Consider the following 55,909-nt stretch of genomic DNA (forward strand, 5'->3'; position numbering starts at 1 on the left):
GCCGGGGCGGGGGCGGGGCGGGGCGGGGTGATCTGGAGCCTAGCTCTCCCCGGTCGTCGGTACCGGGGCCCCCGGGGCCGCGGGGGGGGGCGTCGGTGAGCGGTGCCCGGGCCAGGGGGCCCCGGGGCCGGGCAGGACGAGGCGCGGCGGGTGGGGAAGGGGACGCCGCGGCGCGAGCGGCCCGGCCGTGCCGGGGCACGGGAAGGTGCCCCGGCCGCCGCCCGCACGCGTCGGCGCGGGGGCGTGGCGAGACCACGGGTCGGCGGGGCCTGATCGGCCGGGCCGGGAGGTGGGGAGGGCTTCAGGCGTGCGCGGCGAAGGCGCTGCAGACGCGGAGCAGGTCGATGTGCAGGCGTCGGGTCAGCCACGAGCGGCGCAGGGGACGCGTCCCCGCCTCGGGTGTCCGGGCCATCTCCACCGATCTCGTCCTGTCCTCGGGGCATAAACCCGCCCGTCGCGGGCGCTGACGATCCTGACCGTCCCCCGCAGTCTCACGGCGTCGCGCGAGGCCGTCAAGAAGTCGGTCACGAACCGACGACCCCGCGTATTCGACGGAAGGATCCCCGCACCTCATGTCCCCCGACACGGACACCGCCACACATCCTCTCGACAACCCGGTCTGGGCGGCGCTGAGCGGCCCGCACCGCGACTTCGCGGTGCCCGGTGGGCGCGCCGCCCGCTACCGGACGGACGCGAACCCCTTCGCCGCCCTGGACGACCCGGACGACCCCCGCGCCTGGGAGGACCTCGCGGCGCTCGTGGGTCCCGGCACGGAGGTCTGGTTGACGGGGTTGCCGACGCCGCCCGCCGGCTGGGAGACGGTGTTGGCCGTACCGGGCGTGCAGCTCGACGGCAGCGCGGTGCCCGGCGAGCCGGCGCCCGAGGCGGTGCGGCTGGGGGCGGCCGACGTCCCCGAGATGCTGGAGCTGGTCCGGCTGACCGAGCCGGGGCCCTTCCTGTCGCGCACCGTCGAGCTGGGCACGTACCTCGGGATCCGGCACGAGGGCCGGCTGGTGGCGATGGCCGGGGAGCGGATGCGGCCGCCGGGCTGGACGGAGATCAGCGCGGTGTGCACGCACCCCGAGCACCGGGGGAAGGGCCTGGCGGCGCGGCTGATCCGGGCGGTGGCCGCCGGCATCCGCGAGCGCGGGGACGTTCCCTTCCTGCACGCCGCCGCGAGCAATGTGAACGCCATCCGCCTGTACACGTCGATGGGCTTCGTGCTGCGCCGCGAGCCGGTGTTCATCGGGGTGCGGACCCCGGGCGCCCCGGGCGACGAAAAGAAGGCTTAACACGGGGTTCATTGAGTGAGCGTGTCCGGCGCCTTAGGTTCGGGGTGGGTAGCGATGAACAGGGGGGTGGCGGTGGACACGCAGTGTGCGGGCGCCCATCCCACCCCCCGGCTCGCTCCGACGAGGTCGGTCCGCCGGCACTCCCGGACCCGCGTCGGCGCGCGGCGGGCCTGCGCCCCGCCGCGCCGTTCCTGAGCAACTCCCAGGCGTCCGGCCCCGATCGGGCCCGGCGACGCCCAACGCCCCTTCCTGAGCGGGGAGTCGGCGTTTCCCCGCGTGCCCGCGCCCCCACCCCGCGGTCCCTCGCGCCGCCCGCTTCGACGGGTGGGCAGGCGGGCCGGGATTCCCTTGCGGGCGTGGATGTTTCAGGGGGCACGGAGCGGTCACACGCGGGGGAACCCACGTACCCCTCGGAAAGGAACTCCCATGACCGACGTCTCCCGCCTGCCGGGTTCCGCCCCCGACAACTGGCAGTGGCAATCCCGGGCGGCGTGCCGGGACCTGGGGTCCGCCCGGTTCTTCCATCCCGCCGGTGAGCGTGGCGAGGACCGCGAGGACCGGGACGAGGCCGCCAAGCGGATCTGCGCCGGATGTCCGGTGCGCACGGCCTGCCTCGAACACGCGCTGCGCACCCGTGAGGCCTTCGGGGTCTGGGGCGGCCTGACCGAGGAGGAGCGGCACGCCCTCCTGGGCGGTCGTCGCGCCCCGGCCCATGTGTAGAAGAGCGTCCGGCCCGCGCGCGAGCGGGACGGGCGGCGACGGGTCGGACGTGTGAATGCGTCCGGCCCGTTTCGCTGCCCCGGTCCGGCACCCCTTGCGGCACCCCCGGCCGGGTGCGGGCCGTGGGTCGGCGAGAGCGGGCGGCGCCGTTGCCGCCGGGATAAAATTGACCGGCTGTGCGCATCGGCCGCGCGATGGCGCATCGGCCGCGTGACGAGGTTCTGTCGACCGGGGGTCCCACGAGAGGAACACCCATGAAGCGACGCTTTCGTCTGACCGTGCTCACCCCGCTGGCGACCGGCGCCCTCGCCGTCGGTTCCCTGGTGATCTCCTCGGGCGGCGCCGGGGCGGCCGCGCCGACGGCCACCTGTTCCACGTCGGCCACCCGGCCGGGCGGAACGGTGTCCGTGTCCGGCAGCGGGTTCGCGCCGGGGCCCGCGGTCCTGTCCTCGCCGACCGCCCAGGGCGGCCGGTTCGAGGTGGGTCCCGACGGCGCCTTCACCCTTCCGAAACGGCAGAGCGGTGCCTACACCGTCTCCCAGGGCGGCCGGGACACCAAGTGCGGTGGCCCGGACGAGGCGGACGCGCACGCCCGGGCGGGCGGCGACCCGTACAAGGCCGGTGTCGTCGCCGGGTGGGACGCGGTCAAGGGGAGCTGCGACGCGACCGCGCCGCCGTCGGCGAACCGGCAGTTCTCGAACGGTTGGACGAAGGGCGCGGCCGTGGCGCGCCAGGCGTACTGCTGAACGCCCCGGTCCGTCGCACGCCCCCGGACAGCCGAAACGCCCCGGTCCGTGGACCGGGGCGTTTCGGCGGCTACGCGGGTGCGCCGGAGGTGAAGCGGCGCAGCAGCGGGGAGAGGACCAGGACCGATTTGGTGCGTTCCACGAAGGGCTCGCCCGCGATCCGTTCCAGTACGCGTTCGAAGTGCCTCATGTCGGAGGCGAAGACCTGGACGAGGGCGTCCGCGTCACCGGTGACGGTGGACGCGGACACGACCTCGGGGTACCGCTCCAACCCTCGCCGGATGTCGTCCGGCGAGGTGTTGTGGCGACAGTAGATCTCGATGAAGCCCTCGGTCTCCCAGCCCATGGCGGCGGGGTCGACCCGGACGGTGAAGCCGGTGATGGCTCCCTCGGCACGCAGCCGGTCCACGCGCCGTTTGACGGCGGGGGCCGAGAGTCCGACCTCGGAGCCGATGTCCGCGTAGGAACGTCGGGCGTCCTCGGCGAGGGCGTGCACGATGCGTTCGTCGAGATCGTTCAGTCGCACTGCGGGTGGATCACTTCTCTGCTGTGGCCAGTCGGGAGCGGCGAATGCCGTACAGGAAGTAGAACACGAGACCCGCTGCCATCCAGCCACCGAAAACGATCCACGTGACGGTGTCCAGGCTGAACATCATGTAGCCGCAGGCGAGGAAACCGAGGATGGGCGTGATCGGGAAGAGCGCCACCTTGAAGGTGCGCGGCATGTCGGGCTTGGTGCGGCGCAGGATGATGACGGCGACGTTGACCAGGCCGAAGGCGAAGAGGGTGCCGATGCTGGTGGCGTCGGCGAGCTTGCCGAGGGGGATGAAGGACGCGAGGATCCCGCAGAAGAGGGAAACGATCACGACGTTGGCGCGGGGGGCGCCGGTCTTCGGGTTGACCTTGGCGAAGACCTTGGGGACGAGACCGTCGCGGGACATGGCGAAGAGGATGCGGGTCTGGCCGTAGAGCACGGCGAAGACCACGGAGGCGATGGCGACGACGGCGCCCGCGGCGAGGACGACTCCCCAGAAGGTGTGACCGGAGACGTCGGTCATGATCTGCGCCAGGGCGGCCTCGGTGCCCTCGAAGTCCTGCCACGGCATGGCGCCGACGGCGACGAAGGCGACGAGGACGTAGAGCACGGTGACGATGCCCAGCGAGAGCATGATCGCGCGGGGCAGGTCGCGCTTGGGGTCCTTGGCCTCCTCACCCGCGGTGGAGGCGGCGTCGAAGCCGATGTACGAGAAGAACAGCGTGGAGGCGGCGGCGCTGATGCCGGTGATGCCGAGCGGGGCGAGCGGGGTGTAGTTGCCGGCCTTGATGCCCATGAAGCCGATGCCGATGAAGAGCAGCAGCGTGACGATCTTCACGCCCACCATGATCGAGTTGATCCGGGCGCTCTCCTTGGCGCCGCCCATCAGGAAGACCATGGCGAGCAGGACCACGATCAGCGCGGGCAGGTTGATGAAGCCGCCCTCGCCCAGCGGGGCGGATATCGCCTCGGGGATGGTGACGCCGATGGTGCCGTCGAGGAGTTCGTTGAGGTACTCGCCCCAGCCGACGGCGACCGCCGCGACGGACACGCCGTACTCCAGGACCAGGCACCAGCCGCAGACCCAGGCGACGAGCTCGCCCATGGTGGCGTACGAGTAGGAGTACGAGGAGCCGGAGACCGGCACGGATCCGGCCAGCTCCGCGTAGGAGAGCGCGGAGAACAGGGCGGTCAGGCCCGCGATGACGAAGGAGATCGTGACGGCGGGGCCGGCCTTGGGGGCCGCCGTGCCGAGGACGACGAAGATGCCGGTGCCGAGGGTGGCGCCGATGCTGATCATCGTCAGCTGCCACATGGTGAGCGAGCGGCGCAGCGAGCCGCCCTCGCCCTGGCCGCCCTCGGCGACCAGCTGCTCGACCGGCTTGCGGCGCAGCAAAGGATGGGCAGGCTTGCGGGGCTCTGAGGTGAGCGGTGGCGCCTGGCCGGTTTCGAGCACGAGGGGACTCCTTTGACACTGCGGGTGGGGATTCAGGCATCGACCGCAGCGATCCGGAGCAGGAGCAGGCGGGCAGGAGCCAGCCTGGGCATGGGGGACCGCGAGCAGGCGGTCCACGCCACTCCACGTACAGCGAGTGAGCCTACGAGCTGAGTGATACCGCCCGTAATGCACCATCCTTGCACATTGGCGCACGATCGTTGCGCGGATCTGTCCTGGATGGTCCTTTGTTGCGCGCGGACGATCGATCACTGCGCGACCCCCCTCCAGGCCTCCCCGACGACGCTTCCTTGACACTTCGTCAGATCTGCCGCACGGTGCCGCCAGGACGGTGCCGCCGCCCTCACGGGTGTTCCCGCACGTGACGGGGCAGACGGGGGTGGTCGACCGCGGGGTCGGCGCGCGAGGTTCCCGTACCCGACAATCGGAGGCGAACGAGTGAGCGTGGCGAGACCACTGACGGCGGACGACGGGTGGTTGGACCCCGGGCCCTTCCTGCGCGGTGTCGCCTGGCTGGACGAGGGTCGGCCCGTGCGCGCCGACCCGGCGGACACCATGCGGCTGCCCTGGGACACCGGCGAGCGGGCCGCCCTGCCCATCGGGGTGCGGTTGGAGTTCACCACCGAGTCGGCGCACGCGCTGGAGATCCGCTACCGGGCGACCGTGCCCGGCCCCACCGACGCGCTGCGCGACCTCGCGCACGGCTTCGCGCTGTGGAACCGGCACGGCATGCTCACCGAGGTCTTCACCGAGCCGGCCGCGGAGGCCGTCGTACGCGTCGGCATCACCGGCGGGCGCGGACCGTACACCGTCCATCCGCCCGAGGCCCAGTCCCCCGTGATCCTCGGGGTGCGCGGCATCGGCGGCCCGATCTCGCCCGCCCCGACGACCCCGCGCTGGGTGGTGCACGGCGACTCGATCACCGAGGGCTGGTGGTCCACCCGCCCCGCGCACGGCTGGCCCGCCGTCGCCGGCCGGTCGCTGGGCTGGGACACCGTCAACCTCGGCTACGCGGGCGCCGCGTGCGGGGAACTCGCCACCGCCGAACAGCTCGCGGGGCTTCCCGCCGACGTGCTCACCCTGGCCTTCGGCACCAACTGCTGGTCCCGGGCGCCCTTCACCCCGGCGATGCTGTACGAGACCACGCGCGCCTTCCTCGACCTGGTCCGGCAGGGCCACCCGAGCACCCCGCTGCTGCTCCTGTCCCCCGTACTGCGCCCCGACGCCGAGCGCACGCCGAACAAGCTGGGCGCCACCCTGGGCGCCCTGCGCGACGCCATGGAGCGCGCCACCCGCGAGCGGATGGCCGCCGGGGACGCCCGACTGGCGCTGCTGCCCGGGCGGGACCTGCTGGGACCCCAGCACCTCGCGGACGGACTGCACCCGAACGACAACGGACACCAGGTTCTCGGCCTCGCTGTGTGCACGGCTCTGCGGCGGTCCGGGTTCGACGCGGGATAGGTGAAAGACGACACACCTCTCGCGCTGAACGGTTCGCTCCCCCGACGACGTGTCCTGCACAAGTTGCCGACGATCCGGCGACGGACTCGGCAGTCATCACACGTGGGAGAGATCAAGATGGGCTTCAAGCGCGGAACCACCCTGGCCGTCGTCGCAGTCGCAGTCGCCCTTTCGGCCACGGCCTGCGGCGGAGCCGACAAGGCGGGCGGCAACACCCAGCCGGCCGGGGCCGTGGCTCCCGCGGCCGACCCCTACGGCGCCGGCGCCGGCGCGGACCCCGCGGCCGCCGCCGAGGCCAAGCCCGCCGGTCAACTGACCGTCGCCGAGAACGACAAGCTCGGCTCCGTGCTCACCGACGGCGCCGGCTTCACCCTGTACCGCTTCGACAAGGACACCCCGAAGCCGCCGAAGTCGAACTGCGAGGGCGCCTGCGCGAACACGTGGCCGATCGTCCCCGCCGGGGACGTCACGGCCGCCGCGGGCGTGGACCCGGCGCTGCTGGGCGAGGTGGAGCGCGCCGACGGCAGCAAGCAACTGACGGTGGCGGGCTGGCCGATGTACCGGTACAGCAAGGACACCAAGGCCGGTGAGACCAACGGCCAGGGCGTCGGCGGCACGTGGTTCGCCTCCGCCCCCGACGGCAAGAAGGCGGCCAAGGGGGCCGCGGCGGCGCCCGCCCCCGCCGCTCCGGAAGGCGCGGGGGCGGCGCCCGCCGCTCCGGAAGGCGCGGGCGAGGCGGCCGGCGCGCTGACCATCGCCAAGGACCCGAAGCTCGGCGAGCACATCGTCGACGGCAACGGCATGACCGTCTACCGGTTCAAGAAGGACAGCGCCTGGCCCATGAAGTCCAACTGCGAGGGCGCCTGCGCGGAGAAGTGGCCGGCGGTCGCCCCGGTCGACAAGGCCAACGCCAAGGGCATCATCGAGAAGGGCTACACGGTCCTGAACCGCCCCGACGGCAAGAAGCAGCAGTCGATCGACTGCTGGCCCATCTACACCTTCAGCGGTGACAAGAAGGCCGGCGACACCAACGGCCAGGGCGTCGGCGGCACCTGGTACGCCGTCTCCCCCCAGGGCAAGCTCATCACCATCGCCAAGTAGGCACCACGGACCATCCTGAACGCGCGACCCCCGCCCCCTCCCCCCGGCGGGGGTCGCGCCCCGTTCCGCCCCGGCGGAGCGGAACCTAGACTCGGCCCCATGCTGCGCGCACTGGCCGTCGACGACGAGAGACCCCTGCTGGAGGAACTCCTCTACCTGCTGCGCTCCGACCCGAGGGTGCGCAGCGCCGAGGGCGCCTCGGACGCCACCGAGGCACTGCGCCGGATCACCCGGGCGCTGGAGAGCGGCCCGGACGGCCCGGACGGCATCGACGTGGTCTTCCTCGACATCCACATGGCCGGGCTGACCGGCCTGGACATCGCCCGACTGCTCGCCGGGTTCGCGCGACCGCCGCTGATCGTGTTCGTCACCGCCCACGAGGGCTTCGCCGTCCAGGCCTTCGACCTCAAGGCGGTCGACTACGTGCTGAAGCCGGTGCGTCCCGAGCGGCTGGCCGAGGCCGTCCGCCGGGTCGGCGCCCAGCTCGGCCGGGCGCAGGAGCCGCCTGCGGCGGACCTCCCGACCCCCGCGACCGGGACGGACGGCGCCGCGCCGCCGCTGGCGGCGCCTGGGGCGGGCCGCACACCGCCGGAGGTCGTCGTGGCCGACCGCGCGCCGGACCAGATCGCCGTCGAACTGGGCGGGGTCACCCGCTTCGTGGCGATCTCCGACATCGTCCACGTGGAGGCCCAGGGCGACTACGCCCGCCTGCACACCGACGAGGGCAGCCACCTGGTGCGGATCCCGCTGTCCACGCTGGAGGAACGCTGGGCGGCCCGCGGCTTCGTCCGGATCCATCGCCGGCACCTGGTGGCGCTGCGCCGGATCGACGAACTGCGCCTGGACGGCGGCGCCACGACCGTCCGGGTCGGCTCGGCGGAACTCCAGGTCAGTCGACGCCACGCACGCGAACTCCGCGACCTCCTGATGCGCCAGGCCACCGGCTGACCTCCGGACCGCCGACCGTCCGGCGCGCCGTTCGTCGCGCCGGGGAGGGCGTACGGCGATGCCCGGGGCCCGTCGGTCGCACCGGTCGCCTCGGCGGCCCCCGCGCCGGCCGGCCGCGCGTATCGTGGATCTTCCGGCGTGGGAGGAGCAGCGGTTGTCCGAGATCGAGGCGCTGTTGGACACGCTGACCGGACTGCCCCGGACCCGGCCCGCCGGGCCGGCCGAGGCCGAGATCCTGCTGGCGCGGCTGCGCAGCGCGGCCGCCCGTTGGGCGGACCTGTTGTACGAGGCCCACGACGGCACCCGCCGGCAGTTGCCGCCGCGCGCGGAGGCCGCCCTGATGCAGGCCTTCCGGCGCGCGGAGGAGTCGTACGTGGAGCTGGAGATCGCCCTGCGCGACTGCGCGGACCACCGCGACCCGGCCCACTGAAGGCCCCCTCCCGGTGCACCCCGACCCGCGCCGCACGGGGAGGGCGCCGACGCGGCGGTGCGCATCCCTCGCGGAGGTGCCGGAACGCGCCTGTTCGCCGGTGCGGGGCGCTGCATAGACTCCGAAAGTCCCCGCCGCCCACCGCATCTCCCCGTCGAAGGACCGCCCGGTGAACCAGACGTACGCGCTGACCGCGGTCACCGTCGTCGTCCTGGTCACGGTGCTCGTCGGCGCGCTGGGCCTGCGGATATCCCGGACCACCTCCGATTTCTACGTCGCCTCCCGCACCGTGGGTCCCCGCCTGAACGCGGCGGCCATCAGCGGGGAGTACCTCTCCGCCGCCTCGTTCCTCGGCATCGCGGGGCTGGTGCTGCTCCAGGGGCCGCGGATGCTCTGGTATCCGGTCGGGTACACCGCCGGTTACCTGGTGTTGCTCGTGCTGGTGGCGGCCCCGTTGCGGCGCTCGGGGGCGTACACGCTGCCCGACTTCGCCGAGGCCCGGTTGGAGTCGCAGGTGGTGCGGCGGATCGCCGTGCTGTTCGTTCTCGGGGTCGGCTGGCTCTACCTGCTGCCCCAGTTGCAGGGTGCCGGGCTGACGCTGGAGATCCTCACCGGGGCACCGACCTGGGTCGGCGGGCTGGTCGTGGCCGGTGTGGTGACGGCGGCGGTGGGGGCCGGCGGGATGCGCAGCATCACCTTCGTCCAGGCGTTCCAGTACTGGCTCAAACTCACCGCCCTGCTGGTGCCGGCCTTCTTCCTGATCGCTGCCTGGGCCGGGGACGGGGCCCCGCGCGCGGGCTTCGACGCGCCGGCGGTCTTCCGTGAGCACACCGCCGTGACGGTGGGCGAGGATCTGCGGATCGCGTTGGACGAGCCGTTGGCCGTGACGGTGACCGGTCGGGTGGACGGGCGCGCCGTCGAGGGCGAGTCGCTGGTCCTGGCCGCCGGGCAGCACTCGGTACGGTCCGGCACCCGACTGGAGTTCGCGCCGGACAGCCGGGTGCCCGACGCCCGCGCGGAGTCCGGCCCGGGCCCGGCCGGCTGGTCGGAGCCGCTGTCCGGGGAGCGGCGGGGACAGCAGCTGTACGCCACGTACGGGCTGATCCTGGCGACCTTCCTCGGCACGATGGGCCTGCCGCACGTCGCGGTGCGGTTCTACACCAGCCCGGACGGGCGCACCGCCCGGCGCACCACCCTGGTGGTGCTGGGGCTGGTCGGGGTCTTCTACCTGCTGCCGCCGGTCTACGGGACCCTGGGCCGGATCTACACGCCCGAGCTGGCGTTGACGGGCGACGCCGACGCCGCGGTGCTGGTGCTGCCGGCGCGGATGGTGGGCGGGCTGCCCGGCGAGCTGCTGGGGGCGTTGTTGGCCGGGGGCGCGTTCGCGGCGTTCCTGTCGACGGCCTCGGGGCTGACCATGGCGGTGGCCGGGGTGCTGCACCAGGACGTGCTGCCCAGGCGCGGGGTGCGCAGCTTCCGGCTCGCGGTGGTGGTCGCGATGCTGGTGCCGCTGGTGGGCGCGGTGGCGGCGACGGCGGTACCGGTGGCGGACGCGGTGGGCCTGGCTTTCGCGGTGTCCGCGTCCTCCTTCTGCCCCCTGTTGGTACTGGGCATCTGGTGGCGCGGGCTGACCCCGCCGGGGGCGGTGGCCGGGCTGATCGCCGGGGGCGGGGCGGCGCTGGGCGCGGTGGTCGCGACCCGCGGCGGGTTGGCGGCGCCGGGCTGGGCGCACACCCTGCTGGCCTGGCCGGCGGTGTGGTCGGTGCCGCTGGGCTTCCTGACGATGGTGGTGGTGTCGCTGGGTACGAGGTCCCGGATCCCGGCGGGTACCGCGGCGACGCTGGCCCGGCTGCACCTGCCGGAGGACGTGGCCGGGCACCGGGCCGGGGACGCGCGGTGACGGGCACCCTGGGCGCGGTGGCGCTCGCGGCTCCGGCCCTGGCGGGCGCGGCGCTGCTGCTGGCGTCGGGTTGGGCCGGGGGGCGGTGGCACGCGCGGCGCGGCGACCGGGCGTCGGGGCTCGACCTCGGCACTCCCGTCGAGCGGGCCACCTTCCACACGCTGCACACCGCTTCGCTGGCCGCTCCCCCGCTGCGGGCCGGCCTGACCGAGGACGCCGCCCGCAAGGCCGCGAGGCGGCTGCGGTCGCTGCTCGGCACGGAGGCGCTGTGTCTGACCGACCGGGAGGCGGTGTTGGCCTGGGACGGTCCGGGCGCCGATCACCACGAGCGGCGGGCGATGGCCCGGGTGACGGCGATGCTGGAGTCGGGGCGGAGCGTGAGCCTGCGCACCGACTGCCGGCAGCCGGGTTGTCCGCTGAAGTGGGCGGTGTTCGCTCCGCTGACCGGCGAGGACGGGATGTCGGGCGCGCTCGTCGCGTACGGCTCGCGGGAGTCCGCGGTGCTGGTGCGGGCCGCGACGGAGGTCGCGCGCTGGGTTTCGGTCCAGCTGGAGCTGTCGGAGCTGGACCGGTCGCGCACCCGGCTGATGGAGGCGGAGATCAAGGCGTTGCGGGCGCAGATCTCCCCGCACTTCATCTTCAACTCCCTGGCCGCCATCGCCTCGTTCGTCCGGACCGATCCGGAGCGCGCGCGGGACCTGCTGCTGGAGTTCGCGGACTTCACCCGCTACTCGTTCCGTCGGCACGGCGACTTCACCACGCTGGCCGAGGAGTTGCGTTCCATCGAGCAGTACCTGGCCCTGGCGGGGGCCCGGTTCGGCGACCGGTTGAAGGTGACGCTGCGGGTGGCTCCGGAGGTGCTGCCGGTGGCGCTGCCCTTCCTGTGTCTGCAACCGCTGGTGGAGAACGCGGTCAAGCACGGGCTGGAGGACTCCACCGAGGAGTGTCGGATCACCATCGCGGCCCGGGACGAGGGCTCGGAGGCCGTACTGACCATCGAGGACAACGGGGTCGGGATGGATCCGGCGCTGCTGCGGCGCATCCTGGCCGGGGAGCGGACCGGCTCCTCCTCGGGCGTCGGCCTGCCGAACGTCGACGAGCGGATGCGGCAGGTGTACGGGGACGAGTACGGGCTCGTCATCGAGACCGGCGTGGGCGCCGGCATGAAGATCACCGTGCGGATCCCCAAGTACCGGGCGGGTGTGCACTCGTCGGCGCCCGGTGAACCCGGTCCGCCGCCGGGCCGGCACCGGCACTGACCCGCCTCCGGCGGCTCCGACTCGGGCGCGGCGCGACCGTCAGAGGGCGGCGCGTACCGCGTCGAGGATCTCCCGGGCGCCCTCGTCGATCAGTTCACCGGCCAGGGCGGCGCCGATCTTCTCGGGCGCGTCCGCGGGTCCGCTGAGGGTTCCCGACACCCTGCGGCGGCCGTCGAGGGAGGTGACCTGGGCGTGGAGGGTGAGGGTGCCGTCGGGTGCGGTGCGCCCGTGGGCTCCCACGGGAACGCTGCACCCGCCGTGCAGTTCCGCGAGCAGGGCGCGCTCCGCGCGCACCTGGGCCTCGGTGTCGGGGTCGCCGACGATGGAGAGGATCTCGCGCAGCGCGTCGGACTCCTCGCGGACCTGGATGCCGAGCGCGCCTTGTCCGGGCGACGGGGGAAAGTCCCGGAGCGGGAGGAACTCCCCCACGGCGTCGGCCAGTCCGAGCCGGTGCAGACCGGCGGCCGCGAGGACCACCGCGTCGAGCCCCTCCGTCTGGATCTTGCGGAGCCTCGGCGGCACGTTCCCTCGGATCGGCACGACGTCGAGGTCGGGTCGGACGGCGAGGAGTTGGGCCTTGCGCCGGGCGGACCCGGTGCCCACGCGGGCCCCCTCGCGCAGTCCGGCGAGCGTGGATCCGCAGAGCGCGTCGCGCACGTCCTCGCGGACCGGTGGCGCGAGCAGTGTCAGGCCGGCCGGGTTCTCGGTGGGCAGGTCCTTGAGCGAGTGCACGACGACGTCCACGTCGCCGCGGACGAGCGCCGCCTCCTGTTCGCTGCTGAACGCCGAGCCGCCGCTGACGGCCGAGACATCGGCCAGGAGCGAGCGACGGTCCCGGTCCCCGCCTTCGAGGATCACCCGGTGGGTGAACGCCACGTCGGGGAACCGTTCGCGCAGCGGGGCGAGGAACTCGCGGACCTGGGTCCTGGCCAGATTGCTCGCGCGCGAGCCGACGAGATACGTGGTCACAGAAGAGCCTCTCGGATCCTGACGGGGTGTCACCAGGCTACGAGGGGCGGGGCGGTGGTGATGCAGACAGCGGGTCGGGAAGGTCACAGCGACTCCCGTCGCCCCGGGCCGCACGGACGCCCGCGGCCCCGGGCCGCCCGGAGGGGGCGGGCCCGGGGCCGCGGAAAGGACGCGCCGGTCGGGCGGGTGGGCTAGCTCCAGCTGGCGTGCAGCGGCTTGCCCTCGGCGTAGCCGGCGGCGGACTGGATGCCGACCACGGCCTTCTCCTCGAACTCCGCGAGGGAGCCCGCGCCCGCGTAGGTGCAGGAGGAGCGCACGCCCGCGATGATCGAGTCGATCAGGTCCTCGACGCCCGGACGGGTCGGGTCGAGGAACATCCGCGAGGTGGAGATGCCCTCTTCGAAGAGCGCCTTGCGGGCCCGGTCGTAGGCTGACTCCTCGGAGGTGCGGTTGCGCACCGCGCGGGCCGAGGCCATGCCGAAGGACTCCTTGTAGAAGCGACCGTCGGCGGACTGCTGGAGGTCGCCCGGGGACTCGTACGTCCCGGCGAACCAGGAACCGATCATGACGTTCGAGGCGCCGGCGGCCAGCGCCATCGCCACGTCGCGCGGGTGGCGGACGCCGCCGTCGGCCCAGACGTGCTTGCCGTACTTCTTGGCCTCGGCCGCGCACTCCATCACCGCGGAGAACTGCGGGCGGCCCACGCCGGTCATCATGCGGGTGGTGCACATGGCGCCGGGGCCCACACCGACCTTGATGATGTCGGCGCCGGCCTCGATGAGGTCCTTGACGCCCTCGGCGGCGACGATGTTGCCCGCCACGATCGGGACCTGCGGGTCCAGCGCGCGGACGGCCTTGATCGCGTTGATCATCGACTCCTGGTGGCCGTGGGCCGTGTCGATCACGATCGTGTCGACGCCCGCGTCGAGGAGCTGCTTGGCCTTGGCCGCGAAGTCGCCGTTGATGCCGACGGCGGCCGCGATGCGCAGCTTGCCCCGAGCGTCGGTGGCGGGGGTGTACAGGGTCGCGCGCAGGGCGCCCTTGCGGGTCAGGATCCCGACGAGCCTGCCGTCCTTGTCGACGGCCGGGGCCAGCTTGCGGTGGCCCGCGTCGAGCTTGTTGAAGGCCTCGCGCGGGTCGATGTCGGCGTCGATGAGCAGCAGCTCCTTCGACATGACCTCGGAGAGCTGGGTGAAGCGGTCCACGCCGGTGAGGTCGTGGTCGGTGACGACGCCGATCGGGCGGTTGTCGGCGTCGACGACGATGCCGGCGCCGTGGGCCCGCTTGGGCAGCAGGGACAGCGCGTCGGCGACGGTCTGGGTGGGCGCCAGGGTGATCGGGGTGTCGAGCACGTGGTGGCGGGTCTTCACCCAGGAGATGACGTCGGTGACGACGTCGATGGGGATGTCCTGCGGGATGACGACGATGCCGCCGCGGCGGGCGACGGTCTCGGCCATCCGGCGTCCCGCGATGGCGGTCATGTTCGCCACGACGAGCGGAATGGTGGTGCCGGTGCCGTCGGGCGAGGACAGGTCCACGGCCTGGCGGGAGCCGACCGCGGAGCGGCTCGGCACCATGAACACATCGTCGTACGTCAGGTCGTACGGCGGCTTCAGGTCATTGAGGAAACGCACGTGCTGAACATCCCAGTCGTTCGGAGGAGCCCGTCATGCCCGGGCGGGGCAGCCGAGGAAACGCACGTACTTCATTCTCCCATGTCCTGCTGTTCGTGCCGCCCGGGTCGATCGTCCAGGACATACCGGGCCGGGTGGTTCTTTCCTACGGGACGTTGGTCCCGAACCGGGCGGGCCGGGGCGTCCGGGCTGGGACTTCGGGACCTGCGATCGGGGACGGCCCGCGGTCCGCCGGGCGCCGGTGGACGGGCCCTCGGCGCTCGGCGAGCGGGAACAGCGATCCGCCGTGCCGGACCGCCGTGAACTCGGCGGCGATGGCCAGGGCGGTCTCCTCGGGCGTTCCCCCGCCGAGGTCCAGGCCGATCGGTGAGCGCAATCGGGCCAGGGCGGCTTCCGTCACCCCCTCCTCCCGCAGTCGTCCGGCCCGCTCGGTGTGGGTGCGCCGGGACCCCATGGCTCCCACGTAGGCCAGGGGCAGCCCGAGGGCCAGGGCGAGCAGCGGGACGTCGAACTTGGCGTCGTGGGTCAGTACGCAGACCGCCGTACGGGCGTCCAGGCGCCCGGCCTCCCATTCCGCGGCGAGGTGCCGGTGCGGCCAGTCGACGATCACCTCGTCGGCGTCCGGGAAGCGGGCCCGCGTGGTGAAGACGGGCCGGGCGTCGCAGACGGTGACCCGGTGCCCGAGGAAGGCGCCGATCCGCGCCAGGGCGGCGGCGAAGTCGATGGCCCCGTAGACGATCAGCCGGGGTCGTTCGGCGGCCGATTCGACGAGCAGGGTCAGCGGCTCTCCGCACAGCCCGCCGGCCGTCCCGAGCTCCGCGGTGCCGGTCCGCCCGGCCAGCAGGAGGGCCCGGATCCGCCGCGCGGCGCTCTCGTCGAGGGCCGGGGCGCCGCCGAGGCAGCCCTGGTAGGAACCGTCGGCGTGGACGGCCAGCGCCCGACCGAGCTGTTCCGGCGGCCCGGCCACCACCCTGGCCAGCGCGGCCCGCGCACCGCCGACGGCGGCGTCGAGGACCGTGCGCAGGACGGGGCGCACGGGGTCCTGTCCGCGCACCGGGGTGACGAGCACGTCCAGGACTCCACCGCAGGTCAGGCCGCTCGCGAAGGCGTCGTCGTCGCTGTAGCCGAAGCGGTGCACGCCGCCTTCGCCGGAGGTGATCGCGTCGAGGCACAGTGCGTGCACGGCGGATTCCACGCAGCCGCCGGAGAGGGAGCCGAGGGCGGTGCCGGCGGCGTCCACGGCCAGTGAGGCGCCCGGTCCGCGCGGCGCGCTGCCGCTGACGGCGACCACGGTGGCCAGGGCGAACTCCCGCCGCTCGGCACACCACGCGCGTAGTTCCGCGGCGATGTCGAGCATCAGCGGATGTACTCGCGTCTTGTGGTCTGCCCGGGGATGAGGGGGCGCGGCGGCAGTGCGGCGGGAGGCCGGCCGGGGGTCCTCGGCGGCCCCGGGTAGGGCAGGGGGGTGTGCGGTTCGGGGGCCCGGCCGGTGGCGCAGCCGAGCAGCTGTGCGGCGTGGGCGACGCTCGCGAGGGTGGCGTGGTGGTGCCAGCCCCGGAAGGAGCGGCCCTCGAAGTCGCGGATGCCGACGGGTTCGCAGGTCTCGGCGAAGTCCAGGGAGACCCGGTCGGTGAGTTTGGCGAGCAGGAAGAGCTGGGCGAGCGGCCGGTCCCCGATGTTCGTGATCCAGAACTCGGACGGCAGCAGGGCGGCTTCCGTCCAGGCTCCCACGAGCAGCAGTGGGGTGGGCGGGGCCGGCGGCGGCCGGTCCTCGGCGACGCCGGCGAGGATGGCGGCGGAGGTCAGCAGGGTCACCGCCCCCTCGGTGCGGCCGTGCCGGGTCCATTCCACGACGCGCCGCTGGGAGCGCAGCGAGTCGATGAGTTCGCGGGCGGGCGCGGTGTGCGGTCCGGGTTTGTGGCGGCCCGCGCCGCCGAAGGAGACGGGCAGCGACCCGTCGACCTTGAAGACGAACGGGATGTCCTGGAGGGCGAAGGACTCGACGCAGTAGGGCAGTTCGGCGTTGGACACCTCCATCACCACGGGGCGGCGTTGGAGTTGCCAGGTGGCGGCCATGCGCTGGACGGCGTGTACGGCGTCCTGCGCGGGGGTGAGCGAGCGTGCGGTGTCCGGGATGCCCGCCCGTGTGCGGCGCAGCAGTTCACTGGTCCAGGGCCCGGGGAGGGTGAGGGTCCATTCGACGGGGAAGCTTGCTTCGCTGGAGGCGAGCCAGATCCCGCCGGCCTGCTGACAGTTGGCGGTGCGGCCCAGTTGGGGGACGAACTGGCGGCCGACGCCCACGGAGGCGTCGCCGGCCTTCTCGATGACCATGGGCTGGACCACCCAGGCCAGGGGGCGCTGGGCGGTCCGTTCGAGGTGCTGTGCGAGGGACCGTCTGACGGGGGTCCAGTCCCACGGCGATTTGCTGATGAACTGCTGGAGACTTTGTTCGACGGAACTGGCCCCGGTTCCGGCGATGTTACGGATTGTTTTCTTCCCGGTGGTCCGCACCAGTCCATTCAGATAAACGCGGGCCCAGTTTCGCTGGTCCCGCCGGGGTAATGACTCGAAGAAGAGCGAGATCAGTACGTCGATCAAATCGGAGATTTCCTTCGTGGAATCCTCCGGCAGGACTACGCGAGCCATCTGGGCCTCCCCCGCGACCAGCTAGATCCAATACCCTACTTGACCGCGAAGAACGGCCGTAGGCCGAGACGGCTACTTCCTGAGGTCGCCGGCGGTTTCGAGCCGCTCTTCCTCTACCACGAGCGGGATGGGGATCTGGTTCGCCGCGTAGTAGAGCGCGATCAGGAAGTGTGCGACAAGAGTGAGTGGTGCGGAGTAGAACGACAAGAGCACTGTGAGGGGATACGCGATCGCGCCGAGGCCGAACCGCATCCGGGTCGCCCGCGCGCCCTCCTTGTCCACGCGTTCGTGGAACAGGTGGCCGACCCGTGTGACATACCACCAGAAGGCCAGGAAGGCCAAGGCGTAGAGCACGGTGATGGAACTGTAGAGGACCGCTGCGGCGTTGGCCGAACCGCCTTCCTCGACGAGGTGTTCGGCGAGCACGGTGGTGGTGTAGGGGATCACCGACACCACCATCAGCACCAGGAGGTTCAGGAACAACAGCGGTCGGTCGACGCGCTTGAGGTGACTGAAGATCGTGTGGTGGTTGACCCACATGACGCCGATGATCAGGAAACTCACCACGTATGCGGCGTAGTGCGGCCACTGCTCCCCGACACCGTGCCAGAAGTCGCTTCCGGTTTCCTCCGGAACCTTTAGTTCCAGAACAAGGATCGTGATGACGATGGCGAATACGCCGTCACTGAATGCCTCGACCCGCGCGGTTTCGCGTTCCATGACCTCCCCTTTGCCATTCGGTCGAACATGCGGAGAGGGCGCCGTCGCGCCCTCCCCGCACACGCTACCCAGATATTCGGGTTCAGCCGCCGAATCCGGCGGTCTGGCGCCAGATCCGGCCATCGCGGACCACGAGTGTCCCGAAAGCGTGCTCCGGTTCGCCGTCGAGGTTCATGATCGCCCGGTAGAAGATGGTGTCCTCGGTCTCGATGTACTCCTGGAGTTCGACCAGGGTGGGCTTGAGGGTGAGATAGCCGGTGAGCGCCTCCCGAACGGCCTCGATGCCCACCGCGGTCGCCTCGAAGCGCAACAGGGCCGCGTCGTCGGTGTAGTTCTTCATCACCGCTTCGATGTCCAGGGCGGCAAGCGCCTCCATCTGGCGGACGAAGACCGGGTGCAGTGTGGCGATGTCGTACTTGGGCATGTTCGACTCCGTTTCAACTGGTGAGGTTCCGCGCGGCGGTTGGTGCCGGCGGCGTGGCGAGCGGCAGCCGGACGACCATCCGGGTCTCGCCGACGCGGGAGCGGGCCGCGATCGACCCGTGGTGGCGCTGGGTCACGATCCGGTAGCTGAGGTGCAGCCCCAGGCCCGTGCCCTTGCCCACGTCCTTGGTGGTGTAGAAGGGTTCGAAGATCCGCGGCAGGACGTCCTCGGGGATGCCCCGGCCGGTGTCGATGATCTCCACGACCATGCAGACGCCCTCGGCGAAGGCGCGCAGCGTGAGCGTGCCCGCGCCGTCCATGGCCTCGGCGGCGTTGTCGACCAGGTTGGTCCATACCTGGTTCAACTCTCCTGGATAGCCCGTCAGTTCGGGCAGTCCCTCGCCGTACGCGCGCACGATGGTGATGCCGGCGAGCTTGGCGCGCAGCACGACCAGCGTGTTCTCCAGTCCCTCGGTCACCGCGAAGCGCTGCTCGGGGGCCCGGTCGAGATTGGCGTAGTCGCGGGTCGCCGCCACGAGTTGGGAGATCCGCGGACCGGCCGCCCGCAGCTCGGCGGCCAGCGACCGGATCTCCAGCAGCGCCGCCAGATGGTCCAGGGCGGCGGGCAGGGCGGGCTCGCCGATCCCCTCCAGTCGTGACCACAACCAGGCCCGCCCCACTCCGAGGTCGGAGACCCCTGACCCGAGCAGACCCGGCCGTTCGGCGCCGGCGTCCTCGGCCCAGTCGGCGATCTCCTCCTCGTCGTCGGCCTGGGCCAGGGGGTCGCTGGTCTCCGGCGGCGGCAGTTTGTCCAGTTCCTCGGCCAGTCGGTCGAGGACGGCGCGCTCGGCTCCGTCGGCGGCGGCGCCCCAGGCGTGGGCGGTGAGGGTCAGCCGTTCCAGGGCGGGGGCCAGTTCCTGCGCGGCCCGGGCCACGGCGGCGGCCGGGTTGTTCAGTTCGTGCGCGAGTCCCGCGGCGAGGGTGCCGAGCGCCTCCACCGTGGCCCGTTTGCGGGCCTGTACCTCGGAGGACTTGATCCGCCAGGCCAGCACGGGGATGAGTACGGCGGCCACCCCGTGGCAGCGGGTCAGCATCTCGAAGAAGACCGCCTTCGGGTAGCCGACGACGGTGGTCGCCGGTCCGCTCGCGGCGGCGGTCGCCACGTACGAGCCGTCCGTCAGCAGCGGCAGTTCCCCGGTGAACCGGTGCGCGGCGGTGGGCTTGCCGTCGTGTCCCTCGGCGGCCGCGCTCTCCTCCTCGGTGGAGTGTCGGGTGAGCACCTCCTCCCGCCCGTCGACCACCTTGGTGACGACCAGCCCGCCGGCGAGCAGGACGTGGAAGCACGTGGCCTCGTCGCCGTCGCGGAAGAGGATCTGCCCGTCGGCGAGGACGCGGGGTTCGGAGACCGACACCAGCCAGTCGAGTTGCTCCCCGGTGAGTCCTTCGAAGATCTCCAGTTCGTGCAGGGCCGATCGCAGTTCCGCGGTGTTCCACGGTCCGGTGTTCACGGTGTGCTCCCCTCGGCCCTGACGCGGGCGGACAGCCGCAGGGTGACGATCAGGGCCAGGGCGCACACCCCGGCGACGGCGGCCATGAAGCCGACCGAGGTGCGGTGCAGTCCGTGGATGTTGGTCAGCATTCCGGCGAGGACCGCCGGGACGCTCATGGCGAGGTACGCGAAGACGTAGACGGCGGCGGTCAGTTCGCCCCGGTGTGCGGGGTCCGCCAGGGCGCTGAGCGCCCGGAAGGAGCCGAGGAAGGCCGCGCCCCAGCCGCAGCCGAGGACGGCCGTGGCGACGAGGAACACCGGCGCCGAACCGAGACCCAGCGCCAGCAGGACCAGGGCCAGCCCGGCGAGGAGTCCGCACAGTCCCAGCACGGCGGTGCGCAGCGCCTCGGTGCGGCCGAGGAGCAGTTGGGCGCCGGTGGCGGCGCCCGCGAGCAGGGCCACGGTGGCTCCGCCGACGAGGTAGTTGGTGCTCCGGAGCAGGGACAGGGCGAGGTGCGGCCCGAGCGAGAGGTAGAAGCCGCCGACGGACCAGACGGCCACGATGGTCAGGACGAGCACGGCGAACCGGCCGCGGGAGGCGGCCGGCACCCGGATCCGGTGCGGGACCACGCGGAACCGCCCACCGGCCCCGGGAGCGCTCTCACGCATCCGGACCACGCCCGCCAGCGTGACGGCGAACGCGCCGATCAGCAGGAGGTAGCTCAGCACGGTCGGGGCGGGCGCGTACTGGACGAGCAGCCCGGCCCCGAGCCCGCCGAGTCCGATGCCCACGGTCGGTCCCGCGCTGTTGACCTGGGCGCCGAGCGCCGGCCGCGAGGGCGGGGTGAGTTCCAGCAGGGCGGCGCCCATGGCGCCGGTGGCCAGGCCCACGGCCAGGCCCTGCACGGCGCGGGCGGCGAGCAGCAGCGCCAGTCCCTGGGCCCCGGCGAACAGGGCCATGGAGACGATCGCCAGGATCAGTGCGGCGCCGAGCACGGGGCGCCGTCCGAGGGTGTCGGACAGCGAACCGAACAGCAGGAGTCCGCCGAGCACGGTGACGGCGTACAGGGCGAAGACCACCGTGATGGTGCCGGAGGACAGGCCCCACCGCTGCTGGTAGAGCACGTAGAGGGCGGAGGGAACGGAGGAGGAGAGCATCAGCAGGACGAGGATCGCGCCCACCACGCGGAAGCCGGGGCCCGTTGTCGCTCGGGCGGGCGGGCCGGTCGGCTGCACGATGTCCCCCGCGGTCGTCTCGGTCGGTTCGGCCACTGCGTCAACTCCCCCGTGGTGTGCGGTGGTCAGGCGAGTGCCTGGGCCCTCGCCAGGGCGCGGGCGGTGAGCACTCCCGCGAGGTGGCCGAGGTACTCGGCCGAGGTGCCGCGTCCCGGGACGAACAGCTCCCGGGGTTCGGCCCGGAACGCCGCGAGGACGGTGTCCGCGGTGTACGGGCCTTCGCGCAGCCGTTCCTCGACGCCGCGCGGGCGCAGGGCGCGGGCGGTGGCCCCGGTGACCGCGATCCGCGGCCCGTCCGGGGTGATCCGTACGGCGACGGCGCACAGCGGGTAGCGGGTGGCGCGGTCCGGGGCCTTCTCGAAGGCGGCGGCCCGCCCGCCGGGCGGGAGCAGCAGTGCGGTGATCACCGCGCCGTCGGGCACCCCGGAGACGGCGAGCCGCTCGGCGGGGAGGGTGGAGCGGCCCGCGGGCCCGGCGAGTTCGACGACGGCGCCCGCGGCGATGGCGGCGACCGGCAGGTCGGTGGCGCGTCCGCCGGCGGCCAGGTTCCCGCCGGCGGTCCCCAGGTTGCGGACCTGGGGGTCGCCGTTGGCGCGTGCGGCGGCCGCCAGCTCGGGTGCCTCGGCCGACACCAGCGGGTGCGCGGCCAGTTCGGCGAGCGTGGTCAGCGCTCCGATGCGCAGCCCGTCGGCGGTGCGTGCGATGCCCCGGAGTTCCTCCAGGTGCCGTACGTCGACCAGCAGCCGGGCCCGGTCGGCGCCGGAGCGCAGGTCGGGCAGCAGGCTCTGGCCGCCGGCGAGGACCCGGGCGCCCGGGGCGCCGGCGAGCAGGGTCAGGGCCTCGTCGAGGGCGACGGGCCGTACGTAGTCGAATTCGGTGAGGATCACCGGGCTTCCCCTCTCAGGCGGCGCCAGACCTTCTCGGGGGTGACGGGCATGTCGATGTGGATGACGCCCAGGTCGGAGAGCGCGTCGACGACGGCGTTGACCACGGCCGCGGCGGGCGGGACCGTGGCGATCTCGCCGGCCCCCTTGGCTCCGAGCGGGTTGTGCGGGGACGGGGTGGTGGTCTTGTCGAGGGAGAAGAACGGCGCGTCGAAGGCCCTCGGCAGGGCGTAGTGGCCCAGGTCGGAGCTGAGGAGCAGGCCGTTCTCGTCGTACTCGGCGTGTTCCATCAGGGCCTGGCCGAGCCCGTGCACGATGCTGCCCTCGATCTGGCCGAGCACCACCTTCGGGTTCCCGATGTTGCCGGCGTCGTCGACGGCGGTGTAGGCCACGACCTCGGTCTCGCCGGTCAGTTCGTCGATCTCGACGACGGCGACGTGCGTGCCGAAGGGGTAGTTGAAGTCCGGCGGGTCGAAGTGGGTGGTCTCGTCGAGGGCCGGCTCGATTTCCGGGGGCAGTCCCCAGCCGTACCACATGGCCATCGCCAGTTCGGCGAAGGTCTTGGTGTTCTCCTCGTTGCCCTCTTCGTACACCTTGCCGCCCGCGTAGACGACCTTCTCCTCCGGTACGCCGAGGAAGACCGCGCCGGCCTTGACCAGCTTGCTCTTGATCTTCCGGGCGGTGAGCGCGATGGCGGGCGCGGCCATGCTGTAGGAACGGGACCCGTAGGTGCCCTGCCCGTAGGGGGCCTTGAGGGTGTCGCCCTCGTAGACCTGGACGGTGTCCGGGTCTATGCCGAGTTCGTCGGCGGCGACCTGCGCGAAGACGGTGCCGTGGCTCTGGCCGGTGGAGGCGGAGCCGACGGTGACGGTGACCTCGCCGGTCGGGTGGACGCGGATGTTCGCGCTCTCCCAGGTGCCGCCGAGCATGCCCTCCTTGGACATCCGGGTGGACGGCCCGACCCCGCAGACCGCGACGTACGAGGCGATGCCGACGCCGAGGCGCTTGCCGCGGGCGCGGGCCTCGGTCTTGCGGGCGGGCATGTCGGCGTAGCCGGACAGTTCGATGGCCCGGTCGAAGTTCAGCCGGTAGTCCCCGGAGTCGTAGGTCCAGCCGAGCCCGTTGTCGTACGGGAACTTCTCCTTCGGCACCAGGTTCTTGCGGCGGACGGCCACCGGGTCCATGCCGATCTCGGACGCGTACCGGTCGACGAGGCGTTCCATCAGGAAGGCCGCCTCGGCGCGCCCGCTGCCGCGTTGGGCGCCGAGCGGGACGGTGTTGGTGAAGGCCGCGTAGACCTCGCAGAAGGCCGCGTCGATGTCGTACATGCCGCTGATGGAGCGGCCCATCAGGGCGGTGGCGACGCCGGGGCCGATGGTGGAGGGGTACGCGCCCAGGTTGGCGTGGCTGGTGGCCCGCACGGCGGTGATCCGGCCGTCGCGGGTGCCGGCGAGGGTCACGTGCTGGCGGTGGTCGCGGCCCTGGACGGTGGAGTTCATCAGCCCGGTGCGGGTGTCCACCCATTTCACGGGCCGGCCCAGCGCTTTGGAGAGCAGCAGGACGAGCGGCATGTCGGGGTACAGGTAGCCCTTGGTGCCGAAGCTGCCGCCGACGGTCGGGGCGACGACGCGGAGCTTGTTGAACGGGATGCCGAGGACCAGCGCGGCGAGCAGGAAGCGGTGGTTGTGCGGGCCCTGGGTGGAGGCGTACAGGGTGTACTCGCCGGTGGCGGGGTCGTAGTCGCCTACCGCGCCGCGGGGCTCGATGGGGCTGTTGATGGTGCGCTGGTTGACCAGGTCCAGTTCGACGGTGACCTCGGCCGCGGCGATGGCCGCGTCGGTGCGGTCCTTGTCGCCGCAGGTCCAGTACGCGTTCAGGTTCCCGGGGACGGCCTCGTGCAGTTGGGGCGCGCCCTCCCGGAGGGCCTCGTCGGCCCGGGTGACCACGGGCAGCGGCTCGTACTCCACGTCGATCGCGGCCAGTGCGGCGGCGGCCTGGCGCGGGGTCTCGGCGACGACCGCGGCGATCGGGTCGCCGACGTGCCGGACGGCGTCGCCGGTCAGTACCGGGCGGGCGCCGGGAAGTCCGTAGGGGTGGGGCGGGAAGTGGCTCTCCACCCCGCCGGGTATCCAGATGCAGGGCAGCGGCATCACGTCGGTGAAGTCGGCGGCCGTGGCCACCTTCAGGACGCCCGGGAGCTGCTCCGCGGCCTTGGTGTCGATCGAGAGGATCCGGGCGTGGGCCACCGGACTGCCGAGGATGGCCATGTGGGCCGTTCCGGGCAGGTCGATGTCGGCCACGTACTTGGCCTCGCCGCGCAGGAGGTGCGGGTCCTCGCGGCTGTCCAACGGCCGACCGAGCACTCCCTGTCCCTGAAGGACGCTCTCCCCCGTCGCTGCGGTCATCTCCCTCAACCCTCCTGTCCGGACGCGGCGGTCACGGCGTCGGCCATGGCGTCGCAGACGGCGTCCGTCCCAAGGGCCGCGGCCCGGGCCGAGGCGCAGGCGCGCTGCACGCCGCGCACGACGCTGTGGTAGCCGGTGCAGCGGCACAGGTTCCCGGTGAGCCACTCGCGGATCTCGGGTTCGGTGGGGGCGTCGCCGTCCGCCGTGTTCTCCACGAGTTCGCCCAGGGCCATGACCATGCCGGGCGTGCAGAAGCCGCACTGGGTGCCGTGCTCCTGCCGCAGGGCCTCCTGGAGGCCGGTCAGTTCGCCGCCCGGGGTGGCGACGCCCTCGATGGTGGTCACCTCGGAGCCGGCGGCGGCGACGGTGAGGACCAGGCAGCTCTTCGCGGACCTGCCGTCGAGTCGCACGACGCACGAGCCGCACTGTCCGGTGTCGCAGCCGACCTTGGTGCCGGTCAGTCCGAGGCCGTCGCGGAGCCGCTCCACGAGGAGTTCGTTCGGCTCCGCGGTGAATTCCCTGGGTCTTCCGTTGACATTCAGTGTCAGATCCATGCGAGCGCCTGCGCTTCCGTGAGCGGCTTGTCGAAGAGCGGACCGCCGGGCTGTTGGAGAATTCCTCCGGAATGGAGCGGTCCGGTGTCCACGGGCACGAATCCCAGATCCGTGATGATTCCCGCGACGATTCCTTTCGCCTTTTCGTCGTCGCCGGCGGTGAAATGGGCCAGACGCTCGCCTCCCGCGGTGCCGGCGACGGCGAGGGTCTCGAAATGCATGGTGTTGAGGGATTTCACGATCCGGGCGCCGGGATACCACTCGGCGACGAGTTCGCTGGATCCCCGGGCCGGGTCGCGGGGGGTGTCCGGTCCACCGAAGGCGTTGGTGGCGTCCACGAGCACGGTGTCCCGGACGGCGTCCTGGGACAGCAGCCCGCGGACGGCTTCGAAGGGGACCATCAGCACCGTGACCTCGGCCCGGGCGGCCACCTCGGCGGGGTGCGCCGCCGAGGCCGTCGGGCCGAGTTCGGCGATCAGGGGGTCGAGCGAGCGCGGTCCGCGCGCGTTGGCCAACACGACCTCGTGGCCCGCGGCCACGAGGATCCGGGCCAGTGTCGAACCGATCCGCCCGGTGCCGATGACGCCTGTCCTCATTGACGCTCCTCCGTGAACGGTGGTGGGTCGATCAGTCCATGCCGATCCAGACCGACTTGGTCTGGGTGTAGCTCTCCAGGGATTCGGGCCCGCACTCGCGGCCGTATCCGGAGGCCTTGTAGCCGCCGTACGGCACGGAGGGGTCGTACTGGTTGTAGCAGTTCACCCAGACCGTGCCGGCCTTGATCTGCGAGGCGACCCGGTGGGCGCGCCGCAGGTCCTTGGTGTGGACACCGGCGGCGAGTCCGTACGCGCTGTCGTTGGCGATGCGCACGGCGTCCTCCTCGGTGTCGAAGGGGATGATCGACAGGACCGGGCCGAAGATCTCCTCCTGGGCGATGCGCATGCCGTTGTCGACACCGGTGAACACGGTCGGCAGGAAGTAGAGGCCCTGGCTGGAGGCGCCCTCGGGGGTCCAGCCGGCGCCGCCGGTGCGCAGGATCGCGCCCTCCTTCTCGCCGACCTCGATGTAGGAGCTGACCTTGTCGAACTGGCCGCGGTGGGCCAGCGGACCGAACAGCGTCTCGGGGTCGCGGGGGTCTCCGGGCTTGAGGGCGGCGGCCCGGCGGACCAGCCGTTCGACCATCTCGTCGTGGATGGGGCGGTGCAGGAGCAACCGGGAGCCGGCGGTGCAGATCTCGCCCTTGTTGTAGTAGATGCCGAAGAAGGCGAGTTCCTCGGCGGCGTCGAGGTCGGCGTCGGCGAAGACGATGTTGGCGGACTTGCCGCCGAGTTCCATCGTCACCTTCTTCAGGGTGCCGGCCGACTTGCGGATGATGGCCTGGCCGACGACGGTCGAGCCGGTGAAGGCGATCTTGTCGATGTCCGGGTGGTCGGTGAGGGTCTCCCCCAGTTCCACCCCCGGACCGGTGATGACGTTCAGCACCCCGTCCGGGATCTCCGCCTCCTGGAAGAGCTCCGCGATCTTCAGCGCGGTGAGCGGGGTGGCCGGGGAGGGCTTGTGGACGACCGTGTTCCCGGCCGCGAGGGCCGGGGCGATCTTCGTCATCGAGAGCAGCAGCGGGAAGTTGAAGGGGGTGATGGCGCACACCACTCCCAGCGGTTCGCGCAGGGTGTACGCGAGCTGTCCGCCGGCCGGCGCCCGGGAGGAACCGTCCACCCGGGTGACCGCGCCCGCGTAGTAGTGCATGAGCTGTGCGGCCATCGGGGCGTCGACGGTGCTGGAGAAGGCGAAGGGTTTCCCCATGTCCACCGTCTCCAGCAGCGCGATCTCCTCCAGGTCCCGCTCGATGAGTTCACCGACCCGGTTCAGTCGCAGCGCGCGTTCCTGGGCGGACAGCCTGCTCCAGGGCCCTTCCTCGTACGCCTTGCGGGCGGCGGCCACGGCCGCGTCCGCGTCGGCGGCGGCGGCCTGGGCCACCGGCACGATCTCCTGCCCGTCCACGGGGCTCACGTCCGGTTCGGTACGGCCGTCCCGGGCCGGGACCCATTGGCCGCCGATGAACAGCTTCCCGGGGTTGGCCAGGGGCTTGCCGCTCAGCTCGCGCTTGGTCATGGCTGCCTTCCGGTGTCGTGTGCGGGGGCGTGTCAGCCCTTCGCGAGCTGCTGTAAGAACGTCTCGGCGAGGGCCTTCGAGCTGTACGGGTTCTGGCCGGTGGTCAGCCCGCGGTCCACGACCACGTGCGAGTCCCAGATCGCCTCGGCCTTCTCGTACCGGGCGCCGAGCCTGGTGAGCTCGACCTCCAGGATCAGCGGGAGCCGGCCGGCCATGTTGGTGACCAGTTCCTCGCTGTGCGAGAAGGCGGTCATCAGGTAGCCCTCGAAGGGCCAGCGGCCCTCGCCGTCGCGCAGGGCGAGGAGCGCGGTGTGGCCGTGGCACACGGTGGCGAGCGGCTTGTCCTGGGCGATGACCCAGCGCAGGATCTGCGCGAGTTCGTCGGACTTGGGCAGGTCGCCGATGGCTCCGTGACCACCGCTGACGTAGACGCCGTCGTACTGCGCGATGTCCTTCTCGCCGAGGGATTCCAGCGCGAGGGGGTGTCGCAGTTGGTCGGTCTCCTCGATGACCCGGACGTACTCGGCGGCGTTGGCCGCGTCCTCGTTCGGGGAGCCCGCCGGGCGGACCCACTGGAGGAACTGCGGGTCGATGCTGGTCGGGTCGACGGTGGGGGCCACTCCACCGATCGTCGCCACGTCCACGGTGTGACCCGCGGCCCGGAACAGCTCATGGGGAACCACGAATTCCTCGGCCCAGAATCCCGAGGGGTGTTGTTCCCCGTCCAGCAGATGAAGCGTGGCCTTTGCCGTCATGACGACGAGAATCTTCATGATTCTCTCCTAGTTCTGGATTCGCTGCCGATTCAACACGCCCCCTGCTGGAGGCGTAAGGGGAAGGCGTCAGGCCCGTGATACTTCGTCACGTGCGTCCAACGCCGACAGGATCGCGCGGAATTCACCGACCAGGGAGTGGTCGGGATGGGCTTCTGCAAATATGCGTTCTCCGTAGAGCGCCGCCATTTCCGGCACATACGGAAGGATTCCGGCGAGCGGCGCCCCGTAGACGTCCTCGGCCCGCCGTCGGACCGCGGCCCGGTCGATGCCCTCGGGCGCCATGCTCAGGACCAGGGCTCGCCGGCAGGCCAGCCGGCCGACGAGGGCGATGGTCTCCTCGACCCCGGAGAGGTCGATCCGGTCCGCCCGCGCCATGATCATCACCACGTCGGCGCTCGCCATCGCGGTCACCGATTCGTTGTTGAGGCCGGCGTGGGTGTCGAGCAGCAGCACGTCGAGCGCGAAGTGCCCGGCCAGCCGGTCGAAGCCCTCCGGCAGGAGCCCCACGTCGTACCCGGTGGACATCAGCTCGCGCAGGGCCGGGGTCCCGGTCCGGGCCGGCACGACGTACAGCCCGGGCAGTCGGGTCCGCTGGGCCGCGGCCTCGATCTCGCAGCGTCCGAGCAGGTAGTCGGCGAGCGAGCCCGCGCCGGGTGGCAGTCGGAAGAGCAGGTCCAGGGTGGGCGACTGGATGTCGGTGTCGACCACCCCCACCCGGCGCCCCCCGGCCGCGATCAGCAGGGCGAGGTTGGCCAGGGCCGAGGACTTCCCGGTGCCGCCGCGGTGCGAGTGCGCCGCGATGGTCCGGGTCATCTACGCCACCACCCTGTGACCGGCGCCGTCCACGTGCGGCCCCCGCGCCGCACGTGGCCGGTGCAGGGCCAGCATGGTGACGTCGTCGTGCTGTTCGGCGGTGCCGGTGTGCTCGCGTACCGCCCGGTCCATCCGCTCGACCGTGTCCTTGCCGCTCACCGGGGGGCCGGCGAGCAGTTCGAGCATGCGCGCGTCCCCGAGGAAGGCCCCGTCGGGACAGCGCGCCTCCGGCACCCCGTCGGTGAAGACGAAGAGGGTGTCGCCGGGGTTCACCTGGGCGTAGCCGAGGGTGTAGACGCAGTCGGGCAGCACCCCGACGGCCGGTCCGGTGACGTCCAGCGGGACGGGTACGTCGCCCGAGCCGGAGAGCAGCAGGGGCGGGTTGTGGCCGCCGTTGATGTAGACGAGGCTCCCGGTGAGCGGGTCGAGCACGCCGAAGAACAGGGTGGCGAAGTACCCCTGTCTGAGGTGGTTGCGGGTGAGGTAGCCGTTGGTGGCGGTGACCGCGTTGAGCAGGGGGGTGGCGCCGACGACGGGGGTGCGCCGGCCCCCTCCGGTGCGGCCCGCCGCCATCAGGTGCTGGAGGCCGCTGTTCTCGGCGGTGTGCCGCAGCAGTGAGCGGATCAGCGCCATGAAGAGGGCCGCGCCGACACCCTTGTCACAGACGTCGGCGACGACGACGGCGAGGCGGCGCCCCCGGGAGAGTTCGAAAACGTCGTAGAAGTCCCCGGCGACCTGGCGTGCGGGCCGGAAGCAGACGTCGATCTCCCAGCCGTCCGGGACGGGCAGCGATTCGGGCAGGAAGCCCGCCTGGATCTCCCGACCGATCTCCAACTCCTTCTCGTATCCCATGAGTTCCGCGCGGGCGTCGGCCTCCCGCAGGGTTCGTCCGAGTCCGGCGCGCTCGGAGCAGCTGTGCAGTCGGGCCCCGACCAGGGCCGGCAGGAACGGCGGTACCAGGTAGTCGTGCCCGAGCCGCACGTGTTCCTCCAGCGCGGTGAACCCGGCCACCGTCCAGACGACCACGATGGGGGCGCCGGCCCGGCGGCGCAGCCTGCGCACGGCCACCCGTACGGACTCCCCGTCGGCCTCGGCCGGGGCGAGCAGCACGTCGGCGGCGGGCAGCGTCTCCTGGCGGTCGTGCAGCAGTTGCGACAGCGTGCGCGAGACGGGTTCCGCGTCCATCAGCCTGAGCGCGTCGAGCAGTTCGGCCGGGGGCGGGGGGTACTCGTCAAGGATGATCACGGTCGTGGAGGGCATGGATCCGTCCCCTCGGCCTTCACGGTCAGCGTGCTGATGTTGCGGCTGTCCCTGCGGGCGTAGTGGTATGCGTCCACGCTGGTCAGCGCGAGATGAATACCGAGGCCGCCGACCCGCCGCCGCTGCGGGGGGACCCCGGCGGCGGGAGGCAGGCGCCCTGCGACGGGGTCGAACGCGGGCGCGGTGTCCTCGATGACGATCCGCACCCCGTCCGGGCCGGAGCAGCCGCGGACGGTGATCCGTCCGTCGCCGCCCCGGTATCCGTGCATCACGATGTTGGTGGCCAGTTCGTCCACGGCCAGCCGGATCCGGTACGTGGCTCTCTTGCCGAGCCCGGCCCGGCCGGCCAGCCGCAGGACGAACGCGGCGATGTCGCCCAGTGCCCCCACCGTCGCGGGCACCTCCAGCACACAGGGCTTCCTCGCCAGTTCGACCATGTCACCCACGGCCGTCACTCATCGGTGAGGATGATGCTCCGGTCCAGTCCGGCCGTGCGGATGGTCCGGGAGACGGGCTCGATGGCGCCGACCACCTTGATGGTGACGTGGTCGGCGACCTTCTGCTGGGCGAAGACCAGTGAGCGCAGTCCGGCGCTCGCCATGTAGCCGACGCCGGCCATCCGGATCTCGACGGTGCTGGTGCCGTGACCGGCGGCCTTCTCGATGGTCTGGTGGAACTCCGGTGCGGTCTTGGCGTCCAGCTCGCCCGTCAGTTCGATCACGGTGGTGTCGCCCTCGATGCTCAGGGACACGGAAAGCGGCATGTCAGGTCTCCTTCGGTCAGAGGGTCCCGGTCGTCTCGGGATCGTTCGCGCGGCCCACGAGGATCACCACCGAGCGCGGGCCGATCAGGTACTTGCCGGCGTTGTCGAGTTCCTGCTCCGCCCCGGGGGTGCGGATGTCGTACGGCGCCTCGTTGCCGGTGTCGGCGAACAGGTGCCAGCTCCGGCCTCCCGGCAGGGCGGGCAGTTCCAGGTCGTGCGACTCCCAGTGCGCGTTCATGGCCACGTACACCACGTCGTCGTCGCCGGTGCCGCAGCGGGCGACCGCCAGCAGCCGGGCGTCGCCGGACCAGTCGGGTTGCCAGGCCCGCTCCCCGTGCCAGCTGATGTCCGGCAGACCGAGGCCGTCGCGCATGCGGCCGGTGGGGTGGACGGTGGCGCGCAGCTCACGGTGGCGCTTGCGGAAGGCGATCATCTCGCGCGTGAACCGCAGCAGGTCGGCGTTCTCGTCGACCTGGTCCCAGTCGAACCAGGAGAGTTCGTTGTCCTGGCAGTAGGTGTTGTTGTTGCCCTGCTGGCTGCGTGCGACCTCGTCCCCGGACAGCAGCATCGGAATGCCCTGGCTGGTGAAGAGGATGGCGAGGGCGTTCTTCATCTGGCGTTCGCGCAGCGCGTTGATCCCCGGGTCGTCGGTCGGCCCCTCGACGCCGCAGTTCCAGCTGGCGTTGTCGTTGCCCCCGTCGTTGTTGCCCTCGCCGTTGGCCTCGTTGTGCTTGTCGTTGTAGGAGACCAGGTCGGCGAGCGAGAACCCGTCGTGCGCGGTCAGGAAGTTGACCGACGCGGAGGTTCCGCGCCCGGAGTAGAGGTCGGGCGAGCCGGCGATGCGGGTGGCGAGTTCCCCGGTCACCCCGGGATCGCCCTTGAGGAAGCTGCGCACGGTGTCGCGGTACTTGCCGTTCCACTCCGCCCAGCGGCCGTACGCCGGGAAGTTGCCGACCTCGTAGAGGCCGCCCGCGTCCCAGGCCTCGGCGATGAGCTTGGTGTGGCGCAGGACGGGGTCGTAGGCGAGGAGTTCCAGCAGCGGCGGGTTGGGCAGCGGGGTGCCGTCCGCGGACCGGCCCAGGATGGCGGCGAGGTCGAAGCGGAAGCCGTCGATGTGGTAGTCGGCGACCCAGTGGCGCAGGCAGTCGAGCACGTAGTTGCGCACGACGGGGTGGTTGCAGTTGACGGTGTTGCCGGTGCCGCTGAAATTGAAGTAGTACCCCTCGGGCGTGAGCATGTAGTACGTGGCGTTGTCGAGCCCCTTGAAGGAGATGGTCGGGCCCTGCTCGTTGCCCTCGGCGGTGTGGTTGAAGACGACGTCGAGGATGACCTCGATGCCGGCGGCGTGCAGGTCCTTGATCAGGGTCCGGAACTCGTCGCCCTGCATCCCGTAGCGTCCGGTGGCCGCGTAGCCGGCCTTGGGCGCGAAGAACGACACGGTGTTGTAGCCCCAGTAGTCGTAGAGCTTCTCGCCCGTCTCCGGGTTGCTCCGCGGGTTGTCGCTCTCGTCGAACTCGAACACCGGCAGCAACTCGATGCAGTTGACCCCGAGTTCTCTCAGGTACGGGATCTTCTCGCGCAGCCCCGCGAAGGTGCCCGGGGCGGTGACCCCCGAGGAGGGGTGTCGGGTGAAGCCGCGCACGTGGGCCTCGTACACGACGAGGTCCTCGGCGGGGATCCGCAGCGGGGTGTCGTCCGCCCAGTCGAAGTCCTGGAGGCAGACCCGCGAGCGGTACTGGTAGCCGCGGCCCCGGTCGGGTTCCACGCCCCACACGTCGCGGCCGGCGATCAGCCGGGCGTAGGGGTCGGAGAGGATCTGGCGGGCGTCGAAGCGGTGCCCGGTGACGGGGTCGTAGGGGCCGTCGGCCCGGTACCCGTACTCGATGTTCTCGTGGTCGAGGCCGAAGACCGTCATGGCGAACACGCTGCCCGTGCGGAACTCCTCCGGGAACTCCAACTCGGCCATCGGCTCGGGCTCGCCGCGCCGGAACAGGACCAGGGTCATGGAGGTGGCCTGGTCGGAGAAGACGGAGAAGCTGACCCCGCCGGGGACCACGTTGGCCCCGAAGGGGAACGGCTTGCCCGCCCGGACGCGGTACCCGCCCACCTCGTGGGTCGGGTACGCGTCGACGCGCAGCACCTGCTCGGACCGGGACTCGGTCATCGCGCGGCCTTCGCCTTGGCCTTGGCCTCGGCGGCCGCGGCCTCGCCGGCCGAGAAGAAGTCGAGGAAGCCGGTGGCCGACATGACGAACCGGACCTCCTCGCTCACCCCGTACAGGGTCACCGCGACGCCGGCGTGCTGCGCCTCGCGGTAGACGACGAGCAGGGTGCGCAGACCCGCGCTGGAGACGTAGTCGACGGCGGTGAGGTCGATGCGCAGTGGCCGGCCCTCGCGGACCAGCGGCAGCAGGGCCTGGAGCAGTGCGCCCGAGGTCTCGCTGTTGATCTCGCCGGTGGCGACGAGCACGGTGGCCGTCTTGTTCCGACGTTCCTTCACACTCAGTGTCATTGTCTTCCCCTCGTGTCGGGGCGCCCCCCGTTGAGCGCTACTTCTGGGTGACGGGCCGGAGCCGTACCTTGACCTTGACCCGTCCCTGGACGTCGGGCAGGCGGACGGTCAGGCCGTCCGCGTCGAAGTCCGTCCACGGCTTCTCGTCGATCTCGACGGACGCGACGGCCACGGATCCCGCGGGGAGCAGGTCGGGCGAGACGCGCAGCACGCGGTCGGGCAGGTTCGTGGGGTCGGGTTGGAAGTGGAAGTCCATCTCCCGACCGTTGACGAGCAGGTTGTTGTAGACGGCGGAGAGGTAGCAGAGTTCCGCCGAGTGGTACATGGACATCGAGTGGCTGCCCTTGAGGCGCTCGGTGCCGAGGAGGTACGGCGTGCCGCCGGCCAGCACGTTGAAGTAGACGGCGCCCTCGTCGTGGTCGAGGAAGAAAGTGTTGTAGAAGGCCTCCGCCTGTCGGGCCTCGCGCCGGTACGCGTCCCCGCCGACGGTGCCGTTCAGGATGAGGTAGGCGAGGATCGCCTGTTCCTGCTGCCACCAGGCCTTGCGGTCGTGCCAGGCGAAACGGTGTGTCTCCTCGTCGCCGGACCTGGTCCGCTCGACCACGTCGTACCAGCCGCCGCGCTGCACGTCGCTGCCGACGGCCGGCATGATGTCGCCGATCCTGCGCGCCAGTTCCTCGTAGGCCGGCTTGGCCTTCAGCGAGTTCATCCGCATCAGGTTCCAGGCGATCTTGAGGTTGTGACCGACGACGGCGCGGTTCTGCTGCCAGCTGTGCTCCGTGTCGGCCGACCAGTCGCGGTGGAAGCGCTCCTGGACGAACGGGCTGTTCTTGTAGTCCGGGAAGCGGTCCGCGATGGTGTCGAAGGTGTACTCCAGGAAGTCGGCGTACTTCTGCTCGCCGGTCGCCAGGTACAGGTTGATCAGGTAGGCGGGCGCGTGGTCGCCGACCGAGTTCCAGTTCTTGCGCTCCGCGTTCTCCCCCAACGACTCGTGGTCGGCGCTGAAGAGGATCGGGTCGATGTGCGAGTAGTAGCCGCCCTGCTCCGGGTCGTGGAAGAACTTGTCGAAGAGCCGGATGGTGGCGTCGGCGTCGTTCTTGATCCGGACGTCGCCGGTTATCCGGTAGGTCTGGATCGGGCCGGCCAGGGCGTAGATCTGCTCGTACATCGGGATCGCGTCGTAGTCGTCGGAGAACTCCGAGGTGAACAGCTTGCGTTCGCTGTCCCCGTCCACGCTGATGCCGTGGTACCAGAAGACCACGTCCTCCTCGCTGTCCACGACCCGCATGTGCTTGCGCAGGTACTCGGTGCCTCGCTCGGCGACCTCCAGGTACTCGTCCTTGCCGGTCAGCAGGTAGGCCGAGGCCATGCCGTAGACCAGGCGGGAGATCGTGTCGGTCTCCTGGACATGACTGGCCGTCTTGTCCCCGCCGAGGCGGATCTCGGTGCGGTACTCGGTGAAGTCCACCGGCCCGTCGCCGAACTGCGCGCGCCGGTAGAAGGTGGCCAGCGACTCGATCTGCTTGATCCACCAGCTCGGCTCCTCGAACCGGTAGTCCTCCGCGCCGCGTCCGAGGAACACCAGCCGCTTGGCGTCGAACCGGCCTCCGTGCTCGGGGTAGTGGATGCCGTAGACGTAGAGGAAGCGGCCGGGCGAGAGCATCTCGTCGAGGTGCCCGGAGGCGTCGACGTAGGGCTCGTCGAGGTTGCGGACCAGTTCGGCGCTCGGGTCGCCGGCCAGCGACACCTCGAAGGCGCGGCCGTCCGCGGTCTTCAGGCCGAGCAGCCGGGTTCCGGAGTCGAAGCGGCTGACGTAACCGGCGATGGTGTCGGAGAAGGAGAAGCTCACGGCATCCGCCATGTCATGCACCGTCCGTTTCGTTGAAGGGCCCACCGGGCTGTCGCGGCGTGCCGTGCTCGTCCTCGTATCCCTGGCTGACCTCGACGATCACCCCGTCGGGGTCGCGGACCCACACGGTCCGCCAGCCGTGGATGAAGTCGTCGAAGTCCATTGGTCCCAGGGTCACTTCGGCCGCGTCCCCCAGCTCCGCCAGGAACGCGTCCACGTCGTCGGTCTGGAAGGCCAGGTGACGCAGCCGCCCGGGCGCCTGGGGCCCGTCGTCGTGGGCGGGGATCGCCGGCTCCGTGCCGGCCGCGAAGAGTTCCAGGTACGCGTCCCCCTGGCGCAGGAAGACGATCGTCGACTCTCCGAGGTCGACCACGCGGGCCCGCCGGAAGCCGAAGTACCGGGTGTAGAACTCCTCGGTGGCCTTCTGGTCGGCGCAGTTGAGGCCGACGTGCGACCAGACCACGGCCGCCATCAGTCGGCGCCCCGGCCGCGGCCGGCCGCGATCAGCTCGATGATCCGCCGGGCGAAGAGGTGGTGGTGGGCGCCGGTGCGGCCGGTGACCAGGTCGCCGTCGACGACCACGTCCTCGTCCACGTACTGGGCGCCCATGTTCCGGACGTCACCGACGAGGTTGTTGTGGCAGACGACCTTGCGACCGCGGATCTTGTCCGGGATCGAGGCGGCCAGCCACATGCCGTGGCAGATGATCCCCTTGAGGACCGTCGGTTCCTCGAAGGCCCTGCGCAGCAGCTCCGTCGCCGGCGCGAGCACGTCCACGTCCTCGGTGTAGCGCAGCCGGTCGGCCACCATGCCCGAGGGCACGATGATCGCCGCGTACCGGCGCAGTTCCTCGTCGGTCAGCCCCTCCAGGGAGCGGTCGGCGGTGAACGGCGCCCGGTACTCGTGCCCGGTGAAGGTGAGGGAGTCGTTGCCCCACAGCCGGGTCAGGAAGTCGACCTCGGCGCCCTCCTCGGCGAAGCGGTGTCGGTAGTAGAAGATCTCCGGTTCGTAGAAGTCGCTCTCGACCAGGACCGCGATCCGGGTCCCTGACAGCGCTCCCTCGCGCGGTACGGCGTCAGGCACGGGACTCTCCCTTGAGGAAGTCCGCCGCGCGCTCGGCGATCATCGCGATGGCGGTGTGGCAGTTGCCCGACGGGACGGCGGGCATCACGCTCGCGTCGACGACGCGCAGGTTGCGCACGCCGTGCACCCGCAGCTCGGGGTCGACGACGGAGAGGTCGTCGATGCCCATGCGGCAGGAGCCGGCCTGGTGGTGGTAGCTCTCGGACTTCCGCTTCACGAAGGTCCGCAGGTCCTCGTCGCTCACGAAGCCGGGACCGGGCTGGAGTTCCTGCTTGTACCAGGGCGAGAAGGCGGAGGTCGCGAAGAGCTCCCGGGCGATCTTGACGCCCTGCACCATCCGCTCCAGGTCCCAGCGGTCGCCCAGGTAGTTCGGGTTGATCAGCGGGTGGGCCAGCGGGTCGGCGCTCGCCAGCCTGATCCAGCCGCGCGAGACGGGGCGTACGACGCCCGGCAGGATGCTGACCGTGTTCGGGTGGTCCTGACCGACGATCACGTCGAACGGCACGTGGACGAAGGCGATCTGCAGGTCGGGGGCGGGCAGGCCGGGCCGCGAGGACAGGAACAGAGCGCTCTCGGAGAGGTTTTGTGTCGGCGCCGGGAGCGGCTGGGTGACCTCGGCCATCAGCCCGGTCAGCACGTGGTTGTGGAAGTTCTCCCCGACGCCGGGCAGGGCCGCGGTGACCTCGATGCCGTGGGCGCGCAGTTGCTCCGGGTGCCCGATGCCGGAGAGCAGCAGCAGTTTCGGGGACTCGATGGCCCCCGCCGCCACGACGACCTCCCGGCGGGCGCGTGCGGTGTGTGTCCCGGGCGAGCCCGAGTCGCCGTGGCCGTCGCGGACGGTGCGGCCGGGGAACTCCGCGGGCGGGGCGAGGCGGGTGTACTCCACGCCCGTGCAGGTGTTCCCGTCGAACAGCAGCCGGGTGCTCTGCGCGTGGGTGCGCAGGGTCAGGTTGGGGCGGTCGAGCGCCGGTTCGAGGTAGGCGGCGAGGGCGCCCTGCCGGCGGCCGTCGGCCACGTCGATGTGGTGCCAGCCGGTGCCGAACAGTCCGCGCCGGGGGCCGTCGGTGTTGAAGTCGGCGATCTCCTCGTGGCCGAGTTCCACGGCCGCGTCGATGAAGGCGCGGGAGGTCGGGTTCGGGTGGTGCCGGCCGGCGTGCGTGATCCGCTGGGGGCCCCGGGTGCCGGTGGTCGCCGCGGTGGCGTCCTCCTGTCCCTCCAGCCGGGCGAACCAGGGCAGTACGTCCTCGTACGACCAGCCGGCCGCGCCCTGGTAGGCCCAGTTGTCGAAGTCCGAGGCGTGGCCCCGGACGTGCATCATGATGTAGAGGTTGCTGCTGCCGCCGGGGGCCTTGCCGCGGGGTTCGTAGGTGCGCCGGCCGTCGAGGCCGGGCTGCGGGACGCTGGTGTACCCCCAGTCGAGGGGTCCGCCGAGCAGCTTGTACCAGGAGGAGGGGTCGTCCACCTCGGGCGGGATGCGCGGGCCTCCGGCCTCCAGGACGAGGACGGTGACGTCGGGGTCCTCGGAGAGCCGGTTGGCGAGCACGCTGCCGGCGGTGCCGGCGCCGACCACGATGTAGTCGTATGCGTCCACGGTCATCGCGGGGCCCCCTCAGTCCCGGCTCAGGACTTGGAAGGGGACCGTGTCGTGGTGGTTCGCCATGTAGGCGATCTTTCCGTCCACGATCCGGAAGAAGTTCATGACCTCGGCCTCGATGGCCCCGCCGTTCGCCGCGACGGCGGTCAGGTGGGACACGGCCGCGGCCTTCTCCCCGTCGACGAGGAAGTGCACGGGCTCGTTCCGGAAGACCCGGTACATCGTCCCCATGCCCTTCATCATCGAGCGCAGGGTCTCCAGGCCCTCGATGTGGCCGGCGAGCTGCTCGTCCATGACCTGGTCGTCGGCGAACAGGTCGCACCAGCGGTCCCAGTCACCGGCATTGGCGTACTCGTAGTACTTCCGAAGGATCTCGGTCGAGCTCTCTCGTGCGTCCGACGCGCTCATCGCGCTCCTCCCCTATCGGTCCCTGCGGGTTCCGTCCGGTGCGAACGGCGCCCAGAACTGGCTGAACGCGGAAGCCGTGTCGCCGAAGAGCCCGTCGCGGCCCTCGACGATCCGGCCGTCGCGCCACCGCATGAAGTGAAAGACCGGGTAGTCCATCCGCTCGTACGGGGACGTGCTCGCCGGGTCCGCGCCGTCCCGCAGGGCGACGTTGCGGCACACGTCGGCGCTGCAGTCCTCGCCGACGAGCACCGCCTGGACGTCCATCCGGAAGGTGCCGCCGGTGAGCTTGTGGGTCTGCCCCATCAGCTCCAGGAAGGCGTCGAGGCTCTCGTACCAGCCGGCCAGCGGGTGGTTGCCCGGCACCAGCCAGCGCAGGTCCTCGGAGTAGTACTCCAGGACGCGCGCCCGGTCCCCGGAGCCCAGGGCCCGGTAGGCCGCCTCGACCCGCTCCCGTGTCACTTCGGTCATCGCCGCTCCTCCTCGCGGTCGCCGGCGCTCACAGGGCGCCGGAACCGGGCATCGGCGCCAGCTCGTTGACGGTGTACTGCTTGATCAGCGGCCCGTCCGGGCCGGCCACCAGGGTCCAGGTCTGGTCGGCGTCGAAGCCGAGCCACTGGCTGCGGGCGGCCGGCGGGTCCCAGATCTTGGCCTGCCAGTTCACGAGGACCCGGACGATGGCCCGGTCGCCCTCGATGACGGGCTCGACCTTCGTGACGGTGTGGACCTCGTCGAAGAACCGGTGGGTGACGGCCGCGTACCAGCGGCCGAAGCCCTCGTGCCCGAGGAAGGTGTCCTCGGGCACCTTGAACTCCAGGTCCTCCGTGACGAGGGCGAGCACCCGGGCCGGCGGAAGGTGCTGGTCCAGTGCCACGTACCAGTCCTCGATGAAGCTGCGGATCGCGTCCTCGGTCAGCCGTTCGGCGGGCATGCGGTCTCCTCCTGTCCGTGCCGGTGAGGTGGTGCGGGACTCAGATGAGGTGGTGCGGGGACTCAGATCTGGATGTCGACGAGGTACGGGCCGGGGTGGGCCAGCATCCTGGTGACGGCGGTGACCGCCTCGTCCGGCTTCTCCACCCGCGTCCCGTCCGCGCCGAGGGCCCGCGCCAGGCCGGCGAAGTCGATCTCGGGGTGGGAGAGGTCGAAGGAGCCCGGGAAGGCGTGCTCGGCGATGTCCCGCTCCTGCCAGTACCGGGTGATGTTGTCGTCGAGCAGCCGGTACTTGCGGTTGTTGCAGACCACGAACTTGGCGTCGATCCCGTGCCGGACGGCGGTCCACAGCGCCTGGTACGTGTACATCGAGCCGCCGTCCCCGGCGAAGCCGACGACGAGCCGGTCCGGGCGGGCCAGCTTGGCCCCGACCGCCCCCGGGAGGCCCACCCCGAGCGAACCGCCCCGGGTGAGGTGGTAGTCGCCCGGCCGCTCCGCCGGCAGGTACCTCGTGACCAGCGGCGAGGTGGTCAGCGCCTCGTCGAAGACGATGAGGTCGCCCCCGGTCCGCTCGGCGAGGGTCCGCAGGAAGACGGCCATCGGCGTGCCGTCGTCGTCGCTCCGCCCGCCGTCGAGGGCGGCGCGGGCCCGCTCGCGGGCCCGCGCGTCCAGCCGGGCCGCCGCGGCGGCGCGCTGCCGGGTGGTCTGCCGCTGTCGCAGTACGCCCGCCAGCGCGCGCAGCGCCTCCTTGGGGTCGGCGGCGAGGCCGAGGTCCACCGGGTGGTTCTTGGCGATCTCGTAGGCGTCGAGGTCGATGTGCACGACCTTCGCGCCCGCCCGGAAGGGGCTCTCCAGCTCGGGGAACACCTCCGGGAAGACATAGGTGCCGACGATCAGCACCCCGTCCGCGCCGCCGATCAGCTCCTTGCTGTGCGGGCCGAACATGTGGCCGGTCTGGCCGCGGCGCAGCGGGTGGGAGGCCGCGATGTTCACCTCGGAGGAGTCGACCTCGTACACGTCGGCGCCCAACAGCTCGGCCACCGCCACGAGTTCGGCCTGCGCCCCGGAGAGGGCCACCCCGTCCCCGATCAGGACGACCGGCCGCTCGGCGGCGGCGAGGAGTTCGGCCGCCCGCCCCACCGAGGCCGGTGAGGGCGCCACGTCGGTGAGCGGCACCGAAGTGGGCAACACGGGCTCGGAGTTGAGCTCGTCCAGCACGTCCATGGGCAGGGCCACGAACACCGGTCCGCGCGGCGGGGTCAGGGCGATCTTGACGGCCCGTCGTACGGTGCGCAGCACGGACCGCGGGTCGGTGACCCGGGTCGCGTACTTGGTGACCGGCCTCGCCATCGCCACCAGGTCGCAGGCCATCTGCGCGTCCATGGCGTCGTAGCGGACCCCGGCGTCACCGGCGACGACGACGAGCGGGGTGTGGCCGCGCAGCGACTGGTACAGCATGCCGATGCCGTTGCCCAGACCCACGCCGGAGTGCAGCTGGAGCAGCGCCGCACCGCCGGTGGCGCGGGCGTAGCCGTCGGCGATGCCGGCCGCCACGGTCTCCTGGAGGGCGAGGACGTAGTGGAAGTCCGCCGCCGCGTCGACCGCGTCGAGGAACCCCTGTTCCACCGTCCCCGGATTTCCGAACATCACGTGCAGACCGTCGGCCTTGAACTGCTCGATCAGCCTTTCCCGTCCGGGAGTGGCTTCCATGAATTCCCCCTACCACCCGTAACGGGTGAGACCGTCCTCCAGCACTTCCACGATCTTCTGCCCCGTCAAATAGGAATCGGGGGTGGAACGACCCGTCACGAACGGGTAGTCGACGATCACCGACAGGGGGTGGCCGAAATTCCCGTGGTACGCGCCGTTCGGACCGGTGGCATCGCGCAGGATGTATTCGAGCGGGTACGGCGGCGGCCCCATGTTGAAGTCGGTGCCGAGGAATCCGGTGCCGTCCTTGTAGTCGTATTCCTTGCAGTGGCCGGTCACGTGCTTGCCCCGGATGATGCTCTCGCGGTCGCCCCAGTCGCGGGCGAAGGCCAGGCAGGCGACCCCGTAGCACTCGGCGGCCACGACCTTGCCGGCGTTCTTGAAGGCCAGGATCAGGGCGTGTACGCGTTCGTTGTTGGCGAGGTCCGCGATCGGCCCGCTGCCTCCCACCACGAGGATCGCGTCGAATCCGGCGATCTCCTCCTGGAGTCGGTCCAGATCGCGGTGGTACTGCTCCAGCCGGGGCAGGTAGTCCGCGTCGCTGGTGTACGGGCGCTCGGGGGCCCAGGCCTCGATGTCGATCGGCGAGTCCAGTCGGCTCGACTGCTCGAACTCGCGGCCGAGCCGGGCGTTCTCCTCGGTGGTCACCGAACGGCCCAGCGGTGGGTCGACGTAGTGCGCGTCGAGGCTCGGCGGGAGGGCGTGCGCCCGCTTTCCGGTGGGTGTGGCGAATACGACTTCGTAGCCCCGCTCGTCGAACTTCGATACGGGCCCGATCAATTCCTCGGCCCAGTAACCGTGTTCGGAGACAATGACCAGAATCTTTCTGCTCACGGATTCCTCCAGGCGCCGCCTGTTGTCGTTGGCGTCCCCCACACTGCTTCCGCCCGGGGCCTGCGTCAAAGCGCCCGTGTGCGACTTCGTGAGGTAGAAGGGCAGCCCGGCCCGACACCTCACGTAGTCATCTCGCGAGGTCATGAAGTAGCCCCGACACTTCATGACCTCGGCCGAATCGGTGAACCATTCCCGAAGGCCCGACTTATGGTCTGGACGCGCCGTGAATCACTGGCGCGATGAGCGGCACCACAACCGCACGCGATCGGGACGAGCGCGCGAGGAGAGGGACGGGGACGATGACCATGGACCTGTTGTGCACACACGTCGACCGGATACGTCCGGTGAAACCCGGCACCGAGGGCTGCGAGGAGTGCCTGGTCCTGGGGGACGGCTGGGTGCACCTGCGGATGTGCCTCAGCTGCGGGCACGTGGGCTGCTGCGACTCCTCGAAGAACCGTCACGCCACCCGGCACTACCGCACCACGGAGCACCCCATCGCGGCCTCCCACGAGCCCGGTGAGGACTGGGCCTGGTGCTACGCGGACCAGCTGATGCTGGACCCGGCGTGAGCGCGGCCCGGGAGGGGGCCCGCGTCGCCCCCGCGGGGAGCGGCACCGCCGCCGAACGCACCGAGAACCGCAAGCCCGTCATCCTGGCCGTGGACGACGACCCGCAGGTCCTGCGCGCCGTCCGTCGGGACCTGCGCAGCGCCTACGGCGACCGGTACCGGGTGCTCGGCGCCTCCTCCGCCGCCGACGCGTTGAAGATCCTGGACTCCCTCGACGAACGCGGTCACGACCCGGCGCTCTTCCTCGTCGACCAGCGGATGCCGGACGTCACGGGGGTCGAGTTCCTGTTGGAGGCGGTCAGCCGCTTCCCCGACGCCCGCCGGGTCCTGCTGACGGCGTACGCGGAGACCGACGCGGCGATCACCGCCATCAACCGGGTCCGGCTGGACTACTACCTGCTCAAGCCGTGGGACCCGCCCCACGAGCGGCTCTTCCCCGTCCTGGACGACCTGCTCTCGGACTGGCTCGCCAACTACCGGCCCGCGTACGACGGGATCATCGTCGCCGGCCACCTGGTCTCCCCCGGCACGCACGCCGTCCGGGACTTCTTCACCCGCAACGGGCAGCCGTTCCGCTTCCTGAACGTGGAGCGGGACCCCGAGGCGCTGACCGTGATCGCCTCCGCGCACGCCGACGCGGCGCTCCCCCTGGTCCGGTTCCCGGACGGGACGGTGCTCTCCGCTCCGACCGACACCCAACTCGCCCAGCGGCTGGGCCTGGCCACCACCGCCTCCCGCCCGCACTACGAGTGCGTGATCGTCGGCGCGGGCCCGGCGGGGCTGGCGGCCGGGGTCTACTCGGCGTCCGAGGGCCTGTCCACCCTGATGCTGGACTCCCGTGCCCCGGGCGGCCAGGCGGGCACCTCCAGCCTGATCGAGAACTACCTGGGTTTCCCCTCGGGCCTCTCGGGCGGGGACCTGACCCGCCGGGCGACCATCCAGGCCTCGCGCTTCGGCGCCGAGATCCTGCACCCGGTGGAGGTGGTCTCGCTGACCCGGGACGACCCGGCGAAGATCCTGACCCTGGCGGACGGCACGGAGATCAGCGCGGAGACGGTGCTGCTCGCGACCGGGGTCTCGTACAACCGGCTCCAGGCCCCCGGCGCGGACCGTTTCGAGGGCGCCGGTCTGTACTACGGAGCGGCGACCACGGAGAGTTCGGCCTGCATCTCGCAGCACGTGTTCATCGTGGGCGGCGCGAACTCGGCCGGGCAGGCGGCGGTGCACTTCGCCAAGTACGCGGCCCGGGTGACGATCCTGGTCCGGGCGGCCTCGCTGGACGACAGCATGTCCCGCTACCTGATCGACGAGATCGAGCGGACCCCCAACATCGAGGTCCGGGTGCGGACGACGGTGGTCTCGCTGGACGGTGACGAGCACCTGGAGCGGCTGACGCTGCACGACGCGGAGACCGGCGAGGACAAGGAGGTGCCAGCCCGTTTCATGTTCACCTTCATCGGCGCCCGCCCGCACACGGACTGGCTGGCGGGGGTGGTGGAGCGCGACGAGTACGGCTTCGTCCTGACCGGTTCCGACCTGATCGCCAACGGCGGGGAGCTCCCGCAGGAGTGGAGCCTGGAACGCGCGCCCTACCCCCTGGAGACGAGCGTGCCGGGGGTCTTCGCGGCGGGCGACGTGCGCGCCCACTCCGTCAAGCGGGTCGCCTCGGGGGTGGGCGAGGGGGCGATGGCGGTCTCCCTGATCCACCGCTACCGCTCGATGGGCTGAGAGCGAACACGGCCTCCGTTGCCCGCCGGACGCTTGCGATCAAGCGGGCAACGGATGCAACGTTGATTACATGATTACAGCCGAGCAACAGACACAGCTCCGCACCTGGTTCTCTGACCGCCTGCCGGTGGACGTCTACGCGTCGCTGGTGTCGGTCACCGTCGACCGCGAGGAGATCACGGTCATCGGGACCGCGCCGGCGAACGAATCGGCCGCGGACTTCCGCGAACGCACCCGCGAGCAGCGCGTCGAGGTCGCCCGCGAGGCGGAGGAGCTCTACCGCCGCAAGGTCGCCTGGGGCGTCCGCTCCGGCGCGGAGACCACCGTCTTCACCCACCTCGCGGTGCCCGTGATGACCCGGCTCCGCCAGAGCGAACGCCAGGTCCTCGACACCCTGGTGGCCGGCGGCGTCGCGCGCAGCCGGGCCGACGCCCTCGCCTGGTGCGTACGCCTGGTCGAGCGCAACACCGACGCGTGGCTCACCGAGCTCCGCGACTCCCTCGACAAGGTCCGACAGGTCCGCTCCCAGGGCCCCGACCTCGACGCGGACACGGACTCCAACATCAAGAAGTCCGGGTCCGAATAGCCGAAAACGTCGCCGGGAACGCAAGATCGCGGAAGGCTGGCCGGGACCACCTGAACCCAGGGAGAGGCACGCACACCATGACCACCACCGTCGAATACATCCGCTACCGGATCGCCCCGGGCGATCAGCAGGAGTTCGAGGCGGCGTACGCCCGGGCCGCCGAGTCGCTCGCCGCCTCGCCCGAGTGCATCGACTACGAGCTGGCCCACAGCGAGGAGGAGGCCGAGCGCTACATCCTCCGCATCCGCTGGACCTCGGTCGCGGACCACCTGGAGGGCTTCCGCAAGGGCGAGCAGTTCCCGGCGTTCTTCAGCGCGATCCGCCCGTACGTGAGCAACATCGAGGAAATGAAGCACTACCGGGTGACCGACGTGGTCGGCCCGGGGAAGGCCGCCTCCCGGTCATGAGCGCCTCGCCCGACACCACCCCCACCATCTACGAGTGGATGGGCGGCGAGGAGGCGATGAACCGCCTCGCCGACACCTTCTACGGACACGCGCTGCGCGACGAGATCCTCGCCCCGGTCTTCGCCGGCATGGACGCGGAGCATCCCCGGCACGTCGCCGTCTGGCTGTCGGAGGTCTTCGGCGGCCCGAGGGACTACACCGCCCACCACGGCGGCCACCGGCACATGGCCACCAAGCACCTGGGCCGAGGCATCACCGAGAAGCAGCGCCGCCGCTGGGTGGACCTGCTGCTCGACACCGCCGACGAGGTCAAGCTCCCGACGGACCCCGAGTTCCGGGCGGTCTTCGTCTACTACATCGAATGGGGGACCCGGATGGCGCTGATCTACTCGGGCGCCAATCCCCCGCCGGTCGACGCGGCCGACATCCCGGTCTGGTCCTGGGGCCAGACCCCGCCGTGGGTCCCCAAGCCGCCCAAGACCCCGTGACCCGGTGGGGGCCCCGGCCCCCACCTTCCCGCCCCGCCGGTTCAGTCCCGCCGGTTCAGTCCCGCCGAGGGCCGCGGCGCGGCGGCCGGGGCGAGTCCCCGCCATCCGCCGCCGGCCCGTCCGCCAGCAACACGGCCAGCGGGGTCGGCGGTCCCTCGTCGTCCCGCGCCCAGAAGTCCGCGGCCTCCTCCAGGATCTCCCGCAGGGTCTCCCAGTCACCCGGTCGGGCCCGCTCGTACCCGCGCCAGGAGGTCACCGCGAGCAGCCGTCCCGGCGCCGCCGGCAGCCACGACAGGTCGATCAGCGCGTCCGCCAGAGCGTCCCAGTTGCCGCCGAACCACTCGGGGACCCGCAGCGTCTCGCCGAGGCGCCGCATCAGCTCGGCCTTGCTCCGCACCCCGTCCAGGTCCAGGTCCAGGGTCGTCCACCCCGCCTTCCTCGCGGCGGCGAGTGCCGGGCCCAGCGGCTGCGCTTCGAGGGTCATCGGAGAACCGCCTTGAAGGTCTCGTAGTGGTCGTCCGTGTAGAAGAACTCCCCGCCCTCGCCCGTCACGATCCGCCGGGCCCCGCGGTCGCGCGCCCCCGGTGTCGTCACGGTGAACTCGTGGTAGTGACCGCGCTTCTGCCGGGGCAGTGCCTTCTCGAAGTTCCCGAAGACGGTCCCGTCCTGCCGGTACGGGTACGGCCCGCCCTTGTCGATCAGCGCCAGCACGTCACGCGCCTGCCGCGGCAGCGCGTCCGCGCGTACCGTGGCCATCCCCTTCGCCCACTTCGGCACGGCGGCGTCGCCCCCGATGGGGGCGGAAGCCGAGCCGGAGGCAGGCGTGGCGGCGGTGGGCGCGGGATTCTTCGCGCCGCAGCCCGCCGCACCGACCAGCGCGACACAGAGGAACAGCGCCCCCAGCACACGCAGCAACGATCGGGGCACGTTCCGAAAGATCATGCACCGATCGTGCCAAATATCCGATTCGCTCGCGAATCGCCCGGTGGCCTCAGAGCGCGGCCATCTTGGTGTAGGGACTCAGGATTCGTTTCTGGACCGACCCGAAGTCGACGAGAACGGCGATCCCCTCCTCGATACCGACGACACGGCCGAGACCGTGTTCGTCGTGAGTAACCCGGTCGCCCACGTTGAAGTGCCGCAAGGGCGCTTCCACAGGGGCCTTGAACGGGCTGGACGGCAAATGGCGGCGAGGTACTGCTGACTTTGTCATTGAACCCAGTATGCGCCCCACAGGCCGCCTCACGGTCCGCCGTTCGGATCTCAATTCCGGCACCATCCGCACCACCGACCCCCGACGGGGCCCGGTCAGTCGTCCGGGTCGGCCCGCTCCAGCGCCGGCCGCAGCCCCGGCGCGGATTCGGTGAGCAGGTAGTCGGCCACCGCCGTGTCCGTGACGAGGCTGGTCACCAGGCCCGACCGGAGCACGGCCCCGATCGCGGAGGCCTTGCGCAGCCCGCCCGCGATGGCCACGACCTCGGGGATCCGGCGCAGTCGGTCCGCCTCGACGGTGATGCACCGTTCGCCCAGGTCCCGTCCGACCCGACGACCCTCGGCGTCGAACAGATGCGCGGACATCTCGGCGGCGACGCCCAAGGAGGCGTAGTGCTCCCGTTCCTCGTCCGTCAGCATGTCGTGGACCGTGGAGATGCCCGTCTCCCAGGAACCGATGGAGACGGCCGCGACGGTCACCTTGTCGAAGTACTCGAAGGCGCGCGCGATGCCCGTCTGACCGCGCAGCGCGGCGGCCGTCGCCGGGTCGGGCAGCAGCATGGGGGCGTAGATGGGGTGCGCGTCGCCGCCGGAGACCTGCGCGGCCCTGCGTACGGCCTCCACGGAGCCGCGCTCGGCGGTCCCCGCGTCGTACACGCCGGTCAGCTGGACCACCGTGCAGGGAGGCAGGCGGTGCAGGGAGGCGGCCATGTGAATGGTCGACCTGCCCCACGCCAGACCCAGTACGTCGCCCTCGTTGACGAGCTCGCCTAGGAGGTCGGCCGCGACCGCGCCGAGGTTCTCCGGGTCGGGAGCGTCCTCGGTCGCGTCGGCCGGCGACTCCACGACGACCGCGTGGCGCAACCCGTACCGGGCCCGGAGCGCGTCCGACCGCTCCGCGTCCAGCTCGGCCGGGACCCGGATCTCGATGCGCACGAGATCGCGTTCCAGCGCCGTCTCCAGGACCCGGGCCACCTTGAAGCGGCTCACGCCGAACTCCTCGGCGATCTGGATCTTGGACTTTCCCTCCAGGTAGAAGCGGCGCGCCATGGCCGCCGCCTGCACCAGCTCCGCGGGTCCCATCCGCAGGGCTGACCGTCCCGCCGACATTGCAGACACCGCGTTCTCCTCACTGCTGCTGTTCACACTCTCGTGTTCACACTCTCGACTCGCCGTTCATCCTGTCAGATCCGACGGCCGTTGATCAGCCTGGACAGCCCCCGTTCACCAAGCTGTTCACCAAGCCTTGTCTCAGTGGTCGCAACCCCAGGGCGCGGCGGCGATGGCCGCACTCGCCTGCTCACGCAGCGTCCGCACGGCGGCGGCCGGGTCGACCGCGCCGTAGACCGCGCTCCCGGCGACGAACACGTCCGCGCCCGCCTCGGCGACCCGCTCGATCGTCGAGGCCGACACCCCGCCGTCGACCTGGAGCCAGAGCTCCAGCCCGTGCTTGGCGATCAGCTCCCGGGTACGCCGGATCTTGGGCAGCATGATGTCGAGGAAGGCCTGTCCGCCGAAGCCGGGCTCCACCGTCATGATCAGCACCATGTCCAGCTCGGGGAGCAGGTCCTCGTACTGTTCGATCGGCGTGGCCGGCTTGAGCGCCATCGACGCCCGCGCCCCCTTGGCCCGGATCTCCCGCGCGAGGCGCACCGGCGCGGCGGCGGCCTCGGCGTGGAAGGTGACCGATCCCGCGCCGGCCTCCACGTACTGCGGCGCCCAGCGGTCGGGGTCCTCGATCATGAGGTGCAGGTCGAGCGGGATGTCCGAGGCCCGGCTCAGGGACTCCACGATCGGCATGCCGAGGGTGAGGTTCGGGACGAAATGGTTGTCCATGACGTCGACGTGCAGCCAGTCGGCGCCCTCGACGGCCCTGGCCTCTTCGGCGAGCCGGGAGAAGTCGGCGGACAGGATGCTGGGATTGATCTGAACGGCCATGCCCCAAGGTTGCCATGCCCCCGCCCGGTTCCGGCCATGACCCCGGAAGTCTCCGTACGGTGCGGGACGCGCGGGTGATCATGGGCCTCGCCCCACTCGCCCCTCGTCACCACCCCCGGCACGACCGCTCCGCGCGCACCGCCGCCGCAGAGGGATCCCGCCACCGCCCCACCGCGCCGCCCCCCTCGGCCGGGGGCGGCGGGCCGGCCCTCAGGCCGTGCGGCGCAGCAGCGCCAGGTACATGGCGTCCGTACCGTGCAGATGCGGCCAGAGCTGGACGTCGGGGCCGTCCCCCAGGGCCGGAACGCCGCCCATGTAGGGCCTGGCGTCGATGAGTTCGGCGGAGACGGGCGACGCGCCGGCGCCGCGCCCCTTCAGGACGTCGTCCACCACCACCCGGGTCTCCGCCAGGTGCGGGGAGCAGGTCGCGTAGCCGACGATGCCGCCGACGCGGACCGCCGAGAGCGCCTCCCGGAGCAGACCGCGCTGGAGCGGCGCGAAGCCGTCCAGGTCCTCGGGGCGTCGCCGCCAGCGGGCCTCGGGGCGTCTCCGCAGGGCGCCCAGGCCGGAGCAGGGCACGTCCATCAGGACCCGGTCGAAGGAGCCCGGCAGCCACGGCGGGCGGGTGCCGTCGGCGGCGATGACCTGGTACGGACCGGGGTTGCCGGCCAGCGCGTTCTCCACCAGGCGTGCCCGGTGCGGCTGCTTCTCGGAGGCCAGCAGGAACGCGCCCCGCCGTGCGGCGAGCGCCGCCAGCAGGGCCGCCTTGCCGCCGGGGCCGGCGCAGCCGTCCAGCCACCGGGCGTCGCGGCCCTCGATCGGAGCCGCCGCCAGGGCCATCGCCACCAGCTGGCTGCCCTCGTCCTGCACGCCGGCCCGCCCGTCGCGCACCGCCTCCAGCGCGCCCGGCTCGCCGCCCTCGGCCATCCGCACGGCGTACGGCGACCAGCGCCCGGGCAGCGCCGAGTCCTCGCCCACCGCTTCCAACAGCTCCTCGGTGGTGGACCTCCCGGGCCGCGCCACCAGGGTGACCTCGGGCCGCTCGTTGTCGGCCTCCAGGAGGTCCTCGATGCCCGCGCGGCCCCCGCCGAGGGCGTCCCACAGCGCGCTGACGACCCAGCGCGGGTGCGAGTGGTACACCGCCAGGTGCTGTTCCGCGTCGTCCTCGTAGGGCGGGGCGACCTTCTCCAGCCAGCCGTCCAGGTCGTGCGCGGCGATCTTGCGCAGGACGGCGTTCACGAACTTGGCGCGTCCGTCGCCGAGCACCACCCGCGCCAGTTCCACGCTCGCGGAGACCGCCGCGTGCGTCGGGATCCGGGTCCCCAGCAGTTGGTGGGCGCCGAGCGAGAGCACGTCCAGCACCGGCGGGTCCACCTCCCGCAGCGGTCGGTCGATGCAGGCCTTGATGACCGCGTCGTACGTCCCCTGGCGGCGCAGCGTCCCGTACACCAGCTCGGTGGCCAGCGCCGCGTCGCGCGCCTGGAAGTTCTCGTCCTGGCGGGCCTTGCGCAGCAGCGGCGGGAGCACGAGGTTGGCGTACGCGTCCCGCTCCCCCACCGCCCGCAGCGCCTCGAAGGCCAGCATCCGCACGGGGTCCTTCTGCGGACGCCGGTACGGCTTGCCCGGCTTGCCGCCCTGGGCCCCGGACGGCTTGCCTCCCCCGGTGGCGGCGGGTCGACGACGAGGCTGGCGAGGCTGTTCGCTCACGTGAAAGGTGCTCCGGATGTACGAGGTGCTACGGGTCTGCGGGGGTGGGGGACGACGGAGATCAGCCTACGTCGACTCCACCGAGGCGCTCGCCGGGCGCGATCCGCACCCCGCGCGCCCAGTCGGCGCCCTTCATCGGCTTCTTGCCCTGCGGCTGCACCCAGAGCAGCTCCACGGCGTGCGAACCGGTGCCGACGTACACGTTGTTCTTGGCCGGGGCGAGCACCCCGGGCTCCAGGTCCGTGCGGTCGGGCACCAGGCCGACCGAGATCAGCTTGAGTCGCTCGCCGCGGAAGACGGTCCACGCCCCGGGGGCGGGCGTGCAGCCGCGCACCACCCGGTCGGCGCGGAGCGCCGGGGCCTTCCAGTCGATCCGGGCGTCCTCCACCGTGATCTTGGGCGCGTGCGAGATCCCGTCGGCCGGCTGCTCGACGGCGCGCAGCGTCCCGTCCTCGATCCCGTCCATGGTGGCCGCCAGCAGACCGGCCCCGGCGAAGGCGAGTCGGGTCAGCAGGTCGCCGCTGGTGTCGGTCGGCCGGACCTCCTCGGTGAGGATCCCGTAGACCGGGCCGGAGTCGAGACCTTCCTCGATCTGGAAGGTGGACGCGCCGGTGACCTGGTCCCCCGCCATGATCGACTGCTGTACGGGGGCCGCGCCGCGCCAGGCGGGAAGCAGCGAGAAGTGCAGGTTGACCCACCCGCGCCGGGGGATCTCCAGCGCGCTCTTGGGCAGCAGCGCCCCGTAGGCGACGACCGGGCAGCAGTCGGGGTCGATCTCGCGCAGCCGGGCCTGGAACTCGGGGTCGCGGGGCCGGGTGGGCTTGAGGACCTCGATCCCCGCCTCCTCGGCGCGCTCGGCGACGGGGCTCGCGACGAGGCGTCGGCCACGACCCGCCGGCGCGTCGGGCCGGGTGACGACGGCGGCGACCTCGTGCCGCCCGGAGGCGATCAGGGCGTCCAGGGCGGGCACGGCGACCTCGGGGGTGCCTGCGAAGACGAGCTTCACCGGTTACTACCTCGCTATCTCGGCTGTCAGCAGCACACCAGTCTATGGGCGTGCGCGCGAGGCGGCTCACCTGTGGTCCTGAGGGGGCGTACGCACACGCGCGCGCCCCTCGCATATGCCGACACGCCCCCACAGCGTGACCTGCGCACCGGCTGGAGCGTTGGTCAAGAGAGATTGACCGAAACGGGCCGCGCATCACACCGGTGTCTGCGGCCTCTCCGCTCTTCAGCACCGGTTCGAGAGGCTACTTCATGGCCGACCACGCCACCCACGACGCCCAAGCACGGGCCAGCCTGCACCTGTTGGTGCGGGACATCGAGCGGGTTCGCCGGCAGGTGGATGCCCTGCGTACGCTCACCGCCCAGCTCGGCAACGTGTACCGCCCGCGCCGCTCAGGGCCCTCCACGGGCTTCGTCGTCTACGGAAGGGCGCCCGCGCCCACCGTCCGCCTCGCGCAGGAACTGCGGGACAGCGTCGAGACGCTGGTCACCGCCGCGGTGGACTTCGACCGCTCGCTCGGTTTCTCGTGGGACGCGGTCGGCTCGGCTCTCGGCGTCACCAAGCAGGCCGTGCACCGGCGTTACGGGGCCCGGCGGGCGCAGCCCGTCGAGTCGACCGAGCCGCCGGCCGAGGCGACCACCACCACCCGCACCCTGGGGCCGCTCCCCACGATCCCGGCGGCCCGCTCGGTACCGCCGCAGCCCGTGCGCGAGGAGTCGCAGGCGGGATCCCAGGCCGGAGCCACGGCGGGGGCGGTCCCCCGCTCGCCGGCGTTCCCGGGACCGCGGAACGGCTGATCGGCCCCCGCCGCCGGGACGCCGACCCCCGACGGCCGGGCCGATCCGTTGACGCGGTACAGCGGTTCCCGCCCCCGGCGGGCGATCCGAACGGTCGCCCCGCCGGGGGCGTTCGGCGTCCCGGCCGCCCGACGCCCCCGACCACTCGACGCCCCGTCTCCCCGGTGAGAGGGACCCGCCGGCCCGGGGCGGGCGTCAGCCGATGTCCGGCGGGTCGATCCTGACCCGGACCGAATCCGCCGCCGACACGCCCCGGGCCATCCGACCGGCTTGCGCCGACTTGAGCGCCGCCGCCAGGGCCGCGCCGTTGCCGGGCCTGACCCGAACCAGCGCCCGCTCGCCCGAGGAGGCCTCCCCGCGCCGCGCCGGAAGTGGCACCGGGCCCAGGATCTCGGCGTCCGACGGCAGGTCCGCGGCGGCCAGGAAGCCTTCGATCGCCTCCTTGCGGCCGATGACGGACGCCATGCGCGACACCGGCGGGAAGCGCAGCTCGGCGCGCTCCGCCAGCTCGCGCAGCGCGTGTCCCACGGGGTCCCACCTGACCAACGCCTGTACGGGGCGCAGCGTGGGCTCGGCCACGATCACGACCTGGCCGCTGCCGCGCACCAGGGACGACGCGGCGATCCACCGTCGCAGCGCCTCCTCGCTCGCCCGCAGGTCGGGGAAACCGAGCATCGCCCAGCCGTCCAGGAGCAGCGCGGCCGCGTAGCCCTCGCCCTCCGCCACCGGCTCCGCACCCGGCGTGGAGACCACCAGGGCCGGGGCGTCGGGCACCCGGTCCAGCACGTGGTCGCGCCCCGAGGTGCGCACGGACACGGCGGGGAAGGCGCGCCCCAGTTCCTCGGCGGTACGGCGCGCCCCGACCACCTGGGCCCGCAGGCGGAAGGACCCGCACTCCTCGCAGTGCCAGGCGCTCTCCTGCCGGCCGCACCATCCGCAGTGCAGTTCCCGCGCGTCGGGCGCCTCCAACGGGCCCGCGCAGGCCCCGCACCGCGCGGGGGTCCGGCACCGCTCGCAGGCCAGCCGGGGCACGTACCCGCGCCGGGGCACCTGGACGAGCACGGGCCCGGTCTTCAGGCCCTCCCGTACGGTCTCCCAGGCCAGGCTGGGCAGTCGGGCCGCGCGGGCCGCCTCGTCCCGCGCGAGGAGTTCGTCGCCGACGGTCCGGATGCGGGGCGCGTGCGCGCGTACCGTCGTCCGGTCGGCCACCAGGGGCCGGGCCCAGCCGGACTCGACGAGTTGGGCGGCCTCGACCGTGCAGCTCGTACCGCCCAGGAGGAAGGCGCAGCCCTCCGTCAGCGAGCGCAGTTGCAGTACCTCCCGCACGTGCGGGAAGGGGGCGTTGTCGTCGCTGTGGCTGGAGTCCCCGTCGTCCCAGACGGCGACCAGCCCCAGGTCCCGGACGGGCGCGAACATGGCCGCGCGGGTCCCGATCACGGCCCGCACCGAACCCCGGTGCACCGAGAGCCACTGCGTGTAGCGCTTCTGGGGACCGGATTCGGCGGTGAGCAGGGTGTGCAGCCCCTTGCCGACCAGGGCGGTCAGCGCCTCGTCCACCCGGGCGGCGGCGCGCCCGTCGGGAAGGACGGCCAGCGCGCCGCGGCCGGAGGCCAGGGTGGTCGCCATCGCGCGCGCCAGCTCGTCCGGCCAGTGCGGGCCGGGCAGCGCCGTCCACACGGTGCGGGGGCTCGCGCCGGACGCCAGCTCGCGCAGGAAGCCCGGTCCGGCCGGGTACCGCTCCCAGCCGCCCGGTTCCGGCACGCCGGGGGCGGGCCTCGGCTCCGGGGACGGGCGGCTCTCGGCCTGGCCGTGGCGCGGCGGGATCGCCAGTTGGAGGACGTCGGCGAGGCTGCCCGCGTAGCGCTGGGCCACGGCCCGGGCGAGCTTCTCCATCCGCGGGCTCAGCACCCGCTCGGGGGACACCACCTGCGCCAGTGCGGCCAGCGGCCCGGTGTAGTCCGTCTCCGCGATCCGCTCGATCACGAAGCCGTCGATCAGGCCGCCGCCCTCGCGGCGTCCGTCGCGTACGCGGCCCTCTCCGGCCCCGAAGCGGACCCGGACCCTGACGCCCGGTTGGGCGTCCTCGGCCAGGTGCTCGGGGACGGCGTAGTCCCACGTCTGGTCGAGGTGCAGGACACCCTTGTTGACGAGGATCCTGGCGATCGGCAGGTCCTTGGCCAGCGGCGCTCCCCGCCAGGTGCGGGGCTTGGCCTTCTCCTCGGCCGTCGCCTTGGCCTCGGCGACCATCCCCCGGATCAGCGCGAGCTGCTCCGGCGGACCACCGGGACTCCCGTCCTCGGGCCGCTCTTCGGAATCGCTCTCGCTGCTCACACCCGAATTCTTACCAAATGCCGGTGACAACGACGTACGGCCCCGGACCGCGCGGTCCGGGGCCGTACGTGCGGGCGTGTCCGCGCCCGGGGTCCTGACTACAGACCGGCGGCGGTGCGCAGGGCGTCGACGCGGTCGGTGCGCTCCCAGGTGAAGTCCGGCAGCTCACGGCCGAAGTGGCCGTACGCGGCGGTCTGCGCGTAGATCGGCCGCAGCAGGTCCAGGTCGCGGATGATGGCGGCCGGGCGGAGGTCGAAGACCTGGCCGATCGCCTCCTCGATCTTCTGGACGTCGACCTTGGCGGTGCCGAAGGTCTCCACGAAGAGACCGACCGGCTCGGCCTTGCCGATGGCGTACGCGACCTGCACCTCGCAGCGCGAGGCCAGCCCGGCGGCGACGACGTTCTTGGCGACCCAGCGCATGGCGTAGGCGGCCGAGCGGTCGACCTTGGACGGGTCCTTGCCGGAGAAGGCGCCGCCACCGTGACGGGCCATGCCGCCGTAGGTGTCGATGATGATCTTGCGGCCGGTGAGGCCGGCGTCGCCCATGGGGCCGCCGATCTCGAAGCGACCGGTCGGGTTCACCAGGAGGCGGTAGCCCTCGGTGTCGAGCTTGATGCCGTCCTCGATGAGCTGGGCCAGCACGTGCTCGACGACGAACTCGCGGATGTCCGGGGCGAGCAGCGAGTCCAGGTCGATGTCGGCGGCGTGCTGCGAGGACACGACGACCGTGTCCAGGCGCACGGCCTTGTCGCCGTCGTACTCGATGGTGACCTGGGTCTTGCCGTCGGGGCGCAGGTACGGGATGGTGCCGTTCTTGCGGACCTCGGACAGTCGGCGCGAGAGCTTGTGCGCGATGTGGATCGGGAGCGGCATCAGCTCGGGCGTCTCGTCGCAGGCGTACCCGAACATCAGGCCCTGGTCGCCGGCGCCCTGCTTGTCCAGCTCGTCCTCGTCGCCCTCGACCCGCTTCTCGTACGCGGTGTCGACGCCCTGCGCGATGTCGGGGGACTGCGCGCCGATGGACACCGACACGCCACAGGAGGCGCCGTCGAAGCCCTTCTTCGAGGAGTCGTAGCCGATTTCGAGGATCTTGTCGCGGACGAGCTGCGCGATCGGGGCGTAGGCCTTCGTCGTCACCTCTCCCGCGATGTGCACGAGACCGGTGGTGATGAGGGTTTCCACGGCCACGCGCGAAGTCGGGTCCTCGGCGAGAAGCGCGTCGAGGATCGTGTCGCTGATCTGGTCAGCGATCTTGTCGGGGTGGCCCTCGGTCACGGACTCCGAGGTGAACAGGCGACGGGACACAACGCTCCCTGGGGTTGCAGCGGCTGCTGGCTGATCATTTGGCGGAACCACATCGGGGGCTGCGCCCGATCACGTTCCGAGTGCAGTTTATCGGTCGCCGCCGTCTGTCGGACCACCCGTCTCGCCTTGTGGGAGCCGTGTGACCTGCGGCACTCCATTCTGACCCAGGAGCATGTCTGCGGGAAGCGTCCCATTCAGGCGCGTCGTGGCGCGAATCGGTGCGCGACGTGATCCCAGATCACGTCGGCCAGTACGTCCTTCGGACCATACGGCACCGCCGTCTCAGCCCCATCGGAAGCGAGGACGACCGCCTCGTTCTCCTCCGAACCGAAGGTCTTGCTCTCGCCCACTTCATTGACGACGAGAAGGTCGCATCCCTTGCG

Annotated in this window: 57 protein-coding genes (1 of these 57 cut by a window edge); 15 read left to right on the top strand and 42 right to left on the bottom strand. The window is 71.9% G+C overall.

The features are described 5' to 3' along the window. Positions 1 to 301 precede the first annotated feature (301 nt). Positions 302 to 418, bottom strand: a complete 117-nt coding sequence (locus tag ADK55_RS37485; RefSeq protein ID WP_107089114.1) for a cell envelope biogenesis protein OmpA — start codon at positions 416 to 418, stop codon at positions 302 to 304. A 154-nt stretch (positions 419 to 572) separates the two neighbouring features. Between ADK55_RS37485 and ADK55_RS06880 the strand changes: the two genes are divergently transcribed. The 3 genes from ADK55_RS06880 (at position 573) to ADK55_RS06890 (ending at position 2,758) form a co-directional block, all read left to right on the top strand. Next, positions 573 to 1,292 (top strand): GNAT family N-acetyltransferase, encoded by a 720-nt coding sequence (locus ADK55_RS06880; protein ID WP_053676569.1) that lies wholly within the window; start codon positions 573 to 575, stop codon positions 1,290 to 1,292. Between the two features lie 426 nt (positions 1,293 to 1,718). Then, positions 1,719 to 2,012, top strand: a complete 294-nt coding sequence (locus ADK55_RS06885; RefSeq protein ID WP_053676570.1) for a WhiB family transcriptional regulator — start codon at positions 1,719 to 1,721, stop codon at positions 2,010 to 2,012. Between the two features lie 254 nt (positions 2,013 to 2,266). Next, complete coding sequence (locus tag ADK55_RS06890) at positions 2,267 to 2,758, top strand: hypothetical protein (RefSeq protein WP_053676571.1); 492 nt, start codon at positions 2,267 to 2,269, stop codon at positions 2,756 to 2,758. Positions 2,759 to 2,828: 70 nt separating this feature from the next. Here ADK55_RS06890 and ADK55_RS06895 read toward each other — a convergent pair whose 3' ends face one another. Both ADK55_RS06895 and ADK55_RS06900 read right to left on the bottom strand, forming a co-directional pair. Beyond that, positions 2,829 to 3,284: an Lrp/AsnC family transcriptional regulator gene (locus ADK55_RS06895; RefSeq protein WP_007262967.1), complete on the bottom strand. Its 456-nt coding sequence runs from the start codon at positions 3,282 to 3,284 to the stop codon at positions 2,829 to 2,831. Positions 3,285 to 3,294: 10 nt separating this feature from the next. Then, complete coding sequence (locus ADK55_RS06900) at positions 3,295 to 4,749, bottom strand: amino acid permease (protein WP_053676572.1); 1,455 nt, start codon at positions 4,747 to 4,749, stop codon at positions 3,295 to 3,297. Between the two features lie 444 nt (positions 4,750 to 5,193). On the opposite strand from ADK55_RS06900, the gene ADK55_RS06905 reads away from it, so the two are divergent. From ADK55_RS06905 to ADK55_RS06930, 6 genes are all read left to right on the top strand, one after another. Further along, a complete protein-coding gene (locus ADK55_RS06905; protein WP_053676667.1) occupies positions 5,194 to 6,210 on the top strand; it encodes a GDSL-type esterase/lipase family protein in 1,017 nt (338 codons plus the stop codon). Between the two features lie 117 nt (positions 6,211 to 6,327). Next, positions 6,328 to 7,311, top strand: a complete 984-nt coding sequence (locus ADK55_RS06910; RefSeq protein ID WP_053676668.1) for an SCO0930 family lipoprotein — start codon at positions 6,328 to 6,330, stop codon at positions 7,309 to 7,311. A gap of 99 nt (positions 7,312 to 7,410) precedes the next feature. After that, on the top strand, positions 7,411 to 8,259 hold the full coding sequence (locus ADK55_RS06915) for a LytR/AlgR family response regulator transcription factor (protein WP_053676573.1): 849 nt from the start codon (positions 7,411 to 7,413) through the stop codon (positions 8,257 to 8,259). 154 nt (positions 8,260 to 8,413) lie between these two features. Then, the gene (locus tag ADK55_RS06920) at positions 8,414 to 8,689 is read left to right on the top strand and encodes a hypothetical protein (RefSeq protein ID WP_053676574.1); all 276 of its coding nucleotides are present in this window, start codon (positions 8,414 to 8,416) and stop codon (positions 8,687 to 8,689) included. A gap of 169 nt (positions 8,690 to 8,858) precedes the next feature. Beyond that, the gene (locus ADK55_RS06925; protein WP_053676575.1) at positions 8,859 to 10,589 is read left to right on the top strand and encodes a cation acetate symporter; all 1,731 of its coding nucleotides are present in this window, start codon (positions 8,859 to 8,861) and stop codon (positions 10,587 to 10,589) included. Next, the gene (locus tag ADK55_RS06930; RefSeq protein ID WP_053676576.1) at positions 10,586 to 11,848 is read left to right on the top strand and encodes a sensor histidine kinase; all 1,263 of its coding nucleotides are present in this window, start codon (positions 10,586 to 10,588) and stop codon (positions 11,846 to 11,848) included. Before ADK55_RS06925 ends, ADK55_RS06930 begins: the two co-directional genes overlap by 4 nt. Before the next feature lie 39 nt (positions 11,849 to 11,887). Here ADK55_RS06930 and hemC read toward each other — a convergent pair whose 3' ends face one another. The 29 genes from hemC to ADK55_RS07075 form a co-directional block, all read right to left on the bottom strand. Further along, complete coding sequence (hemC, locus tag ADK55_RS06935; RefSeq protein ID WP_053676577.1) at positions 11,888 to 12,817, bottom strand: hydroxymethylbilane synthase; 930 nt, start codon at positions 12,815 to 12,817, stop codon at positions 11,888 to 11,890. A 191-nt stretch (positions 12,818 to 13,008) separates the two neighbouring features. Continuing rightward, complete coding sequence (locus tag ADK55_RS06940) at positions 13,009 to 14,451, bottom strand: GuaB1 family IMP dehydrogenase-related protein (RefSeq protein WP_053676578.1); 1,443 nt, start codon at positions 14,449 to 14,451, stop codon at positions 13,009 to 13,011. A gap of 145 nt (positions 14,452 to 14,596) precedes the next feature. Beyond that, on the bottom strand, positions 14,597 to 15,808 hold the full coding sequence (locus tag ADK55_RS06945) for an XdhC family protein (RefSeq protein WP_053676579.1): 1,212 nt from the start codon (positions 15,806 to 15,808) through the stop codon (positions 14,597 to 14,599). Beyond that, complete coding sequence (locus ADK55_RS06950) at positions 15,808 to 17,097, bottom strand: transposase (RefSeq protein WP_078998581.1); 1,290 nt, start codon at positions 17,095 to 17,097, stop codon at positions 15,808 to 15,810. Before ADK55_RS06950 ends, ADK55_RS06945 begins: the two co-directional genes overlap by 1 nt. A 72-nt stretch (positions 17,098 to 17,169) precedes the next feature. After that, positions 17,170 to 17,817, bottom strand: coding sequence for a TMEM175 family protein (locus ADK55_RS06955; RefSeq protein WP_053676581.1), 648 nt, complete (start codon positions 17,815 to 17,817; stop codon positions 17,170 to 17,172). A gap of 82 nt (positions 17,818 to 17,899) precedes the next feature. Then, on the bottom strand, positions 17,900 to 18,241 hold the full coding sequence (locus ADK55_RS06960; protein WP_053676582.1) for a nuclear transport factor 2 family protein: 342 nt from the start codon (positions 18,239 to 18,241) through the stop codon (positions 17,900 to 17,902). A gap of 13 nt (positions 18,242 to 18,254) precedes the next feature. Further along, a complete protein-coding gene (locus tag ADK55_RS06965) occupies positions 18,255 to 19,748 on the bottom strand; it encodes an ATP-binding protein (protein ID WP_053676583.1) in 1,494 nt (497 codons plus the stop codon). Further along, on the bottom strand, positions 19,745 to 21,001 hold the full coding sequence (locus ADK55_RS06970) for an MFS transporter (protein ID WP_053676584.1): 1,257 nt from the start codon (positions 20,999 to 21,001) through the stop codon (positions 19,745 to 19,747). Before ADK55_RS06970 ends, ADK55_RS06965 begins: the two co-directional genes overlap by 4 nt. A gap of 29 nt (positions 21,002 to 21,030) precedes the next feature. Further along, positions 21,031 to 21,852 (bottom strand): FAD binding domain-containing protein, encoded by an 822-nt coding sequence (locus ADK55_RS38360; protein ID WP_053676585.1) that lies wholly within the window; start codon positions 21,850 to 21,852, stop codon positions 21,031 to 21,033. Then, positions 21,849 to 24,254, bottom strand: coding sequence for a xanthine dehydrogenase family protein molybdopterin-binding subunit (locus ADK55_RS06980; protein WP_053676586.1), 2,406 nt, complete (start codon positions 24,252 to 24,254; stop codon positions 21,849 to 21,851). The genes ADK55_RS38360 and ADK55_RS06980 overlap by 4 nt, the downstream gene beginning before the upstream one ends. A 5-nt stretch (positions 24,255 to 24,259) precedes the next feature. After that, positions 24,260 to 24,808 carry a (2Fe-2S)-binding protein gene (locus ADK55_RS06985; RefSeq protein ID WP_053676587.1) on the bottom strand — a complete coding sequence of 183 codons (549 nt, stop codon included), beginning with the start codon at positions 24,806 to 24,808 and terminating at the stop codon, positions 24,260 to 24,262. After that, a complete protein-coding gene (locus ADK55_RS06990) occupies positions 24,799 to 25,404 on the bottom strand; it encodes an NADPH-dependent F420 reductase (protein ID WP_053676588.1) in 606 nt (201 codons plus the stop codon). Before ADK55_RS06990 ends, ADK55_RS06985 begins: the two co-directional genes overlap by 10 nt. Positions 25,405 to 25,435: 31 nt before the next feature. Continuing rightward, entirely contained in the window at positions 25,436 to 26,920 is a 1,485-nt protein-coding gene (locus ADK55_RS06995; protein WP_053676589.1) for an aldehyde dehydrogenase family protein, read from the bottom strand. Between the two features lie 32 nt (positions 26,921 to 26,952). Then, positions 26,953 to 27,693: a type 1 glutamine amidotransferase domain-containing protein gene (locus tag ADK55_RS07000; RefSeq protein WP_053676590.1), complete on the bottom strand. Its 741-nt coding sequence runs from the start codon at positions 27,691 to 27,693 to the stop codon at positions 26,953 to 26,955. Positions 27,694 to 27,762: 69 nt separating this feature from the next. Further along, positions 27,763 to 28,509 carry a MinD/ParA family ATP-binding protein gene (locus tag ADK55_RS07005; RefSeq protein WP_053676591.1) on the bottom strand — a complete coding sequence of 249 codons (747 nt, stop codon included), beginning with the start codon at positions 28,507 to 28,509 and terminating at the stop codon, positions 27,763 to 27,765. Continuing rightward, entirely contained in the window at positions 28,510 to 29,769 is a 1,260-nt protein-coding gene (locus tag ADK55_RS07010; protein WP_053676592.1) for a PP2C family protein-serine/threonine phosphatase, read from the bottom strand. Further along, entirely contained in the window at positions 29,751 to 30,206 is a 456-nt protein-coding gene (locus ADK55_RS07015) for an ATP-binding protein (protein WP_063839467.1), read from the bottom strand. The genes ADK55_RS07010 and ADK55_RS07015 overlap by 19 nt, the downstream gene beginning before the upstream one ends. Before the next feature lie 14 nt (positions 30,207 to 30,220). Further along, positions 30,221 to 30,532, bottom strand: a complete 312-nt coding sequence (locus tag ADK55_RS07020; RefSeq protein WP_053676593.1) for an STAS domain-containing protein — start codon at positions 30,530 to 30,532, stop codon at positions 30,221 to 30,223. 16 nt (positions 30,533 to 30,548) lie between these two features. After that, positions 30,549 to 32,696 carry a glycogen debranching protein GlgX gene (gene glgX / locus ADK55_RS07025; protein WP_234349930.1) on the bottom strand — a complete coding sequence of 716 codons (2,148 nt, stop codon included), beginning with the start codon at positions 32,694 to 32,696 and terminating at the stop codon, positions 30,549 to 30,551. After that, complete coding sequence (locus ADK55_RS07030) at positions 32,693 to 33,043, bottom strand: STAS domain-containing protein (protein ID WP_053676594.1); 351 nt, start codon at positions 33,041 to 33,043, stop codon at positions 32,693 to 32,695. Before ADK55_RS07030 ends, glgX begins: the two co-directional genes overlap by 4 nt. A gap of 37 nt (positions 33,044 to 33,080) precedes the next feature. Beyond that, positions 33,081 to 34,904, bottom strand: coding sequence for an AGE family epimerase/isomerase (locus ADK55_RS07035; RefSeq protein ID WP_053676595.1), 1,824 nt, complete (start codon positions 34,902 to 34,904; stop codon positions 33,081 to 33,083). Position 34,905: 1 nt separating this feature from the next. Further along, the gene (locus ADK55_RS07040) at positions 34,906 to 35,364 is read right to left on the bottom strand and encodes a VOC family protein (protein WP_053676596.1); all 459 of its coding nucleotides are present in this window, start codon (positions 35,362 to 35,364) and stop codon (positions 34,906 to 34,908) included. Further along, positions 35,364 to 35,975: a DJ-1/PfpI family protein gene (locus tag ADK55_RS07045; RefSeq protein WP_078998584.1), complete on the bottom strand. Its 612-nt coding sequence runs from the start codon at positions 35,973 to 35,975 to the stop codon at positions 35,364 to 35,366. Before ADK55_RS07045 ends, ADK55_RS07040 begins: the two co-directional genes overlap by 1 nt. Continuing rightward, the gene (locus ADK55_RS07050; protein ID WP_053676597.1) at positions 35,968 to 37,572 is read right to left on the bottom strand and encodes a GMC family oxidoreductase; all 1,605 of its coding nucleotides are present in this window, start codon (positions 37,570 to 37,572) and stop codon (positions 35,968 to 35,970) included. The genes ADK55_RS07045 and ADK55_RS07050 overlap by 8 nt, the downstream gene beginning before the upstream one ends. Before the next feature lie 12 nt (positions 37,573 to 37,584). Next, positions 37,585 to 37,977, bottom strand: a complete 393-nt coding sequence (locus ADK55_RS07055) for a nuclear transport factor 2 family protein (RefSeq protein ID WP_053676598.1) — start codon at positions 37,975 to 37,977, stop codon at positions 37,585 to 37,587. Between the two features lie 12 nt (positions 37,978 to 37,989). Further along, entirely contained in the window at positions 37,990 to 38,445 is a 456-nt protein-coding gene (locus ADK55_RS07060) for a nuclear transport factor 2 family protein (RefSeq protein ID WP_053676599.1), read from the bottom strand. A 28-nt stretch (positions 38,446 to 38,473) separates the two neighbouring features. Next, positions 38,474 to 38,905 (bottom strand): nuclear transport factor 2 family protein, encoded by a 432-nt coding sequence (locus tag ADK55_RS07065; protein WP_053676600.1) that lies wholly within the window; start codon positions 38,903 to 38,905, stop codon positions 38,474 to 38,476. Between the two features lie 62 nt (positions 38,906 to 38,967). Beyond that, entirely contained in the window at positions 38,968 to 40,614 is a 1,647-nt protein-coding gene (locus ADK55_RS07070) for a thiamine pyrophosphate-binding protein (RefSeq protein WP_053676601.1), read from the bottom strand. Between the two features lie 9 nt (positions 40,615 to 40,623). Beyond that, positions 40,624 to 41,448, bottom strand: coding sequence for a type 1 glutamine amidotransferase domain-containing protein (locus tag ADK55_RS07075; protein ID WP_053676672.1), 825 nt, complete (start codon positions 41,446 to 41,448; stop codon positions 40,624 to 40,626). Positions 41,449 to 41,747: 299 nt separating this feature from the next. Between ADK55_RS07075 and ADK55_RS07080 the strand changes: the two genes are divergently transcribed. The 5 genes from ADK55_RS07080 to ADK55_RS40685 all read left to right on the top strand — a co-directional run bounded on the left by ADK55_RS07080 (position 41,748) and on the right by ADK55_RS40685 (position 45,228). After that, positions 41,748 to 42,020 carry a UBP-type zinc finger domain-containing protein gene (locus ADK55_RS07080; protein ID WP_199826463.1) on the top strand — a complete coding sequence of 91 codons (273 nt, stop codon included), beginning with the start codon at positions 41,748 to 41,750 and terminating at the stop codon, positions 42,018 to 42,020. Then, positions 42,017 to 43,747 (top strand): FAD-dependent oxidoreductase, encoded by a 1,731-nt coding sequence (locus tag ADK55_RS07085; protein ID WP_078998585.1) that lies wholly within the window; start codon positions 42,017 to 42,019, stop codon positions 43,745 to 43,747. Before ADK55_RS07080 ends, ADK55_RS07085 begins: the two co-directional genes overlap by 4 nt. 70 nt (positions 43,748 to 43,817) lie before the next feature. Beyond that, positions 43,818 to 44,333, top strand: coding sequence for a hypothetical protein (locus tag ADK55_RS07090; protein ID WP_053676602.1), 516 nt, complete (start codon positions 43,818 to 43,820; stop codon positions 44,331 to 44,333). 77 nt (positions 44,334 to 44,410) lie between these two features. Continuing rightward, a complete protein-coding gene (locus ADK55_RS40680; protein WP_078998587.1) occupies positions 44,411 to 44,740 on the top strand; it encodes a putative quinol monooxygenase in 330 nt (109 codons plus the stop codon). Next, a complete protein-coding gene (locus ADK55_RS40685) occupies positions 44,737 to 45,228 on the top strand; it encodes a group II truncated hemoglobin (RefSeq protein ID WP_078998588.1) in 492 nt (163 codons plus the stop codon). The genes ADK55_RS40680 and ADK55_RS40685 overlap by 4 nt, the downstream gene beginning before the upstream one ends. Positions 45,229 to 45,283: 55 nt before the next feature. On the opposite strand, the gene ADK55_RS07100 is transcribed toward ADK55_RS40685, so the two are convergent. From ADK55_RS07100 to fmt, 7 genes are all read right to left on the bottom strand, one after another. Next, entirely contained in the window at positions 45,284 to 45,712 is a 429-nt protein-coding gene (locus ADK55_RS07100; RefSeq protein WP_053676603.1) for a barstar family protein, read from the bottom strand. Beyond that, a complete protein-coding gene (locus ADK55_RS07105) occupies positions 45,709 to 46,170 on the bottom strand; it encodes a ribonuclease domain-containing protein (RefSeq protein WP_053676604.1) in 462 nt (153 codons plus the stop codon). Before ADK55_RS07105 ends, ADK55_RS07100 begins: the two co-directional genes overlap by 4 nt. Positions 46,171 to 46,219: 49 nt before the next feature. Then, entirely contained in the window at positions 46,220 to 46,441 is a 222-nt protein-coding gene (locus ADK55_RS07110) for a CarD family transcriptional regulator (protein ID WP_053676605.1), read from the bottom strand. Between the two features lie 95 nt (positions 46,442 to 46,536). After that, the gene (locus tag ADK55_RS07115; RefSeq protein WP_053676606.1) at positions 46,537 to 47,550 is read right to left on the bottom strand and encodes a sugar-binding transcriptional regulator; all 1,014 of its coding nucleotides are present in this window, start codon (positions 47,548 to 47,550) and stop codon (positions 46,537 to 46,539) included. A 141-nt stretch (positions 47,551 to 47,691) separates the two neighbouring features. Next, positions 47,692 to 48,378, bottom strand: a complete 687-nt coding sequence (gene rpe / locus ADK55_RS07120) for a ribulose-phosphate 3-epimerase (RefSeq protein ID WP_053676607.1) — start codon at positions 48,376 to 48,378, stop codon at positions 47,692 to 47,694. A 210-nt stretch (positions 48,379 to 48,588) separates the two neighbouring features. Further along, the gene (locus tag ADK55_RS07125; RefSeq protein ID WP_371591332.1) at positions 48,589 to 50,085 is read right to left on the bottom strand and encodes an RsmB/NOP family class I SAM-dependent RNA methyltransferase; all 1,497 of its coding nucleotides are present in this window, start codon (positions 50,083 to 50,085) and stop codon (positions 48,589 to 48,591) included. A 61-nt stretch (positions 50,086 to 50,146) separates the two neighbouring features. Then, positions 50,147 to 51,091: a methionyl-tRNA formyltransferase gene (fmt, locus tag ADK55_RS07130; RefSeq protein WP_053676609.1), complete on the bottom strand. Its 945-nt coding sequence runs from the start codon at positions 51,089 to 51,091 to the stop codon at positions 50,147 to 50,149. A gap of 251 nt (positions 51,092 to 51,342) precedes the next feature. Between fmt and ADK55_RS07135 the strand changes: the two genes are divergently transcribed. Beyond that, positions 51,343 to 51,888: a hypothetical protein gene (locus tag ADK55_RS07135; protein WP_053676610.1), complete on the top strand. Its 546-nt coding sequence runs from the start codon at positions 51,343 to 51,345 to the stop codon at positions 51,886 to 51,888. 195 nt (positions 51,889 to 52,083) lie between these two features. On the opposite strand, the gene ADK55_RS07140 is transcribed toward ADK55_RS07135, so the two are convergent. From ADK55_RS07140 to coaBC, 3 genes are all read right to left on the bottom strand, one after another. Then, positions 52,084 to 54,219 (bottom strand): primosomal protein N', encoded by a 2,136-nt coding sequence (locus ADK55_RS07140; RefSeq protein WP_053676611.1) that lies wholly within the window; start codon positions 54,217 to 54,219, stop codon positions 52,084 to 52,086. 98 nt (positions 54,220 to 54,317) lie between these two features. Then, positions 54,318 to 55,526 (bottom strand): methionine adenosyltransferase, encoded by a 1,209-nt coding sequence (metK, locus tag ADK55_RS07145; RefSeq protein ID WP_053676612.1) that lies wholly within the window; start codon positions 55,524 to 55,526, stop codon positions 54,318 to 54,320. A 194-nt stretch (positions 55,527 to 55,720) separates the two neighbouring features. Next, a protein-coding gene (gene coaBC / locus ADK55_RS07150; RefSeq protein WP_053676613.1) for a bifunctional phosphopantothenoylcysteine decarboxylase/phosphopantothenate--cysteine ligase CoaBC crosses the window boundary here: on the bottom strand, positions 55,721 to 55,909 show its 3' end. The gene runs 1,041 nt beyond the window's last position; the window shows 189 of its 1,230 coding nt (coding positions 1,042-1,230); its start codon lies beyond the right edge, outside the window; its stop codon occupies positions 55,721 to 55,723.

Origin of the sequence: Streptomyces sp. WM4235, from assembly GCF_001279725.1 — a bacterium.
Classification (GTDB): domain Bacteria; phylum Actinomycetota; class Actinomycetes; order Streptomycetales; family Streptomycetaceae; genus Streptomyces.

Coding starts and splice junctions, on each gene's coding strand:
- ADK55_RS06880 (WP_053676569.1), top strand. CDS start 573: ATGTCCCCCGACACGGACACCGCCACACATCCTCTCGACAACCCGGTC.
- ADK55_RS06885 (WP_053676570.1), top strand. CDS start 1,719: ATGACCGACGTCTCCCGCCTGCCGGGTTCCGCCCCCGACAACTGGCAG.
- ADK55_RS06890 (WP_053676571.1), top strand. CDS start 2,267: ATGAAGCGACGCTTTCGTCTGACCGTGCTCACCCCGCTGGCGACCGGC.
- ADK55_RS06910 (WP_053676668.1), top strand. CDS start 6,328: ATGGGCTTCAAGCGCGGAACCACCCTGGCCGTCGTCGCAGTCGCAGTC.
- ADK55_RS06915 (WP_053676573.1), top strand. CDS start 7,411: ATGCTGCGCGCACTGGCCGTCGACGACGAGAGACCCCTGCTGGAGGAA.
- ADK55_RS06945 (WP_053676579.1), bottom strand. CDS start 15,808: ATGCTCGACATCGCCGCGGAACTACGCGCGTGGTGTGCCGAGCGGCGG.
- ADK55_RS06950 (WP_078998581.1), bottom strand. CDS start 17,097: ATGGCTCGCGTAGTCCTGCCGGAGGATTCCACGAAGGAAATCTCCGAT.
- ADK55_RS06955 (WP_053676581.1), bottom strand. CDS start 17,817: ATGGAACGCGAAACCGCGCGGGTCGAGGCATTCAGTGACGGCGTATTC.
- ADK55_RS06960 (WP_053676582.1), bottom strand. CDS start 18,241: ATGCCCAAGTACGACATCGCCACACTGCACCCGGTCTTCGTCCGCCAG.
- ADK55_RS06980 (WP_053676586.1), bottom strand. CDS start 24,254: ATGACCGCAGCGACGGGGGAGAGCGTCCTTCAGGGACAGGGAGTGCTC.
- ADK55_RS06985 (WP_053676587.1), bottom strand. CDS start 24,808: ATGGATCTGACACTGAATGTCAACGGAAGACCCAGGGAATTCACCGCG.
- ADK55_RS06990 (WP_053676588.1), bottom strand. CDS start 25,404: ATGAGGACAGGCGTCATCGGCACCGGGCGGATCGGTTCGACACTGGCC.
- ADK55_RS06995 (WP_053676589.1), bottom strand. CDS start 26,920: ATGACCAAGCGCGAGCTGAGCGGCAAGCCCCTGGCCAACCCCGGGAAG.
- ADK55_RS07000 (WP_053676590.1), bottom strand. CDS start 27,693: ATGAAGATTCTCGTCGTCATGACGGCAAAGGCCACGCTTCATCTGCTG.
- ADK55_RS07005 (WP_053676591.1), bottom strand. CDS start 28,509: ATGACCCGGACCATCGCGGCGCACTCGCACCGCGGCGGCACCGGGAAG.
- ADK55_RS07010 (WP_053676592.1), bottom strand. CDS start 29,769: ATGCCCTCCACGACCGTGATCATCCTTGACGAGTACCCCCCGCCCCCG.
- ADK55_RS07015 (WP_063839467.1), bottom strand. CDS start 30,206: ATGGTCGAACTGGCGAGGAAGCCCTGTGTGCTGGAGGTGCCCGCGACG.
- ADK55_RS07020 (WP_053676593.1), bottom strand. CDS start 30,532: ATGCCGCTTTCCGTGTCCCTGAGCATCGAGGGCGACACCACCGTGATC.
- glgX (WP_234349930.1), bottom strand. CDS start 32,696: ATGACCGAGTCCCGGTCCGAGCAGGTGCTGCGCGTCGACGCGTACCCG.
- ADK55_RS07030 (WP_053676594.1), bottom strand. CDS start 33,043: ATGACACTGAGTGTGAAGGAACGTCGGAACAAGACGGCCACCGTGCTC.
- ADK55_RS07035 (WP_053676595.1), bottom strand. CDS start 34,904: ATGGCGGATGCCGTGAGCTTCTCCTTCTCCGACACCATCGCCGGTTAC.
- ADK55_RS07040 (WP_053676596.1), bottom strand. CDS start 35,364: ATGGCGGCCGTGGTCTGGTCGCACGTCGGCCTCAACTGCGCCGACCAG.
- ADK55_RS07050 (WP_053676597.1), bottom strand. CDS start 37,572: ATGACCGTGGACGCATACGACTACATCGTGGTCGGCGCCGGCACCGCC.
- ADK55_RS07055 (WP_053676598.1), bottom strand. CDS start 37,977: ATGAGCGCGTCGGACGCACGAGAGAGCTCGACCGAGATCCTTCGGAAG.
- ADK55_RS07060 (WP_053676599.1), bottom strand. CDS start 38,445: ATGACCGAAGTGACACGGGAGCGGGTCGAGGCGGCCTACCGGGCCCTG.
- ADK55_RS07065 (WP_053676600.1), bottom strand. CDS start 38,905: ATGCCCGCCGAACGGCTGACCGAGGACGCGATCCGCAGCTTCATCGAG.
- ADK55_RS07070 (WP_053676601.1), bottom strand. CDS start 40,614: ATGGAAGCCACTCCCGGACGGGAAAGGCTGATCGAGCAGTTCAAGGCC.
- ADK55_RS07080 (WP_199826463.1), top strand. CDS start 41,748: ATGACCATGGACCTGTTGTGCACACACGTCGACCGGATACGTCCGGTG.
- ADK55_RS07090 (WP_053676602.1), top strand. CDS start 43,818: ATGATTACAGCCGAGCAACAGACACAGCTCCGCACCTGGTTCTCTGAC.
- ADK55_RS40680 (WP_078998587.1), top strand. CDS start 44,411: ATGACCACCACCGTCGAATACATCCGCTACCGGATCGCCCCGGGCGAT.
- ADK55_RS40685 (WP_078998588.1), top strand. CDS start 44,737: ATGAGCGCCTCGCCCGACACCACCCCCACCATCTACGAGTGGATGGGC.
- ADK55_RS07100 (WP_053676603.1), bottom strand. CDS start 45,712: ATGACCCTCGAAGCGCAGCCGCTGGGCCCGGCACTCGCCGCCGCGAGG.
- ADK55_RS07105 (WP_053676604.1), bottom strand. CDS start 46,170: ATGATCTTTCGGAACGTGCCCCGATCGTTGCTGCGTGTGCTGGGGGCG.
- ADK55_RS07110 (WP_053676605.1), bottom strand. CDS start 46,441: ATGACAAAGTCAGCAGTACCTCGCCGCCATTTGCCGTCCAGCCCGTTC.
- ADK55_RS07115 (WP_053676606.1), bottom strand. CDS start 47,550: ATGTCGGCGGGACGGTCAGCCCTGCGGATGGGACCCGCGGAGCTGGTG.
- rpe (WP_053676607.1), bottom strand. CDS start 48,378: ATGGCCGTTCAGATCAATCCCAGCATCCTGTCCGCCGACTTCTCCCGG.
- ADK55_RS07135 (WP_053676610.1), top strand. CDS start 51,343: ATGGCCGACCACGCCACCCACGACGCCCAAGCACGGGCCAGCCTGCAC.